The sequence below is a fragment of the Pedobacter heparinus genome (assembly GCF_032678725.1).
Lineage (GTDB): Bacteria > Bacteroidota > Bacteroidia > Sphingobacteriales > Sphingobacteriaceae > Pedobacter > Pedobacter heparinus_A.
The window spans coordinates 288,358-346,028 of sequence record NZ_JAVTSC010000005.1; the positions used below are offsets into that span (position 1 = coordinate 288,358).

Sequence of the window (57,671 nt, forward strand, 5' to 3'; positions counted from 1 at the left end):
CCTTATGGAATAATTTTGCTGCATTAAATGCGATACCACGTGCGTCGAAAAAAGAAGCACAGGTCATCGCATTTATGCTTTCCTTTGGCAAACAACTTGGACTGGAAACCAACAAAGACCATATCGGAAATGTGGTGATCAAAAAGCCTGCAACTGAGGGCATGGAAACCAGACAAACTGTTATCCTGCAAGCTCACCTGGATATGGTTCATCAAAAAAACAGCGATAGCCATTTCAATTTTGATACCGAAGGCATTCAGATGTACATTGAGGGGGATTGGGTAAAGGCCAGGGGCACTACTTTAGGGGCAGATAACGGAATAGGAGTAGCTACCATTATGGCAGTGCTGCAGGCTACAGACTTAGCACATCCGGCAATTGAAGCCTTGTTCACCATAGATGAAGAAACAGGTATGACAGGTGCTAAAGAGCTCGACCCTTCCAATTTATCTGGAAAGATCTTATTAAACCTGGATACCGAAGAGGATACAGAATTAACCATTGGCTGCGCAGGTGGCATAGACAGTACTACAATATACCGCTACCAGCATCGCCCCATTGCTAAAGAAAGCATCGCCTTTCAGGTTTCCATCACGGGGCTGATAGGAGGTCATTCTGGTATGGATATTCATAAAGGCAGGGCTAACGCCAATAAATTAATGAACCGTTTGCTGTACAATGGAAATAAAGTGCTGGACCTGCAGCTCAGCACGCTGGAAGGTGGAAGTTTAAGAAACGCCATTCCACGGGAATCTGTAGCTGTTGTTGCTGTTTCAGCCAATCAGAAAGCAGCTTTCCTGTCCTTTATCGCAGATTTCTCTGCAGTCATCAAAGCCGAGTACGAGTCTATAGAACCTTTGATGAAGATCACAATAGCGGAAACGGCAGTTCCCGCCGAGGTTTTGGACAAAGCAGCCTACCTTAAAATCATCAATGCTTTATATGCCCTGCCAAATGGTGTTTTCAGGATGAGCCCGGAAATTCCGGACCTGGTTGAAGCTTCCTCAAACCTGGCAAGGTTGAGCATTAAAGATGGAGAGTTTATTACCCTTTCTTTGCAACGGAGCAGTGTAGAAAGTACCAAAGAAGATGTTGCCATTGCGGTAGGCGCTGCTTTGCAGAATATGGGCTGTACAGTTACCACAAGCGGAGATTATCCAGGATGGAAACCCAATTCGGATTCAGAAATATTAAATTTAATGCGCAGCTTGTACAAGGTTAGCTTTAATGCTGAGCCAAATGTAAATGCCTGTCATGCCGGTTTGGAATGCGGTATTTTGGGTGCCCATTTATCAGACATGGATATGATTTCATTTGGCCCTAACATTCATGGAGCGCATTCTCCGGATGAACGTGTACAAATTTCTTCTGTAAATAAATTCTGGAATTACCTTTTAAAGGTGCTGGAAGAAATACCTGCCCGTAATAATTATTAATTTCATTTCTTTGTAATATCTAAAGAAGCCAGTAATCACCATTAAAATGAACGAGGACTTTTATCTTCATATTTTTAATAAGCAAAACAGCATTGAGCCCGTGCCTTCAAATCAGGAAATAGCGGAATGGCTCATTAACCTGATGAACTTATTGTATCCTGAACGTTTAACTACACCGGATTATTCTATAAATGAAATAAAACGCATGTTTTTAAAGCAGGAAAAGGAACTGATCATTCTGCTAAATTCGACCAAAGCCTGTGAGCATTGCAACAACGAAGCGATTGTCGCCGGTTTCTTTAATGAACTTCCGGAGCTGTACCGGAAAATGAATACAGATATTACGGCTATTTTAAACGGAGATCCTGCTGCGAGAAGCGAATTTGAAGTGATTAGAAGTTATCCTGGATTTCTGGCCATTGCCCTATACAGGATTGCTCATGCCTTATTAAAAGCAAACGTTCCGCTGATCCCGAGGATTATGACAGAATATGCGCACTCCCTAACCGGTATAGACATTCATCCGGGGGCAACAATTGGTGAATACTTATATATAGATCATGGAACTGGTTTGGTTATTGGCGAAACAACAGTGATTGGAGATTATGTAAAACTATACCAGGGCGTAACTTTGGGTGCCTTAAGTGTAGAAAAATACATGCGGGGTATCAAACGTCATCCAACCATAGCTGATCATGTAATCATTTATTCCGGAGCAACCATATTAGGAGGAGAAACGCATATCGGTGCAAATTCCATCATCGGAGGGAATGTATGGCTCACCAAAAGTGTTCCGCCAGGGTCAACCGTATATCATCAGTCATCTATAAAAGTTATTGAAACAAAAGATCCAAAATAAACATGGGAAATATTGTAGAATTTGTAGGGAATACCCCCCTGGTAGAGATCAGTAAATTAAATCCAAATCCCAATGTGCGGATATTTGCAAAACTGGAAGGGAACAATCCCGGCGGAAGTGTAAAAGACAGGGCTGCCTTAAACATGATCCGCAGTGCGATTGAAAGGGGCGAAATCAAAAAAGGAACCCGCTTAATTGAAGCTACAAGTGGAAATACCGGGATTGCGCTGGCCATGATTGCCAGTATTTACGACCTGGAGATTGAATTGGTCATGCCAGCAAGCTCTACCCGTGAACGTACGCTAACCATGGAAGCCTTTGGCGCCAGAGTAACTTTACTGGAATCCATTGAAATATGCCGCGATTATGCAGAAGAGCAGCGTGACAAAAACGGATATTTTTTACTGGACCAGTTTGCCAATCCTGATAATTACCTGGCCCATTATAAAACTACCGGGCCCGAGATCTGGCGTGATACCAACCAGCAGATCACCCATTTTGTAAGCTCAATGGGTACTACCGGCAGCATTATGGGGAATTCTATGTTTTTAAAAGAACAGAATCCTGCGATACAGATTGTAGGATGCCAGCCTACGGAAGAGTCTTCTATACCTGGCATCAGGCGTTGGCCGGCGGCTTATCTGCCGAAAATATACGATGCCAGCAGGGTAGATCGTGTAATGGATGTATCTCAGGAGGAAGCGACAATAAAAGCACGTGAACTGGCCAGGGTAGAAGGGATCTTTGCGGGAATGAGCAGTGGCGGGGCATTGGCTTGTGCCTTAAAGCTTGCCGCAGAACTGGAATCAGGACTGATTGTATTCATTGCCTGCGACCGGGGCGACAGATATTTGAGCAGCGACTTGTTTGGATAGCCTTAATCTGTTATTTTTGGTTATACGATGAAGCTACTACAGAGATTATTTTTACCCTTCCTTTTCGTTTGCGTTACCGCCACCGCCTTTGCCCAGACCAGTGCAGAGCTGAAAAGAAACAAGGAAGCCATACAACGGGAGATCGATTTGCTGCAAAGGAACCTGAATGCAACATCGAGCAATAAAAAGCTTACCATGGGGCAGATAAGGGCGATAAATACGAAGATCAGGCTCATGCAGAATAAGATCTCGGTGATCAATTCTGAAGTAAAGAACCTGGATAACCAGATCCATGAAAATACCAATGAGGTCCACTCGCTAAAAAGCCAGCTGGGACAATTAAAAAATGAGTATGCAGGAATGGTAAGGTTTGCGCAACGCAACAGAAATGCCTACGACAAGATGATGTTCATCTTTGCTTCAGATAATTTTAACCAGGCCTATAAACGCATCAAATATTTCCAGCAATTTGGGCAATACCGTAAAAAACAAGCCGATTACATACAGGGTACCCAGAAAAAGATAGAGTATAAAATTGTAGTCCTGGACAAGAACCTGAAAGAGAAAAGTAATTTGCTTACAGAACAGCAGCAGGAAAAAGTAAAACTGGGCAGGAATAAAACAGAACAGGCCCAGATGCTGAATCAGATCAGCAGGCAGGAAAAGCAGTTCAGACAAGACATTGCGGCGCGTAAGCGTAAACAAGCTGAAATCGACAGGGCCATCAGATCAGCCATTCAACGCGAAATAGAACTGGCCAGAAAACAAGCGGAAGAAGAAGAGCGCCTTGCTGCTCAAAAAGCCATAGCAGAAGGCCGGCCGGTTCCTGTTGCAAAAGAAAAAACCAGCAGTAATTATCTGACAGCTTCTCCGGCATTGGCTAAATTGTCCGCCGGATTTGAAAATAACCGTGGTCGTTTACCATGGCCTGTTGGACAGTATTCTATTGTAGAAAGATTTGGTAACCATACCGAAGGACAGGCAAACTATACAAATGATGGCATCAACATCTTAACCGAGCAGGGTGCCGCAGTAAAAGCAGTTTTTGAAGGCGAAGTTTTGTTTGTGAGGGAATTGTACGGCACCTACATCGTTGCGCTACGCCATGGAGACTATTTTACCATTTACCAGAATTTAAAAACAGTTAACGTAGCCAAGGGCAATAAAGTAGAAACCAGACAAACTCTGGGGGTGGTTGCGGCTAAAGAAGACGGGCCTATACTACATTTTGAAATCATGAGAGGACAGACCAAATTAAATCCTGAAGCCTGGATTGGCAAGTAATTTTATAAAATAGCAGCCCTTGATCTTCTTTTTAGATGAGTTTGCAGTGCTTCCGCAGTTAATTTACAGTTAACCTAGTGTAAGTCCACCTTTTTTCTGTAAAAACGTGGACTCACTGTGGACTGACTGTGGACTCACTGTGGGCTCAGTACGAACGCATCCGAAGCGATGCTAAAAACATTAACGAAATCAAATGATGTTTCTGTTAACACTATTAACTGTAATATAATGAATTTTGTTTGCATTTCATCGCTTTAGCACCCCTTGCCCTGAACAAAACACTTATCTTTACTGAAAAAAGTAAATGCTTGAAATTGTATACCAGGACGAACATTTAATTGCCATCAATAAACCACACGGATTACTGGTGCACCGGTCATCAATAGCCAGCGATGCGAAGGAGTTTGCATTGCAGTTGCTGAGAGACCAGGTAAACCGTCATGTCAGTCCGGTACACAGACTGGACAGGAAAACCGGCGGGCTGTTGCTGTTCGCTTTTGAAAAGGAGGTAGAGGTGGCCATGCAGCAGCAGTTTATGAATGGCGAAGTGCAAAAAAAGTATCTGGCCATACTCCGTGGCTATACACCCGACCAGCTGGATATCGATTATCCGCTTGCCAAAGAAAATGGAACTGTACAGGAAGCTTTTACTGCTTTTGTTACGTTAAAGCGCGCAGAGCTGGATATTGCTTTTGGAAAGCATCCCACATCGAGATACTCACTTGTAGAAGCCAGCCCTACGACTGGTCGCATGCACCAGTTGCGCAAGCACTTCGCCCATATATTTTATCCGATTATTGGTGATCGGAAACACGGCTGTAATAAGCAGAATAAATTTTTCAAAGAAACCTGGGAGATGACCACTATGTTACTCCATGCGTCAGAATTGAGGTTTACACACCCTGTTAGCGGGAAGCCTTTACACCTCAAGGCATCGGTGCAAGCTGAATTTTTAAGGGTGATGGAACTGATGAAATGGTAAAAGCTTTATCAAAAAATGACTTATCCACAGTAATCTGATAAACAGAAATTCTATTCTTTTGCTGCTGAACGAGTTATAAAAAAGCTTAGATTTTCCCTCCGAATGTTGGTAAATTTTATCATCTTCGCATCCCCAAACAACGGGTCAATCTGTTGTTTTTTATGATTAAGAAACCTTAAATTATTAAAGAAAAATATGCAAGTCACTTGTACACAAGTATGGAATAACTGTCTCCAGATTATAAAGGATAATATCCCGGCCCAGAGCTTCAAAACCTGGTTCGAACCGATATCTGCCCTGAAGCTGGAAGACAAGGTTTTAACTGTGCAGGTACCCAGCTTGTTTTTCTATGAGTGGCTGGAAGAACATTATGTAGGCTTGTTGCGTAAAACGGTAAAACAGCAGTTAGGGGATGAAGGCAGGCTGGAATATAATATTGTAGTTGACAAATCCAGCAATGGCGCTTTGCCATATACTACCAATATGCCCTCTAATGGCAACGGATCTGGTAATAAGAAGCAGTCTATGCCTGTTCCGGTAAACATCAACAGGGATATTAAAAATCCTTTTGTGATTCCGGGTCTGAAGAAAATGAATGTAGACCCGCAGTTGAACCCAGGTTATACCTTTGAGGCTTATGTAGAGGGTGATTGTAATCGCCTGGCACGATCCGCAGGACATGCTGTAGCGGCGAAACCAGGTGCCACTTCATTTAATCCCCTGATGATCTATGGTTCTTCCGGTTTGGGAAAAACCCATCTGGCGCAGGCAATTGGTAATGAGATCAGGAGAAACCTGCCGGATAAACTGGTCATCTACGTGTCCTGCGAGAAATTTTGCCAGCAGTTTGTAGAGTCGTTAAAGAACAATACCATTAACGATTTCGTAAACTTTTACCAGGCTATGGACGTGATCATTATGGATGATGTACACAACTTTGCAGGCAAGGAAAAAACACAGGATATCTTTTTCCATATTTTTAACCATTTGCACCAGTCGGGCAAACAGATCATCATTACATCTGATAAAGCACCTAAAGACTTATCTGGGTTGGAAGAGAGGTTGTTAAGCAGGTTCAAATGGGGGCTTTCTGCAGATTTGCAGGTGCCTGAACTGGAAACCAGAATTGCCATCCTGAGAAAGAAAATGTATGCTGATGGTATCGATTTACCGGATGAGGTTGTAGAGTATGTAGCGCACAATATTGATAACAACGTTAGGGAACTGGAAGGCGCGATGGTTTCTTTGCTGGCCCAGTCTACGATGAACAAGAAGGAAATAGATTTGCAACTGGCTAAATCTATGCTGAAGAACTTCATTAAAAACACAACCAAGGAGGTTTCTATCGATTATATACAGAAGCTGGTTTGCGATTATTTTGAGGTTCCTGTTCATTTGCTTAAGGCGCCAACACGGAAACGTGAGGTGGTACAGGCCCGTCAGATTTCGATGTACCTGGCCAAGGGCATGACCAAAAGCTCGTTAAAAACCATTGGTGCTTTTTTCGGGGGGCGGGACCATTCTACTGTGATTTATGCTTGCCAAACTGTTGAGGATCTCATCCAGACGGACAAGAAATTCAGGGCCTATGTGAATGACATCGAGAAAAAATTAAAGATGAGCTAAGGCGCCTTGCAAACGTAAATATCAGCATTTCAAGGTGATTCAAACATTTTGATTTGCTTTGCTAAATTTCTTTTAAAAAATTTTTGGACGATTAAAAGAGAATATTACCTTTGCAGCGCAAAAAGAGCAATAATGGCCCGCTCGTCTACCGGTTAGGACGCCAGATTTTCATTCTGGAAATAGGGGTTCGATTCCCCTGCGGGCTACAGAAAAACACACGAAATGCTGCAAGTTTAATATTTGCAGCATTTCGTTTTTAGGGCATTAATTTTTTAACAAAGAAATTGGCAACTGCCTGATTAACCTTCATTACGTTTTCGTATTTCATCCAGTGGTGGGTATCATCAACTATTACCAGTGATGTTACATCGACACCCTTTTCAATTAATCTTTTATTGAGGTCGGTACTCTGACTGAACTGCACGTTACGGTCATCATCACCATGGATCAGCATCACCGGGGATGTCCAGGTGTTTAGATAAGCGACTGGGGAGGATTGCCAGGCTATTTTTGCGGCCTTTTCGGCATCCGGTGCTTTTTCATACCGGTCTGGCAGGAGGATGTTGTTTACACGCCCGACTGTTCTGTCACCTATTCCATGTATGCTAACGCCTGCGGCGAAAAGCTTCGAATCGCGGGCCAGGGCCATATTGGTAAGGTAGCCACCATATGATCCCCCATATACCCCGATCCTTTCCGGGTCAATGTCTTTTTGACCGGAGAGCCAGATGGCTGCACTTTTGATGTCCTGATATTCTGAAGCGCCTTTTGTTCCACAATCTTTGGCATGCTGAAAGTCGTAGCCATATCCAATGCCCATCCGGTAGTTAACAGATAAGACGGTAAAGCCCAAACTGGCTAAATATTGGTTCAAGGCATAGGCATTTGTATAATAATCAGAATAGTTCCATCCCAATAGCATTTGTCGTGATGGCCCGCCATGTATATAGATAATTGCCGGCTTTTTAGGCGTATTGCCATAAGCTTTAAACAGCTGCGCATGAATTGCCAAACCATCGGCTGCTTTAAAAACCACTTGCTCCGGTGCCTTAAGTTTATCAACAGGAAACTGTCCAGGCAGATTTTCCCGGCCAAGTATCTTTAATTCTTTAGCAAAGTTGGATATTTTCTTATTTTCAATAAATGCCGGAAGGGGAGGTTGTTGCCCAATGGCTGTGATAAAGGCAATATATTTAGCATCGGCAGTTAATATGGGGGTCCACTCCATATTTGTACCCTCACTGAGTACTTCCATTGCAGCTTTATCCACCGGTACACGCGCAAGATGTCTGCGGTCTATATCTTTGAAATCCTTTCCTGTATTTGCACTGAAATACAGCCACTTTTTGTCCGGGCTCAAAATGATATGCTCGACCATGAATTTTCCTGGAGTAAGTAACAGCGCTGGGCCGCCTGCAGCTGGTATGCTGTACAGATGAGGCCAGCCATCCTGTTCAGATAAAAATACAATGCGGTTAGCCACCCAATGTAAATTGGTGCCGCCATGTGTATTTGGAGGAGAGCCGGAAAGGGTTTTGGGGGCCTCCCATATGGGAAAGGCTTTTCCGTTTTTAGGATCAGCATTCCAGATTGACCATTGCTGATGTTGGTCAGATAAAATAGCATCTGGAGCTCCACCTGCACCTGGAGTACGGATAAATGCCAGGCCTGAACCGTCCGGAGACCAGCGGGGTGATCTGTCGCGATAAAAAGATGGTGATATCCATTTTACAGGGCTTTTTCCATTGGTATACACACCTATAAAAGAATGGTCTTGCCGGGCAGATACAAAGGCAATCGACGTCGCATCAGGAGACCATTTTAGTTCTGTCGTTGTTCCGTTTGCGGTAAAGAGCTGCCGTGCCGGTGAGGTACCATCGATAGCGGCTATCCAGGCCTGTCCTTTTTTTACAAACAGCACAAGGTCACTTTTAGGGGAAATAGAAGGGCTTTCGCCTTCGGCTATTTGAATGTGTTTTTTGCCATCAAAAGAGATGGCGTGAATCTGTACTTTCGGCGGTATAGGGTCAGAATTTACATTTACCGGATTTTCTTCGTTCCAGTTGGCGCCATGGTCGCCCCCTCTTACAAATACCAGCCAGTTTCCGTCGGCCGAAATGGACAGACTGCTGATCTCCTGGCCATCGTCTTCGAGGTAAGCTGTAAGTTTTCTTGGTTTAAAATCGGGCGCTTCGGCTACGTAAACGTTTCGTTTGCCCTGCTCGTCAAATATCCATGCAATTTTATTGCTGTTTGCAGAGCTGGTAAGGCTATTGGGGAACGGGTAACACTTTACATCGTCCAATTTGAACGTTTGTGCAGTGGCAATGGTCATATTATAAAACCAAAGCGTTAAAAACAAGGCTAAAAAATGAGGTTTTGTCATGGTTTAGGTTTAACGGGTTAAAATGCTTCAAATTCCCGCATTTTTAAATGGTAAATTGAATTAACGCATTAAAATTAACGTTATTAATAAATAAAATGCTTTTTTTAAATTAATTATAGCTTTTTTCTCAATAAAATATTATCTTGTATTATATTACAAAACGCTATTTACCGGCATAAACCGGCATAAACCGGCAAGTTAGGTGAATGAATTAACGCATGTTTAACTTAAATCTATAGTTAAGAAACAGAAATCAAAACCAGCCTACCCCAAAAAGAAGTCCGGCCTAACCGGCAAACCAACTAACTAAACTAATCAACTTAACCAAACAAAAAATGATTACGAAGAACAGATTGGAAACCGTGTATACACTAATCTAAAGGGTATACCCAATTATGCCTGCTTTGCAGGTACGTTGCAGATTGCAATAAAATAATTCTTTAATCATTACAAACGTATTCTATGTCATTATGAGAAAATCTTTACTAATGCTGTGCAGTGTTTTGATCAGCTTATCAATGTATGCACAGGCACAAACCAGGGTAACCGGTGTGGTTACCGCTGCCAAGGACGGGATGCCTCTTCCCGGTATTAATGTGCTCATTAAGGGAACAGCCAGGGGCGCATCTACGACAGCTACAGGAGCTTATGCGCTGGACGATGTACCGACAGGAGCCACTCTTATTTTTTCTTCTATTGGTTTCCAGAAAACCGAGATTCCTGTCAATGGGCGTTCGGTGATTAACATCGCGCTTCAATCGACAGATGAATCGCTGGATGAGGTAATGGTCGTGGCTTATGGAACTTCTACAAAAGGAACCTATACTGGTGCAGCTTCGGTAGTTGGGGGTGAGAAGATTAAAAATACGCCGGTTACTTCTTTTGAAGGTGCTTTAAATGGCCGGGTTGCAGGTGTGCAGGTTACGGCTTCATCTGGGCAGGCTGGTGCTGTCACGAATATCAGGATCCGTGGTATCGGCTCAATGAATGCCAGTAATGAGCCATTATATGTTATTGATGGAGTACCGGCAATATCGGGAACAAGCGGTCAGCTTGGTGATTATACTTATACCTCCAATAATGTGATGAGTTCACTTAACCCTGCTGATATTGAATCTATAACGATATTGAAGGATGCTGCAGCCTCTTCTTTATATGGTTCCAGGGCGGCAAATGGAGTGATTCTGGTGACTACTAAAAAAGGAAAACTTGGTAAGCCGGTTGTAAATTTGAAGTCTTCTATTGGATTAACTCCGAGTTGGGCAACAGATAACTACGAACCGGCAGGCATTCAGGAACAAACCAACATGTTATACCGCATTTTTCATGATCTGAATACTTCGGCGCTTAAAACTGATGCGGTGGCTAATGCAGATGCCCTCGCGAAGTTAAAGTCGAGGTTTAACCGGCACGGTTACGACTTTTCTACTGTTGGAACAGGACTTAATGAAAATGTAATCATTAAAGGCATGACCGACGGTAATGTAAACAGGGAAGGTAAATATTTTGACTGGGAAGATGCCTTGTTCAGAACAGCTGTTTTTCAGACCAATGATCTTTCTGTAAGCGGGGGGAACGACAATTCAACTTATTATTCTTCACTTTCTTATACGAAAGACCAGAGCAGGGTTAAAATTAATGAGTTTGATCGTATTGCCGGTCGGGTTAACCTGAGCCAGAAAGTAGGTAAATACGTAGAGTTTATTTCCAATGTAAATATAGCAAGAACGGGCCAAGTTGGTTTTAATGATACCAGAAATACCGGATCAAACTATTATTTTCAAACCCGCAACCTACTGTGGCCTTTTTACTGGCCAACGGATTACAAAACCGGTCAACCTTTTACTGCAAGGTTCGGTAGTTTAGCACAGAATGCCATTTACTATGATAATGAGTGGGAAAATAGTTCTATAACCCGACGGATTATTGCCAATGAGACTTTAAATATTAAGTTTTTGCCGGAATTGAACTTAAAATCGATATTCTCTTACGACAATGCCCAGGTAAAAGACCATATTTACTATAGTGCCTTACATTTTAACGGTTCGGCTACAAAAGGCGCTGTAAATGACATGACAACCAATACTAACAAATTAGTCTCCTCTACTACGCTCAACTATGCTAAACAGTTTGGTTTACACAATATAGGTTTGCTTGCTGGTTTCGAGGTGGAAAAAAACGAAACTGATTTTGAGCGCGCGACCGGAACAGATTTACCATCAAGTGCATTGCATACTGTTTCTACAGCTGGGGTGCTGAGTTCAAATGCATATACTTTTGGAAATAATCTGATGTCAGTTTTATCACGTGCTGAGTACAATTACAATCAAAAGTATTATGCATCAGCATCCTATCGTCGTGACGGGTCTTCCAGGCTTGGACCTGATACCCGTTGGGGAAATTTCTGGTCAGTTGCCGGAGCCTGGAGGGTTAGTGAGGAGGAATTTATGAAGGATGCGGATTATATCAGTAATCTGCGTTTGAGAGCATCTTATGGTACAAATGGTACGCTGCCTAATGCTAACTTTGGCTGGAGGGCACTTACTGGCTATACTTTAAAATATATGACACAGGCAGGTGGTGGCATCAGCACCATTGTAGACCCAGCGTTAACTTGGGAAACAAGTTATACTTCAAATATTGCTTTAGAATTTGGATTGTTTAACAATAGAATTACTGGTACTGTGGAGTATTTTAACCGGGATTCCAAAGATCTTTTACAGGATGTAAACATTTCTATGACCACAGGTTTTTTTAGCACCCTTAAAAACATTGGTGAATTTAATAACCGGGGTTTGGAGCTGGAGTTAGGTGGAGACATCATCAGTAAAGATGGATTCAGGTGGAGTGCCAGCGTAAATGCTTCGTTTGTCAAATCGAAAGTTACAAAATTGTATAAAATTGATGGTAAGGCCCAGGATAGGATATGGTTCGACCCGACGGGTGGTGATACCAGATCGCAATTCATATACAGGGAAGGAGAGTCTACTTTAAGTTTCTATGGATATGAATGGGGAGGAGTTGACCCGAAAAACGGTAAGAATGTATGGTATAAGAACGGTGCTGTTGTGGATGCCTTGGATTTTGATTATAACGGGAGAAAAGCAACTTACAGCTACAGCAAGGCAGGTCAGGTTATCCTGGGCGATGCCAATCCTGATGTATATGGAGGTATCAATACTGACCTGGAGTATAAAGGCATTACCCTGGCTTTGAACTTCAACTATAAAATAGGTGGTAAATTATACGATGGTGCTTTTAAGGATGTGGCCGATGATGGTTATTATTGGGAACGGATCAGAGCACAGGAATATTATGAGAATATGTGGACACCAGACAATAAAGAGGGGAACTTGCCAAAACTGGATGGTAATGACCTTACAGACCCGATGCAATACAGTAGCCGTCAAATGCACGATGCCAGTTTTCTGAGGTTAAAAAATGTGACTTTGGGTTATAACCTGCCTAAGCCGCTGCTCAGTAAAATTGGTGTGAGCAATACCAGGGTGTACTTTAATGGCAGCAATTTACTGACCTTCTCTAAATATAAAATTGCAGACCCGGAAGTGAATCAGTATGGTACCAGGGGATGGGAAACCCCATTTGGTAAAACCTATACTTTTGGTATTGAATTTAGTTTCTAATTTTAAAGATTGATAAGATGAAAAAAGTAAATATATTATTAACAGTACTGATCTTGGCAGGTTTGTCTTCCTGTAAAGATTTTCTGGATGTAAAACCTACCAATTCAGGAGATTCCAAGACATCGATTCAAACTCCTGCAGATGCTCAAGTCATGATTAATGGATTAATGCGCAGCATGACCAGCTCTGATTATTATGGAAGAAATTTGTTTTTATATGGCGATGCAAAAGGTGGTGATATGACTATCGCATCAAGGGGAAGAGGTAATGATGGATTGTATGTTTTTGACCACCAGGCCAGTTCGGGTAGTTTTTCTGGGTTTTGGTCCCAAATCTATTACTGCATATTATTAAGTAACAATTTATTAGAGAGTATTGAAAAAATAGTGGTAACGAATCCCTCAACAGACTTCAATACTTATAAAGGACAGGCATTAACCGCCAGGGCATTGATGTATTTCGATTTGGTACGTTTATATGGCAAAAGCTATGATGACGACAAGAGTTCCTATGGTGTGCCAAACATTACAACACCAATTGATGCATCTGCACAACCTTTGCGCGCAAGTGTTGAACAGAATTATATCCAGATTCTGGCCGATTTAAAAGCTGCAGCCACATTGTTGTCTAAAACTAAAGCACCCGGCTATATCAATTATTATGCAAACCAGGCTATACAAGCAAGGGTATACCTGTATATGAAAGATTATCCGAATGCGTTGAAAGCAGCAGAAGAGGTGATGATAGGTTATCCCGCATCTGCATTATACACTAACGCTGCCTGGGTGGATTCCTGGAAAACGCAGTTCGGTTCAGAATCTGTCTTTGAGCTTGGTGTATTTCCGAGTGAAGGTGACCTAACAACTGCTTCATTGGGCTTTTATACCAGGCGTAAAGGGCATACGCAAAGTACAGTTTTGGGATGGTTTATTGCCAGTGATTATTACCTGGCCAGAATGAACCAGGATCCGACTGATGTAAGGTTTGGTATACTGAGCTTTGATGAAATTTCAAATACCCGTTTAGGTGCGTTGTATAAATATAGTGGAAGTACTGCATTAGCAGGGGATGGTAAAGCAACGGCAACAGCCGTGAACATCAAAGTGATCCGGTTGTCGGAAATATACCTGATTGCAGCAGAAGCAGCTTTTCCAACAGATAAGATTAAAGCCGCAGGTTACCTTCAACAGATTCGCAAGCGGTCTCCGGGGCTTCCTCCTGCTACAGCGGTTAATATCACAGTAGATATGATTTTGGACGAAAGGAGCAAGGAATTGTACGGTGAGGGGCATCGATTTTTTGACATGATTCGCTTAAACAAATCCATTACGTTTAATGATGAACTCGGCAATATTTCCGCTCCTTTGCGAACTAAAACAATCGACAGGACTTTTTTCAGGACCAGATTGCCAATATCCCAGACAGAACTAAATGCAAACCCAGGTTTGAAGGCCCAGCAAAACCAGGGCTATTAATTTCTTAATAAATTACTTTTATGCCCAAATGCGATTATCTATATCGCGTTTGGGCATTTTATAGCAGAAACCTTTTTATGATATCAAATAAACTAAGCACTTATTTCTATTCTATTTTTCTATCTTTTTTTATCAGCAACGTCTCTGCCCAGCAACCGGCCTTACCACCAGACCTTGACGATTATGTAGCCGAAGTACTCCAGGCTTTTCAGGTGCCCGGTATAGGATTGGGTATTGTAAAGGATGGAAAAATAGTACTGGCTAAAGGTTATGGTGTCAGAAAACTGGGTGATCCGGCCCCGGTTGATGAAAATACTTTGTTCAGCATCGCTTCAAATAGTAAAGCATTTACTGCAACTGCAATCGCTATGCTGGTTGAGGAAGGCAAACTAAAATGGGAGGATAAGGTGATTGAACATTTGCCCTGGTTTAGAATGGCAGACGATTATGTAACTACACATTTAACTTTACGCGACCTGTTTGTGCACCACAGTGGCCTGAATGCTTATGCAAATGATGTCTTGCTGTTTCCGCCCTCTAAGTTTAGCCGCAGGGAATTGCTGGAAAAGCTTAAGGATGTTAAGCTTAAATATGATTTCCGTACCGTATACGCTTATGACAACATCTTGTATCTTGCTGCCGGAGAGGTGATAGCCGCTAAAACCGGGATGAGCTGGGAGGATTTTGTAAAAACACGGATCTTCAATAAGATTGGGATGAGCAGAAGTATAAGCAAATATTCGGGCCTTAAAGGACAAGCTAATATTGCCTATGCACATGCCATCAGAGATGGCAAACTGCAAATGCTGGATTCTTTTTTTGACATGAACATCGGCGATGCCAGTAATCCTGCCGGTGGGGTGGTATCTACCGCAAAAGACATGTCTAAGTGGCTGATCACCCAGCTTGATTCGGGTCGTATGCCTGATCAGGGTCGTCTTTTTAAACCTGCTGCTACACAGGAACTCTGGAAAATTATCCGGCCGATGCCGGTAGGACAGGAGCCGGAATGGCTGAAACCTGCGCAAAGACATTTTTCTGGTTATGCGCTTGGCTTTCGTACGTATGATTACCGGCAATACCAGGTGATTGGCCATGGCGGCCTGTTAACTGGATTTGTATCTCAGATTGCCATGGTTCCAGACCTGAAACTGGGCGTAGTGGTACTGACCAATCAGCTTTCTACAGGTGCTTATAATGCCATTATTAACCATATTCTGGATTACAACATGAAAGCTGCGCCTTTTGACTGGCTGGCTGGTTTTAAAAAGGATTGGGACAGGTCTCTGGTAAGAAGGGACTCTGTATTGCAAACCAGGAAAAAAATACTACCCGATGCCAGCTTGCAGCTTAGCCTGCCGCTGGAGAAATACTCGGGTGTTTATAAGGATGGTTTAATGGGGAATATTGTAATCTCAAAAGCTGATCAAGGCTTAAGCATGCGATTTGTTAAATCGCCACTTTACGAAGCTGACCTGGTTCATTTTCATGGAGATATGTTTAAAGTGAATTATAAAAACAGCCATATGGGGGAAGGTCCTTTTCTTTCTTTTTCCTTAAACCCGGATCTTAGCATTCGTGAAGGAAGGTTTATCAGTTCTTTTTCTAATGCAGATGCTGAGCTGGAAGACATCATATTAACGCCAGACAAAAAATCAATTATGGACACTGCGGAGCTGGGTAAACGCATCAGATTGGAAACAGGTAAGTATAAAAATGCAGATTTTGCTGTTGCATTTAAGGATATGGGTACAGGAGAAACCTTTCTGGTGAATGCTAAGACCGACTTTCACGCGGCAAGTACGATGAAAACCCCGGTAATGGCTGAGGTATTTAAACAGGCGGCTAAAGGCAAATTTGCCATCAGTGATTCGATAAAAGTTTATAACCGGTTTAAGAGCATTGCAGATGGCAGCTTATACAAGCTAAAGCCAGAAAATGACAGTGAGCAGGAACTTTATGCTATGGTGGGAAAAAAGATCACGATTGAAAACATGCTGCTGCGTATGATCACCAAAAGCAGTAACCTGGCTACTAATATCCTGATCGATAAGGTAGGCGCAAAAAATACCAATAAAACCATGCGCAGCATTGGTGCCAATGACATACAGGTATTAAGGGGTGTGGAGGATGGAAAAGCATTTGAAAAGGGAATGAACAATACCGTAACTGCTTATGACCTGATGTTGTTGTTTGAAAAGATGGCTAAAGGGGAGATGGTAAATAAAAAAGCCAGTGAGGCTATGGTGGGTATACTGATGCAGCAAACCTTTAGGGGTATCATTCCGGCCAGGTTACCGAAAGAGGTAAGCGTAGCCAATAAAACGGGTTCCATTACCAAGGTGCTCAATGATTCGGGCATAGTATATCTCCCGGATGGAAGAAAATATGTATTGGTTTTACTGTCCCGTGGTATGGAAGAGGAAGCAGCGAAAAAGACCTTATCTACGATATCGGAATACATTTATAATTATGAAACCAGTAAATAAGATTAAATAGTTTGTTTTTATTTTCATCGTCTGCGGGTGTAACATTTTCTGCTGATCTGACTCGAAATAACGATATTAACGCTTAAAATTCTAAATTTGGGAATGCCAATCTGAAAACAAGGGATGGAGTATACCATGATACAGCCGCCTGATTACCTCAGAAATTATGTGAGGTATTATTGGGTATTAGAGAGTAATGCTTCAACAACGCTGTTGCCCAAAACCTTTGGAACAATTGCAGATGGAAGTCCTGGTATAATTTTCCAGCAATCAGATCAGGGTAAGTTCTTCCAGGAGCAAAAAGAACTGCCTGCGGTGTTTTTGTATGGACAGACGACAAAATACTCACAAATTGCTGGTCCCGGTAGTTTCAGAACTATTGGTGTTTATTTTCATCCCCATGCCTTAAAGTCTGTATTTGGTTTTAATGCAGTGGAACTGACAGATTCTTGCGTAGATATTGATCTGGTATCAACCAGGAGGTTTTCTCGTTTATCTGAAATGTTGCTGAATGCAGTTGGTCTGGATGCACAGCTGGAAATATTGAACGCTTTTCTATTTGCAAAGGCAAAACAAAATAACCGCCCTGAAGACCGGATAAGTGCTTATGCTGTATCCAGGATAGCAAAGGCAAAAGGAGTTTTTGATTTAAAGTTGTTGCAGAATGATTTACACCTGACAGAGCGGAGTATTGAACGCAGGTTTAAATCGGATGTAGGGATCTCTCCCAAATTATTGTCCAGGATCTTCCAATTCCAGGCGGCAATGAAAGGCTTAAGGGAAAACAACTATCATAAACTCTCTGATATCGCTTATGAAAATACCTATGCTGATCAATCGCATTTTATACGCGCTTTCAAAGAATTTGCAGGATTCACACCCAGCCAATACCTGAAACAGTCTGAAGAACTGGTAGAGAACTTTCCTGAGATGAAAAGATAAATTTGTCGGTTTTGTTCTATTTTGAGCCTGACGATTGACGTAATCTTGCTTAAATAAAAAGATAAGATTATGATTGCAATAACAGGAGCAAGCGGACATTTAGGCAAGGCTACAATCCAATGCCTGCTACAGAAGATGGATGGTGAAAACATCATTGCCATAGTAAGGGACCCATCAAAGCTAAAAGAATTTCTTAAAGATGGAATTGATATCCGGACAGCCGACTACGAGGATCCGGGATCGCTAAATGAGGCTTTGAAAGGGGTAGGTACCTTGCTGCAGATTTCTACAACAAGCATGGGAGAACGTGGAATGCAGCAGGAACTTAACGTAGTGGATGCTGCTAAAAAACAGGGTGTACGGCACCTGATATATACCAGCGGGCTAAAGCCCAGGGAGGAGGCACATTTCTTTGCTGTTCAACAATGTTTAAAAACTGAAAATGCCATTTTAAGTTCCGGAATCAGTTATACTATCTTAAGAAATAGTTTGTACCTGGAAACCATACCGTTGTTTATTGGCAAGGCACTGGAAGATGGAAATATTTATCTTTCTGCCGGACAAGGAAAGGTAAGTTTTGTGGGGCGTAAGGATATTGCGGAAGCCTTGAGTATTGTGCTTACTGAAACAGTGCATAGAAACAAAATTTATGAAATTACGGGAGCTGAGGCTTTTAATTTTGAAGAGCTGGCCAGGCTGCTAAGTGAACAAACAGGTAGGCAGATCGGGTATGTGGATATTCCCGATGAAGCGTTAAAAGATGAACTTTTAAAAATAGGTATGCCTGATGAAGAAACAGAATGGTTTTTAAGTCTGACTCGAAGTATAAGACACCATGAATTTGCAGATATTGAACCTGCACTCGAATCGCTGATCCGGCGTAAACCAGTGTCTGTCGCAGATTATCTGAAAGTCTTTAATGATGCCATTTAAGAGCTATGCAAATAAGGTTGAAAGACATTTCAGCTGCGCAATTTCTCTTTTATAAAAAGAAGCGGATTATAAAATCGAAGATTTAATTGCTGTTTATTCATGGTAAGCCAGCTGGCGCATCCATAATCATCGAAGCTTTTCCTGATTTCCAAATGGAGGTGGTGATAATCGCCACCATATTTTTTTGATTCTGCTGGCGTGAACAAACGGGCTATTTTGGTATGCTGGTCTACCTGCTGTCCATTGCTGACATACACTTCTTTCAGGTGTTTATAGGAAGTAAATATGACATTGCCGTCTTTTAATTTGTGTTTGACAACGACAGTTCTTTGATTTTCGCCCAGGTGTACAGAGCATACAATCCCATTTGCCATAGGATAGACAGGTATTAGTTTAGCTTTGGGCTTTGCGGGATTGATGTCAATTGCGGTATGTATGTGTCCTTTTAAGTAACTGTCGCGATGGTCACCGAAAATGCTGATTATTCTTATTTGCCGGATATCCCGTCGGTTAAGTACGTCGAAAGGCAGCATCCAGCTGTCTGCAATGGAAAACGGCGCTGCATCTGTATAGTAAGGTTTCCACCTTTCTCTGTCCCGTTCAATCGTAATGGGTTCAACCGGCATTAACCATAAAAATAGAAAAGCAAAGAGGATACATTTCATGTGATACTGTACAATGGATAATTTTCACCAATCTAAGCAATTTTTTAAGGATATAAAAAGACAATTGTTTGGTGATGTTGTTGGTTAAGAACAGGTTTTTACTCCGCTGTAAAAATCATATTTATGTAATAAAATTGATTTGGCAGCCGGATATGTTAAAATCAGACAGTAAAAAGCAAGAATTAACAAAAAAGTATGTAATATATTTTAAGATTAGGTGTAAAATTTAATTTTGTGTTGTACTTTTGCGGAAAATTTCAAATAAATGACCCAAAAAAATAGTAATCCGGACAAAAATGTTGACGTTGTGTTAATTGGAGCAGGTATTATGAGCGCTACTTTAGGTATGTTGCTTAAAGAACTCCAGCCGGATATCACTATAGAAATTTTTGAACGCCTTGATGTGGCTGCAGCTGAAAGTTCGGACGCATGGAATAATGCCGGAACCGGACATTCTGCTTTTTGTGAGTTGAATTACACTCCTCAGCAGGGAGATGGATCAGTCGATACCAAAAAAGCCATCGCTATTGCAGAGTCTTTTGAAGTATCTAAACAGTTCTGGTCTTACCTGGTAAAAAGTAAACTGGTAGACGCTCCGGAAACCTTTATCAAAAGTATTCCACATATAAGTTTTGTGTGGGGTACAGAAAATGTAGATTTTCTGAAAAAAAGATATGCTAAATTACAGGAAAGCGATCTCTTTAAAGAAATGGTATATACTGAAGATGCCAGGCAGCTGGCCGGTTGGATGCCATTGGTAATGAAAGACCGCAATCCTGCCGATAGAGTTGCAGCAACCAGGATGGACATGGGCACAGATGTAAATTTTGGTGCATTAACCCGTATGATGTTTAATAATTTACAATCCAGGGACGGTATAAAACTTCATTTTCATCACGATGTGAAAAAGCTTAAACAAAAAAATGGGCTATGGGAGGTAAAGGTTAAAGATGAGAATACAGGACAAAAAAGAGTTGTTAAAGCTAAATTTGTATTTATTGGAGCGGGTGGAGGTTCTTTACCATTGCTGGAAAAAGCAGCCATTCCTGAAGGAAAAGGATTTGGTGGTTTCCCGGTAAGCGGACAATGGCTGAAGTGTGTAAATCCGGAGATTATAGAACAGCATAGTGCTAAGGTTTACGGAAAGGCATCAGTAGGTGCACCTCCAATGTCAGTTCCACATTTAGATACCAGAATGATTGATGGTAAAAAGGCGTTGTTATTTGGTCCCTACGCAGGTTTTTCGACCCGGTTCTTAAAACACGGATCTTTGCTGGATTTACCGATGTCTATTAAAATCAATAACATCCGCCCGATGATCTCTGCCGGTCTGGATAATATACCGTTGACCAGATACCTCATCGACCAGGTTCGCCAGTCGCCGGAAGACAGAATGGCTGCACTCAGGGAGTACCTGCCAACAGCGAAAATGGAAGATTGGGAACTGGAAACTGCCGGACAGCGTGTACAGGTTATTAAAAAGGACGAAGAGCACGGTGGAATTCTGGAATTTGGTACAGAAGTAGTTACTGCTGCTGACGGATCAATTGCAGCACTCTTAGGTGCATCACCTGGTGCATCTACAGCGGTCTCTATCATGATCACCCTGATGGAACGTTGTTTTGCCGATCAGATCAATACACCGGAATGGGCGCAAAAATTAAAACAGATGGTACCTTCTTATGGCGAAGCGCTTAATGGCAATCCGCAATTAACAGATAATATCAGAACACAGACCAGTCATGCCCTCGGTTTATAAATATGAATTTCAACCTGTGAAAAGGCTGTTCCATACCGGAGCGGCCTTTTTCATTTAGCATGCATTTATTTGTATATTTAAGGATACCGCAAAATTTGTATAGATCATTTGGTATAATAATTGAACAAAACGCTAGGAATGATCTGTGGTCAATCAATTTAAACGAACCTTTAATTCAAAGAAAATGTCCCGTTGGTCTAAAATAACACTCATCGTATCTGCTGCAATTGTCGGGTTGGTTTTGCTTGCTTATATTGGATTGGCAATCTATGTAAATGCAAATAAGAAAAGTCTGTTGATTACAGTTACTGAGCAGCTAAACAAAAATCTAAATGGCAAAATGACCATAGAAAGTATGGACCCTACCTTTCTGAAGGGGTTTCCAGGAGTGTCTTTGAGTTTGAACAATGTGATTTTACGTGACAGCCTTTGGGCGAAACACCAGCACAACCTGATTGAGGCTAAAGATTTTGATGTTGCGGTAAATATCATGGGACTTTTAAGGGGGGCAATAGATATTGAGAAGTTAGGGATTAATAATGCTACAATTTACCTTTATACGGACAGTAATGGCTATACCAATACAGCGGTATTCAAAAAGGAAAAGCAACAGGAGAAAACCAAAGAAAGTGGATCGTCCTCGGCAGAAATCAGAAAAATTACTTTAAACAATGTAAATTTTGTAGTTGACAACAAGAAAGGTCACAAACTTTTTCAGTTTGTGGTTGATGAGCTTAAAGCAAAAATTGATTATAAACTTTTAGGTGGCTGGGATGCGGATATTAAACTGAAAACGCTGGCTAAAAGCTTAGCATTTAATACACGTAGAGGTAGTTTTATCAAAGATAAATTGCTGGAAGGACCATTTAGGATCAGTTATAGTGAAGATGGTGGAATGGTAACTGTTGCGCCCAATAAACTGAATATCGGAACTGATCCCTTTATTATAGCCGCAAAATTCGATACCTCAAAGGAAAATACTGAATTTACCATTAACATCGACGCTCCTGACATTTTATGGAAAAATGCATCCGGATTACTGGCACCTAACATCACTTCCAAACTTAATATGTTTAACCTTAATAAACCTATTCATGCCAAATGTACTCTTAAAGGGAATATGGGGCCCGGAGGTGATCCTTTAATCTATGTAGAGGCGATTATTAAAGATAACGTGCTGACTACACCTGGTGGGCTGGTTGATGACTGTAGTTTTATTGGTGTATTTACAAACAACTATGCGAAAGGCAATGATTATTCTGATGCCAATTCGGCCATTAAATTGTATAATTTTAAAGGGAATTATAAAGAGATACCCTTTTCTATAGATACTGCTTTTGTGATCAATCTGGATAAGCCTATTGCCAAAGGAATTTTTAAGTCTCAATTCGACGTTGCAAAGTTAAACAATGTAGTTGGAGAAGAGACTTTAAAGTTTGGCAAAGGGACCGCAAATGTTAACCTGGCTTATTGCGCAGATATTGTAGATTTTAAATTGACTAAACCCTTGGTTTCGGGTTCAATTGACATTAAGAATGCCGATGTAAATTATGTACCAAGGAAACTGAAATTTAACAACACCGCTATTTTACTCAATTTTACCAATAATGATTTGTTTATCCAAAATATCCGTCTGCAAAGTGGCAAGAGTGTTGTTTTTATGGATGGTACCATCCGTAATTTTTTAAATCTTTATTATACCGCACCGGAAAAGATCTTATTGAACTGGAAAGTACGTAGTCCTGAAGTACATTTGGGCGAGTTTATTGGTTTTCTGGGCAGCAGAAAGCCTGCTCCCAGAGTAAAGAAGAAAAATCTTAAGAGAAGTACTTTCTCAGAAGACCTGAACGAAGTTTTTGAAAAAAGTAACGTAAACATGCATTTGAGTGTGGATAAGCTCTATTATAATAAATTTTTAGCTACCCAGGCGAATGCCAATTTGCTGCTTTCTGAACTGGGTATTGTTCTTAAGAATGTAAGTGTAAAACACGCAGGAGGTATACTTAAATTGAATGGAAACATTAACCAAAAGGGATCGCTGAACCGGTTTACAATCAATACCATACTAAGCAATGTAGATATCAAGAACTTTTTCTACTCGTTTGATAACTTTGGATTAAAGAGCCTTACTTCTCAGAACTTAAAGGGATACCTCTATTCAAAAGCTACCCTCTCGGGCGGGATTACCGATCAGGGCAAACTTGTAGCCAACTCCATGAACGGAAATGTTCTTTTCGACTTGAAAAAGGGTGCGCTTGTTAATTTTGACCCGATTATAAGTGTAGGCAAGTTTGCGTTTCCTTTCAGAGATCTCAATAACATTACCTTTACCAATCTGAATGGTAAATTTGACATCCGCGGACAACAGATTACCATCAATCCCATGCAGATCAATTCCAGTTTGTTAAATATGGATGTTGCCGGTATTTATTCTTTGGGTAAAGGAACCAATATTGCAGTTGATGTACCGTTGAGAAATCCTAAAAAAGATGCTGACATTACTGATCGGGAAGAGAAAAAAGCCAGGCGCATGAAGGGTATAGTTTTACACTTGCTTGCAACGGATGGCGAAGACGGGAAAATTAAAATTAAACTGAACAGAAATAGGGAACAAACAAAGTAAAGGGTATATTTGAGTGTATTAAAACCTTAACCTATAACAATAGAACAACATGAAACGTAATGCAACTGCCGTTTGGAATGGCACAATAAAAGAAGGCTCAGGTCACCTTACAACCGGGAGCAAAGTTCTGGATCAAACCCAATATTCTTTCAATAGCAGATTTGCTGATGGCATTGGTACCAATCCTGAAGAACTGATGGCTGCAGCTCATGCCGGATGCTTTACCATGAAATTAAGTCTTGATTTAACGGAGGCTGGTTTTACCCCGGGGAACCTGGAAACAACCGGCACGGTAACCCTGGATAACGGAACTATAACGAGCTCAAACCTGGTACTGAAAGCCAGCATCCCTGGAATCACTGAGGAGCAGTTTCAGGAAATCGCCGCGGGAGCAAAGGCGAACTGTCCGGTAAGCAGAGCCTATAGTGTAGACATTACACTAGATGCAAGCTTAGTTTAGTCATATTTTCTACAGATTCTGTCAATTATCCTCCTATTATTTCATTGATGGGAGGATTTTTGCCTATTTTCGGGTTTTCATAACATCTAATAATCCGAACCACAAATGAACAAGCCCATCCTTGTTTTGAAATTAGGGACTGCCTCCATCACTACTGCAAAAGGTGAGCTTGATGAAGAGGTCGTTGCTGATGTGACCAGACAAGTTGCAGAAATTGCAAAAGATTACCGTATCATACTTGTTTCATCGGGAGCCGTAGCTGCCGGTAAAAAATACATAAAGAATTATAAAGGGAAGATTGCGGAACGTAAAGCTGCAGCTTCTATTGGCAATCCGCTATTGCTAAGTACTTATTCCAAACATTTTTTACCTTATCACATTTCTATTGCCCAAAGCTTATGTGAGCGCCAGCATTTCTCGAATCGCAGGCAATTTTTGCAATTAAAGGAAACCTATGAAGAGTTATGGAAAAACGGAGTGATCCCTATTGCAAATGAAAATGATGTGGTGAGTAGCCTGGAATTGAAATTTTCAGATAATGACGAACTGGCTACTTTGCTTGGTGTGGGATTTGGCGCTGCTGTGATCTTACTGGGAACTTCTGTTCCTGGCGTACTGGACAGGGAAGGTAGTGTAATTCATAAAATTGATAGTATTAATAATGATATATTTTCACTGGCCGATAAGAATAAGTCAGATCTTGGCCTTGGAGGAATGATCTCCAAATTAACCTTTGCTCATCTGGCCACAGTGATGGGCATTAAAGTAGTTATATTTGGCGTACGTACGCCTGATGGGATACTTAATGCTATAGATGGAAAAACGGGTACAGTCTGTACCCCCAAAGAAGGTACCATATCTGCCCGAAATAAATGGCTGGCCAGTGGCAGTCTGGTTACCGGCAGGTTAATGGTTGACGATGGTGCCTGTGAGGCAATAAGAAAGCGCAAGAGCTTGCTGGCTGTTGGTGTGCTGTCGGTTATTGAAAAGTTTAGCGACGGCGAAATCTTCGAAATCACCGATAAGGAGCAGCATATTGTGGCTGTTGCACGCGCTAAAACATCATCTGAAACCATCATAAAAAACTCAAAACAACACAATCTGGAAATTGCGAATGCAAGTGATATTGTAATATTATAAAGAAAAATGGAATCAACTCAACAACAGTTAATCAACGCAAAAAAAGCTCAGGCTGCGATTTCGGCGCTAAGTGATCAAAGGAAACAAGAGCTGATCATCAGCTTTGCAACATCGATTTTAGCACACTCGGCCCAAATTATTGCTGAGAACCTGAAAGATCTGGAAAAGATGTCGTTGTCGGATCCCAAAAGGGACCGTTTGTTGTTGAACGAAGCCAGGATAGCCGACCTTGCCAGCAGTTTAAAAGATGTTGCAGGTCTGGAAGATCCTACTAACAAAATTCTTTCTGAGCGTATACTTGACAACGGCTTGCACGTTCAGAAAAAAACAGTACCGATTGGAGTAGTGGGCGTGATTTATGAATCCAGACCTAATGTAACGGTTGATGTTGCCGCGTTATGTATCAGATCTGGCAATGTTTGTTTGTTACGCGGTGGTCAGGATGCCTATCATACCAATCTGTTTATAGTTTCGCTGATTCAGCAGATTTTAGAGGAATATGGACTTGATAAACATATTGTACAACAATTACCTGCCGATAGGAAGTATATTCTTGACATTCTTCAGGCGGAAAAGTATATTGATGTGATCATTCCCCGCGGATCAAATCAGCTGATTGAATACGTGCGAAAGAATTCCCTTGTACCAGTGATTGAAACCGGTGCAGGTGTTTGCCATACTTATGTAGAACAAACTGCAAAACTTAAAGAGGCAGCAGCCATAGTTGTCAATGCTAAAGTTTCCAGACCTTCGGTATGCAATGCGCTGGATACAGTTGTAATTGATAAATCTATAGCTAAAGATTTCTTAACAATTACGGCGCCTTTGTTATCTGGTTATAACGTGGAGATATTTGCTGATCAGTTTTCGTTTGGCATTTTAAAGGAACTGAATTATCCACAACTGAACCTGGCTACTCCGGAAGATTTTGGCCGGGAATTTTTAGATTTCAAATGTTCCGTAAAGATCGTTGAAAACACGGATGAGGCTTTGCAGCATATCGGGGAGTTTTCTTCCAGACATTCGGAAGCAATTTTGACAGAAGATCAGGCCAAAGCAGAAAGGTTCCTGAATGAAGTTGATGCTGCTGCAGTTTATTTAAATGCTTCTACCAGGTTTACTGACGGACAGGTTTTTGGACTTGGAGCGGAAATTGGAATTTCTACACAAAAACTTCATGCACGTGGTCCATTTGCTCTCGAAAAACTGGTTACAGAGAAATGGCTGGTCAGAGGAGCGGGGCAAATCAGGTAAACTTCTTGTTATCAGTAAGGTATGCCGGGCTTTAATTCCCCTTTTTGGGAAAAAAAGGCGCCGGTAAATTTGATGTTACAACACGAAAACGTGCTGTTGTGGTTGTTTTCAACTTTGGTATAGTGGCCTGAATTTTGAAAATACTTGTATCGGATCCACCATTTATAAATACAAGTACTTGAGATCAGATAGCCTACTTAGAATGCTTGAGGTAATAGATGACTATGCCATCCTGTTTTTGGACAGGTATGGAAATGTAGAAAACTGGAATAAAGAAGCAGAGAAAATAAAAGGATATAAGGCAGATGAAATTATCGGTCATAATTTCAGTGTGTTCTATAGTGAAGAGAGCCGGAGAAACAAAATACCAGAATTACTTATTGAAGAAGCACGGTTAAAAGGCAGGTCACAGCACGAAGGCTGGCGGGTAAGAAAAGGAGGAGAACTGTTCTGGGGATTTGTGACCATTTCTGCAATTTATGACGACAATAATGTAGTTGTTGGCTATTCTAAATTTGTCAGGGATCTGACCGCCAAAAGGCATTTTGAGAAAACCACAGAAGAGTATGCACGGGAACTTGAAATTAAAAATAAGGAGCTTGAACAGTTTGTATATATCGCTTCCCATGATTTGCAGGAACCGCTGTTAACGGTTAAAAATTTTGTAGAACTGTTTAAGGATGAATATAAGGAGGTATTTGATGAAAATGCCAAGCTGTACCTGCAGTTCATAGACCGTTCAACGGAACGGATGCGAAACCTGATTAAAGGATTGCTTGATTATGCAAGATTGGGAGGGCAACAGGCAAAAACATTGGTAGATTGTAATGCATTAATGGATAGCCTCCAGCATGATCTTTTTAGCAGCATATTTGCGTCCGGGGCCAAAATCCACTATCAGGATCTGCCCATTGTTTATGGCTATGAAATGGCATTGAGACAGCTTTTTCAAAACCTGCTGAGTAACGCTTTAAAATTTAAAAAACCAGATGTTGATCCCGAAATCCAGATCTCTGTTGTGGGGCAGGATAAGTTCTGGCATTTTGAATTTAAAGACAATGGAATAGGCATTGAAGAACGATATAATGAAAAGGTATTTATCATGTTCCAACGGCTGCACAATGTAGCAGATTACGAGGGATATGGCATTGGACTTTCACACTGTAAAAAAATTGTGGAATTGCACGGAGGTCAAATTTCTGTTAAGTCTGTTGTAGGAGAGGGAAGTACCTTCTGTTTTTCTTTTAGGATATAAATTGAAAGAAGATATACGAAATGAATTGTTAAATTAATGAAAGCACAACAATATATTGATGAAAAAATATAAAGATCTGGAATGTGTACTACTGATTGATGATGATATATCTACAAATTTCATTCATCGCAGAATTGTAGAAAATGCTAAAATAAATGTAGCTGTCAAAGAAATAACCTCTGCAAAAGAAGCGCTCGACTATTTAACTTACTCTGGTAAATATCAAAACGTTGAAAATGCGCCTAAAGCTGGCATTATTTTTCTGGACATTAACATGCCAGGCATGAACGGCTGGGATTTTATTGCTGAATATAAAAAGCTTGATGAAAAGCATAAGGCAAGGATTGTAGTGGTCATGTTAACCACTTCTCTTAATCCTGATGATGAGCTCCATGCTGCCAGGGTGGAAGAGATAGCGACTTATTTGCATAAGCCGCTTAATCTGGAAACCTTTTCATCCATTACCAACAGATATTTTGAAGAGATTACTGAAAATTGATTTAGAGGTTCATTAGACCTCTAAATCATTCATTACTGCTTTAATTTTATTGCCGAGATGGGTATCAACTGCTTTAAAATCCTCTTTATGAGGTAGTTTTGCATTCACACTGCAGTAAAATTTAATCTTTGGCTCAGTTCCAGATGGTCTCGCAGAAACAATACTGCCATCCTCGGTGATAAACTGGAGCACATCAGACTTAGGTAATTCCAGTTCAGTCTTTATACCTGTTTTCAGGTCTGTCTGTATGCCAAGTTCATAATCTTTTAATGTTTCGATTTTAGAACCACCAAGTGTTGCGGGCGGGTTATTTCTGAATTTCTCCATCATTGCTTTAATATCTTCAGCACCTGTTTTTCCCTTTTTAGTGATAGAAACCAACTCTTCTTTATACAGACCGTATGTTATATACATGTTTAATAAAGCGTCATAAAGACTGCTGCCTTTATCTTTGTAAAAAGCAGTCATTTCGGCTATAAACGCACAGGAAACCACGGCGTCCTTATCCCTTACCAGGTCGCCAATTAAATAACCATAACTTTCTTCACCACCGCCTATAAAGGTTTGTTTTCCCTCCAGGTTGGTCATGATCTGACCGATCCACTTAAAGCCGGTCAGCGTATTATAATAGGTCACATCTTTAGCTTTGGCAATGGCTTCAATCAAATTAGAAGTTACTATAGTTTTAACAATGTATTCATTACCTGTAAGTTTACCTTTCTCCTGCCAGGCTGTTAACAGGTAATTGATCAGTAAACTTCCTGTTTGATTACCGTTTAACAATACAAATTCACCATCATTGTTTTTTACTGCAATTCCAACCCTGTCTGCATCCGGGTCAGTGGCGAGTACAAGATCAGCATCAATTTCTTTGGCTTTTTTTAAGGCAAGGGTCAAGGCTTCCTTTTCCTCGGGATTTGGATACACAACCGTTGGGAAATTGCCATCTGGTTGACTTTGTTCTTCCACAACAGTTAAATTGGTAAAGCCAAATTGTTCCAGCGCCTTAGGAACCAAAGTTATTCCTGTTCCGTGAATTGGTGAATACACTATTTTTAGCGCATGCTGGCGTGCTATTGCCTCTGGAGATACAGATAATGCGGTTATTTTATCGAGGTACAATTGATCCAGGTCTTCGCCTATAAGCTCAACATGCTGTTCAATGCGTTCAAATTTTACAGCATCGATATTTTTAATTTTAGCCACTTCATCCATCACCAGTTGATCATCTGGTGATGTAAACTGTCCGCCATCAGCGCCATAAGCTTTATAACCGTTGTATTCTTTAGGATTATGTGAAGCCGTAAGCATTACTCCACTTTTACAGCCCAGTTGGCGAATTGCGAAAGACAATTCGGGTGTAGGCCGCAAAGCAGCGAAAAAATAAACATGAATTCCATTTGCCGAAAATACATCTGCAGTGATCTTTGCAAAATAATCAGAATTGTTCCTGCTATCGTGCGCGATAGCCACTTTAATCTTTTCTCCCGGATATTTTTGATTCAGGTAATTGGCTAATCCCTGGGTTGCAGTTCCTATGGTATATTTATTGATCCGGTTAGAACCGGCCCCCATAATCCCTCTTAATCCTCCAGTACCAAATTCCAGGTTCCGGTAAAAAGCATCGGTAAGATCGGTATAAGCTTCCTTATTTAAAAGCTCTTGTATTTCATCCTTAGTTTTTTGATCGTAATTGCCATTAAGCCATTCATTTATAGTGGCCAGGGTACCTTGTTCTAATTGCATATTTCAAATTTTATTTCGTCTATTCTGCCGTTATTAAGCACGTTTTATTTAAATTCACGCCCGATTACAAGTATATGACCATTTTGGTTAAGATAAAATACCTGGAGCAAATAAATATAGCTATTTACCTAGCTTTTTTAACCTTTAAAAATTAAAATAAACCATGAAGTTTGTCAGATCAGGCGAACTTCAGCATTAAAAACAATTAAAGAACTATGAAAGTATTAAAGTTTGGAGGCACTTCTGTAGGAAGCCCTGAGCGTATGAAAAAATTGCTGGATATCATTGATCCTGCAGCAGAACAAATTGTAGTGTTATCGGCTGTGTCTGGTACCACCAATAGTTTAGTAGAGATTTCAGCCAAACTTTTAAAGGGAGATAAACAGGAAGCGTTAAGTCTGATTAACGCTTTACATGAGAAATATAACCAGTTTGTGGTTGAACTTTTAACCGCAGGTGAGCATCGTGAACAAGGACAAGAGGTGGTAGATTACCATTTCAATTTTTTAAGTTCATTGGCCAATGATATTTTTACAAGTGCTGAAGAAAAAGTTGTTTTGGCACAGGGTGAATTGTTATCTACCACTTTGTACCATATCTATTTAAAATCAATCGGTGTAGCTTCTGTATTGTTACCTGCATTGGATTTCATGAAAATTGATGAAGACAATGAGCCTGATGTCGCATTTTCTACCACGCATTTACAACCCATGTTAGCGGAGCATAAAGGCAATAAACTTTTTATTACGCAGGGTTTTATCTGCAGAAACAGTTTTGGTGAAGTGGATAACCTGCGTCGGGGCGGCAGTGATTATACAGCTTCGTTAATTGGTGCAGCAATTAAAGCTGAAGAAGTACAGATCTGGACTGATATTGATGGAATGCATAATAACGATCCAAGGATTGTTAAAGGTACAAAACCCATTGCCCAGTTGTCTTTTGATGAAGCAGCTGAACTTGCTTATTTTGGCGCTAAAATTCTGCACCCGCAATCTGTTTTCCCTGCACAGAAATACAAAATCCCTGTTAGGTTATTAAATACCATGGAGCCGAATGCTACAGGAACCCTGATCTCCAGTGAGAGCGAGAAAGGCAGGATCAAATCCATTGCAGCCAAAGATGGAATCACGGCCATTAAAATCCAGTCAAGCCGGATGTTGCTGGCTTACGGATTTTTAAGAAGGGTATTTGAGATTTTTGAAAGGTATAAAACACCAATTGATATGATTACTACTTCTGAGGTAGCTGTCTCTTTAACGATTGATTATACAGATAACCTGGATAAGATCATGGAAGAACTGCATGCTTTTGGTACAGTAGAAATTGACAGTAATCAGTCTATTGTTTGTGTTGTTGGCGATTTTAGTGCAGAAAAACATGGTTATGCTGCAAGGGTACTGGATGCAATTAAACACATTCCGGTAAGAATGATCTCTTATGGAGGAAGTAATTACAATATCTCCATATTGATCAATACGAACGATAAAACTGAAGCATTAAGAAGTTTGCACAACAGAATATTTGAATAAGGAGAAGGCTTTACCTTCTTTTTATCCAGATAAGAATGCCAATAAGAATAAAAACGAGTACAATGAAGAACCGTATTCTTCGGTTGTACTCTTTTTTATTGATTTTATCATTTTTGAGATCAATGTAATTGCCTACATAAATAAAACCCAGTACAACTACAAAAAATATAACAAGAAATTTAAACATTATGTTTTCTAATAAAGATATATCACGCTTCGCAAATTTAGAAACACCTTTCTATTATTACGATCTTAACCTGTTGCAAAACACGTTAAATGCATGCGCAGATGCCGCTAAGTTATACAATTTTCATGTGCACTATGCGATGAAAGCTAATTTCAATACAAGTGTGCTGCAAGAAATAAAGACCATTGGTTTTGGTGCAGATTGCGTAAGCGGCGGAGAAGTGAACAGGGCCATTGAAACGGGATTTAATCATAAACAGGTCGTTTTTGCTGGTGTTGGTAAATCTGATAAGGAAATTAACCTGGCACTGGATCAGGATATATTCTGTTTTAATGTAGAGTCGGTTCAGGAACTGGAGGTTATTAATGAACTGGCTGGCAAAAAAGGAAAAAAGGCAAAAATTGCCATCCGCATCAATCCAAATGTTGATGCCCATACTCACCACAATATTACTACTGGTTTAGATGAGAATAAGTTTGGCGTCAACTCCTGGGATCTTCCAGCATGTGTTGAAGCCTTGAAGATCACTGAACATATTGAGTTTATCGGTATACATTTTCATATTGGTTCGCAGATCACCAATCTGGATGTATATAAGAACTTATGCGTGCGGGTAAATGAATTTGCAATATGGTTTGAAGAACGTGGTTTTAACGTTAAGGTATTAAATGTGGGCGGCGGTTTAGGTATAGATTATCATCACCCCGATCAACAGATTCCTGATTTTGGTACTTATTTTAAGATTTTCGCTGAATTTCTTGAGGTTAAACCTGGTCAGGAAGTGCATTTTGAATTGGGCAGGGCCTTGGTAGGGCAGTGCGCCTCATTGATTAGCCGCGTTCTATATGTGAAGAATGGCAAAAAGAAAAATTTCGTTGTTTTGGATGCTGGTATGACAGAACTGATGCGACCGGCCCTTTATCAGGCTTATCACAAAATTGAAAACCTTACCAGGGGTAATAAAACCACATTAAAATATGATATTGTAGGCCCTATATGTGAAAGCACAGACTGTTTTGGTAAAGAAGTGGAGCAGCCGGAAAGTTTTAGAGGCGACATCTATGCCATTAGAAGCGCAGGTGCTTATGGTGAGGTTATGGCTTCAAAGTATAATCTACGTGATGAAATCAGATCTGTTTACAGTGAAGATTAGGCGTAGTAAAGAGAATAGGCAGGTAATGCACCTGCTTATTCTTCAAAAAAGTCTAATAGACCGCCTAAATAGTATTCGTCTAAGCCTTCTGTAAAATCATTATAATCTTCTTCAGGGATATTGGTTTGTACAAATTCCAGGGAAGTCCCTTTCTTATCTTCATGCAGCTTAATCGTTACTATAGAAGGTTCATTGTTTTCACCAAAATACCATTGCTGTACGATCTTCCTGCCATAATCAAATTCGAGGTTTTTGCCTACAATATCTCCATCCCAAAAAGAAAACTCAGTACCGGCTTCTTCCTTAAATTCAACTTCAGCTCCCGTCCACAGCTGTATACTCTGCGCCTTTGTTAAGGCCAGATAAACTTCTTCAGGAGGAGCAGGAATCTGATAATATTTTTTAAATGTCTTCATAATTTTTAATGCTTACCTGGCTGTTTATCAGTTCTGTCTGCTGAACTGATTCTTTTTGTACAGCCATTTTTTCGTTGTAATGCCCTATCAAAGCGGTCTTCCATTCTACTTCGGGGTAGGTGTAAACAAAGGTCTCTTTTACCCGTTCAGCTTTCGTTACATAAGCTATCCAGGCAAAGCTGTACAGCAAAGATAGCACAGCTGTTGGAATATCTTCCATATTAATTAACGACTGATTGGTTACCGAACGAATATAGATTGCAGCAACATTATCTCCAATAAGAAAAGCGAGGAGGCAAATGGAAAAAATGATAAATAGCCTCGGGAAGCTTTCCCTTTTCTTAAAGAACAGAAATACCAGTAACACTGCATAGCCGATCAGCAGGGCAAAAGCAGTTACTTCTGCAAAATAAAGTAGTTTTATGAGGTATTGTACCGGATATTTCAACGTATCCAGCGAAGTCCATGAACTCATACTAAATAGTCCGGACCGGACTGCATCGCTCAGCAGTACCAGGGGTAATATCACCACTCTTATGCCGAGTAAAACCAGCCAGCCGCCAATTGGTTGGGCATATTTCAAACGCTCCAAATCAAAGGACCCGCTTTTATGATACAGTTTAAAGTAAAAGTAAGCAGAGATCATCATTGCAGCAATAAAAATGCTCAGCATATAAGGATTAATTTCACCTTCAGCAGTAGTTCCACGATTGATATAATAGGTTAGGTGATCTGTTATCTTGCTTTTGTTCTTTACATAATCCTTAACTTTTGAACCTTCAATGAAGGCATTCATGTTGCGGAACGTATAATTAAAGGTTACAGTCTTGCCCCGCTGGAACCTGTAGAGTTCAAAATAATAATCGTCGTTTTCTATTTTAACAGATTCTGTACCAAAGTTAAACAGGTAAGGCATATTTACCGTGATCACCTGCTCTACATTAACCGGGTTTTTAAGGGACATGGGTGCCAGCCTGTTTTTGGCTGTAACGTCTCTCATTTCCGAACTGATCAGATCACCAAAAAACGACAAATACCTTTCCGCAGTTTCTTTATCTTCGGCCCAAATATTATTAATTTCATAAGTTTCTACTATTTCCAGCGTATTGGTTTCTTCGTTGTCACTTACCTTAATCTGCGCTTTTGACTCAATATCAGGATAGTATTTACCATAATACTCCAGGTAAGTTTTTTCCATCCCGTCGGTACCAGATTCCGCAATTTCGCTTCTGATGTTATCTGCATAATTATCCGTATAGGTACTTTTAATGGTCAGTAAAGATTTGCTGTTGGGAACCGTATCTGCTACATCAAACTTTAGCTCCGATACCAGTTTTCCGGTTGGGATACTGATCACAGATTCTAAAGCATTAACTCCTTTTTTCAGGATGAGCGCATCCCCATAATCTGGAAAATAAAGGCTATTAAAGCTCCCTCTCTGATAAGCTATGGTGGGGTCAACCCAGGTTTTATTGTTACGGTATTCAATCAGCACAACAACATGGTTAAATACAAAAGGGCTGGGCAGATAATCTTTTGTTTTGACGGTAGAATAGGTATCTACATACGCCATATAGGCGGGAATATTTTTTGCTTTAAGCAGGTATACCAATAGGAGTGACTTGTCCTTGCAATCTCCATAGCGCTGCTTCAGTACTTTTTCCGGAGCATTTGGACGATGAGAGTATACACCCATTTCAATGCCCATGTACCTGATCTCATCCTGTACAAATCTTATTGCGCATTCTATATATTCTACCTGGTTCCCACCCGCTTTATCCTCCAGCTCTTTAACTTTTTTATCCAGCAAGGGAGTTTCCATGTTGGTATAATCATTAACAGAAAGGCCCCAGTTCACCACATCGTTCCAGCTTTTGTATTCTGTAAGCTGGCTTCTTTTTAAGGGATTATACCAGCTGGGCTCAAAATCTGTAATGCGGTGTGTTTTTGTCAGTTTATGTTCCCATTCATATACTTTTAATCCATTCCGTTCTGTTATCTTAGGCTGGTCGTTAAAATTAAAGTTCTTCAGGTTAAACGAACGGCTCTTGTTAAAGATCACATTGGTGTAAGTATGTCCTATACTGCTCGACCCCTCAAAATAAAACAAGGAAGCAAATTTGTCTCCAAATATGGGGTTAGTTCCTTTAATGGTATAGGAGAATTCAATTCTGTCACCTTTTCTAACATCATCTAATAGCAGAAAGGCGTCATAAGTTCCACTGTAAATAAATTTGGAAAGGTCTTTTTCATTTTGCAATACCTTAAATTTCCCTGCTTGCATCCGGTTTGAGGGTGCGTTGCCGCGCCAAAGTGTGATGTTATGGAAAACCAGCTTTTGGAAACTGGGATCGTAAGTTACAGAAATCTGAGAACCATTCTGAACGCCGGCATCGGATACAATCTCTCTGATCACATGGGTATATTCTTCCTGAAGTTCTACATGGTTCTGGTTTTCATAAACAGCCAGAAAATATCCATCAGAGATGTCCTTAGCAGCAGGTTTTAAACCTTTACTGTTCAACTTAACAATCCATGCGGGATCGCGTTTGTCTATATAGAAGTTTTTAGCCTGTCCGTAGCCATGAATGGTAATAAGGATAAAAAATGCCAGGAAAAGCATTTTTTTAAACAACACCTGCAAAAGAGTGGAGAAGAACGATGGAGCTTGCATATTTAGATTTTTGAGCGGCAAGAATTTTGCTATTATTTAAATGCGTTGAGGCCAGTTACATCCATACCCGTAATTAACAGATGGATATCGTGTGTGCCTTCATACGTAACTACAGATTCCAGGTTCATCATGTGGCGCATAATTGAATATTCACCGGTAATCCCCATTCCTCCAAGCATTTGCCTTGCATTTCTTGCGATATCCAGCGCAATTTCTACGCTGTTTCTTTTTGCCATGGATATTTGCTCGGGTGTAGCCCTGTTTTCACTTTTAAGTACCCCCAGGCGCCATACCAGCAATTGTCCCTTGGTAATTTCGGTAATCATTTCCGCCAACTTCTTTTGCTGTAACTGAAATCCGCCAATCGGTTTACCAAACTGCACGCGTTCTTTGGCATAGCGTAAAGCAGTATCATAACAATCCATTGCCGCCCCTAAAGCTCCCCATGCAATTCCATAACGTGCTTGGTTTAAGCAACCTAAGGGGCCTTTTAAGCCAGTAATTTCTGGAAAAATATGGTCTTTCGGAACTTTAACATTGTCAAATACAAGTTCACCAGTTGCTGAAGCCCTCAAACTCCATTTGTGATGTGTTTCAGGAGTACTAAATCCTTCCATACCACGTTCTACCACCATTCCTCTTATTTTTCCAGATTCATCTTTGGCCCAAACTACAGCAATGTCTGCAAAAGGTGCATTGGAGATCCACATTTTCGCCCCGTTGAGCAAATAATGATCGCCCTTATCCTTGATGTTGGTTACCATGCCACTTGGGTTTGATCCATGGTCCGGTTCAGTTAATCCAAAACAACCCATCAGTTCACCTGTAGCTAATTTAGGCAGATATTTTTTGCGCTGATCTTCAGTACCATAAGTGTAAATTGGATACATCACCAATGATCCCTGAACAGAAGCAGTGGACCTGATGCCGGAATCACCCCGTTCAATCTCCTGCATTAACAAACCGTAAGCAATATAATCAAGTCCTGCACCACCATATTCAACAGGAATAGTAGGTCCAAAGGCACCTATTTCTCCAAGACCTTTTATGATATGTTTTGGAAACTCTGCTTTTTGTGCATAATCCTCTATAATTGGACTTACCTCTTTCTTAACCCATTCTCTGGCTGTGGAACGGATCAGTCGATGTTCCTCTGATAAAAGTTCGTCTAATAAGTAATAATCTGGCGCTTCGTAAAGGTCTTTTCTGGCTGATTTATTCATTGTTTACACTATATTTGGTTTAGCAATCGGCTGTCCTTACCAAAGGTAATGATTTAAGGGTATGGCTGGTTAAAACCAAAAAAATAATTCTTCTGATGCCTGATCCTTCTAAATTTATCCAGACTGTTGCCTTGAAAGATGTTAAATGTTTTGCTTTTCATGGCTATTATCCCGAAGAACAGCTGACCGGTATCTATTTTCTGGTTGATGTGGTGGTTGAGTTCATCCCTTACGGAGAAACAGAAAATTTACAACATACTGTAAACTACGAAATACTGAACCATATCATATTGGAAGAAATGACACAAACGCAAAAAATGCTGGAAACTGTAATCAGGAACATTATAGACCGAACCATTGTTATTTATCCATTCCTGCTAACAGCAACGGTGGGGATAAAAAAATTAAACCCACCTATGCCTGGGGAAATCGGCCACTCTTTTGTTCAGCTGAAGTACGCAGCTTCCATATAGGCGTTAATCATCGTTCAATTGCTCAAAAGAGATCATCCTGTCTTTTTCATCTTTTGGAATAGGGAAGGAACTTTTAGTAGCATAATCAAACGCTACGCAGGTAGTTTTACCTTTGTTGCAAATCTCCTCTTTTCCATTAACCAGTTTTACTAGTAAATACTCCAGGTCAAAACTGCTTTTTCCAATTCTGGATGTACGCACGTACATACTGATCTTATCTTCTATAAATACAGGTAAAATATAGTCAAGTGAGGCACGCGCAATTACTACACCTGTTTTTTTCCAGTCCCACTGTATGGCGTGGTTCCAGTATTTAGCCCTTGCAATTTCCATATATGTAAAATAGACAGCGTTGTTCACATGACCCATCATATCGAAATCTGCAAAACGGGTTTCAATCATAGTTTTATACTTAAAACTTTCTAAAGTATTGATGATATCTGTCTTTTTGTCTTGCTTATTGGTTTTGTTGCGCCAAAATGTCTTAAAAATCATAAATAATGGAGTTGGTATAAGAGTTGAACAATGGGTTGTATACAATCAATAATTAACAAAAAAATAAAAATAGGAGAAAATAACAATGACACTAGTAAAATTCAACAACAGAACCAGGAACACTGCACCATACTTTAACAATGTTTTCGACTCATTGTTTAGTGAAGCTTTAAATAAAAACTTAACTATTAATAAAGTACCTGGTGTAAATATTCTAGAATCAGAAACCGATTATAAAATTGAATTGGCAGCACCCGGTTTAACAAAAGAAGATTTTCAAATTAACCTGAAAAAAGATACCTTATCAGTTTGGGCTGAGAAAAAAACAACTGAAACTGAAGAGAAAAAAGATTACACCAGAAAAGAATTTGATTACTACTCTTTCGCAAGGTCATTTGTACTTCCTGAAAGTGTAGATGGCGAAAAAATTAGTGCTGAATATGTGAATGGCATTCTAAACATCACTATAGGTAAAAAAGATGAGTCAAAATCAGCAACTAAAGAAATAAAGGTTTCATAATTGGTTTAGTTTGTTTTAAGGTGATAAGGGCATGTCGTTAAGACTGCCCTTATTTTTTATCAAAACTATTCTTTTACTTCTTTCAGGTCATTCTTATTTAACCAGCCTTTGGTAACCTGTCCATCCTTATTGGTATGTGTTACATAAATAAAACCATTCTGTTCATCTATCACATTAAATTTGGCATTATTCCACAAGCCCAGCACCCCGTTTCTGGGCGAGTCACCACTGGCGGCTTCGTAAAAATATACCGTTCCTTTTGGTAACTGGTATTTTTTTCCGCTGCTTACTATTACGGTTTCCTTATTTTCCTTTGCTTGCGCCTCAGTTTGTGCACGTTTAGCCGCTGCAGCCATCTGGGCCTCATATTCCTTTTTCAAACTATCTATTTCGGCTTTCTGGGCAACGGTATCGATTGCCACCGGATGAACCTGAGCCATGGTGTCGGGCTGGATATTTGATTTAACATTACTGGTATCTGCCGGAACATTACTGACCGAATCTACTACCGCCTGTTTAAGGTTATTATGGTCTTTAAGGAATAGACCATAAACTGAAAGCATTGCCAACAGGATAATTGATAAAACCATAATGGCGAATACGGGTCTCGAAAGATTTACCTCGCCAGGCACAGACTCCACAAACGTAACCTCTTTTTTCCGCGCAGGCAGCTGAACTGTTGCAACTTCAACACCTTCGACCAATTCATCTCCCCGATGCATGATCACATCCTGCAACGTCATGCCATTTGCATACCTTTTTTCAGGATTCTTTTCCAGGCACCTTTTAATCACGTCCAACAACCATTGCGGAACATACATTTCTCTTTTTTTCTTCTCCAGGTCCCAGCTTTCAGGCAGATGATTCCTGCGCAGCGAAAGAATATCAGGAACCGGGATTTCCATATGTGCCAGCATCACCTGGTTACGTGAACTTTCATTTTTATTGATCAGTGGGAAGGGTACAGTGCCGGCAAGTAATTCATAAAGTATAATGCCATAGCTGTATACATCCGTTTGAAAAAACACCTCTCCATCGTGCTGTTCTGGTGCCATAAACTCTACAGCCCCAGCATGGCGCAAACTGGTGCGACGCTGTTCGTCAGACATGATGGCCAGGCCGAAATCAAGCAGTACGTAATTTCCTGTATCTGTATTAAATTTGACGTTATTGCTTTTAATATCGCCATGTTTAATACCAACACGGTGACAATGGGCAAGGGCATTGGCCAGTTGTTCGGCAAGTTTAATGACTTCAGCAACCGTAAATATCGGCGCATTTGGGGACATCAAAAGCTTTTCAAGATCGGGTCCCTCAATATATTCCATCTCTATAAAAGGGAAGGAGCCGCTCTCCGTAAGTCCGGAGCCCAATATTTTAACCACATTGGGATTGGGCACTTCATTTACCTTTTTCAGTTTCTCCACTTCATTTTTAAACTTAATGAAGTTCTTGTCGTCCTCACTTTCGGTATGAATGGGGGTAGGCATAATTTTTACCGCCGTGATGATCGTGCCTACTCTTTTGCCCTTATATACAGAACCCTGACCACCTGTACTTAAAGCACCAAGATTTTCTAATCCTTCTGTTATTGTAAAAACTTTACTCATTATGCTATTATTGATTATTATCGACCTCAAGATAACTAAATTCCAGTACTGCAAGCTCACCCAAAATAATCTGATCGCCTTCCTGCAATACATGCCCCAGTTCGGTTACATTTAGTTTTACTGGGTTATGATCGCCTATCGACCTGATCTTTACTTTATTTCTGGGTGGTATCCCGCCTTCATCGGCAAACAGAAGAAAAGCACCTGTATCTCCATCCCATTCAACATGAGCATGCTGCCTGCTGATGAATTTATTTGCTTCATTTTCACTTGCATCTGGAAAAGCGATCTGGTTGATCCTGAAAAAGCCATCGCTTACCTGCACCTTATGTTCCCGTCCAATATTTATTTTACCGCTTTCTGCAGTGATCTTGTATTCCTTTTTTTCTGATTCTCCGTTTAGTGTACGGATATAGGCAGTTTTTGAACGGGTGACAATCACATGTTCAGGTGTTTTAATGTGAAGGGCTGCATTTAAGCTTGCCAGTTTTACGGCATCAGCGGGCAGTTCTTCTATAAAGGTAGTCTGCATCGTCCAGCTATCTGGTAAAGCTATGGCAAAATCATCAGCTATCCGCTGGATCTCATTTTTAAACCTGTCTTCATCTTCTACAAAAACTACCGATTCGTACCTATGCTTCTCTGCTGGCAAGCAGGCAATAAACAGTGTCAGGCCTTTAATATGTTTACCTTCGCCACCTTCTAGTTTTTGAAGTTCCTGTTTTATAGCGGCCAACAGCAATTCTCTGATGGCCTTAACATCCTGTGGTGCTTCCGGATTGCTTTTCTTGAATAGATTAAACATACAATTCTTAATTTTTACTTCCTTTTTCCTTATTCAGGTAACCCAGTTTCAGCAGGACAGGTACTACATGCTGTCCAGCCAGTCTTACAGCTTTACTGGAGCCACGTGTAGATTCTATCCTGATACATACTACAATATTCCCTTTGCCATTTGCTCTGGGGGCATAAAAAGTATACCATCCGTCATTTATCTTCTCGTCCTTCCAGATCCTTTCCGGGGTTCCTGTCTTGCCTGCTACCTTTAAACCCAGTGTATAGGTTTTATTTTCACTTTGTTTAAGCATATAATGCCCAATAGAATCGGCATATTGCGGATCATTGGCAATTTTGATGGCTGGTTTAACCGATGTCGTGGAATCACTGATCTTGAGTACATAACGATTAGCTACCATTTGACCTTTATTTGCTACGCCTGAGACCAATCGCGCAACAGCAGCAGGAGTTGCAATCAACTCTCCCTGTCCCCATGCCATCCCTGATATGCCTTTGGCACGGGTTCGGCGAATACGTGCCGGATCATATTTTGGTTTGGTGTTAAACTCTGTACGTTCCCATAATGCCTTCCATTTATCCTCCTGTTTAAGATTATTGGTGTCCCTGCTATAATAGTACCCGCCAACTCCCCTTAGAAACATCCCTGTCTTTAAATACAGATCAGCCATTTCGTGCTGTAATTGTTCTTCATTGGCCAGCTTGATGAAATACACGTTGTTTGATTTAACCAGCGCCCGTTCCAGGTTAATGCGCCCGGTTTCATCAGGTTCAATGCCTTTCGTGCGGATGCGTTCCGCGGCACTTACCGTAAACACTCTTTTTGCAGCATCTGGTCCTAATTTATTAAAAGCCGCCATAGCGGTAAGTACTTTAGCGGTCGATCCCGGAGGTGTGGCTGTGGTAAAGCCAAGATCGGCGGTGGTGTACCATCCGGCCAGCTTATTTTGTTCTGTGCTGGACATATTCAGCAATTCCCAATTTTTTATAGGTGGCAGCGGATAAACTGCCGATGTCAATACATCACCCGTTATATCTTCCATAATCACTACTGATACCCGGCTGTTATTAACGGCCGTATCCTGAGCTATGGTATGTTGAATAGCAGTCTGCAAGCCCGCATCTATGGTCAACTTCACATTCCGGTTTCTTTTTTTAAATGCTTCAACTTCAGTACCGTTAATGCCGGCCAGTAAAAGTGGGGCTAAAGATGCATAATCTCTTTTGCTTACCGTCATTTCCTTTACACCCCTTGGTAAAAACCTGTTTTCCTGGTATTTGCTGGCATGGGTATTAAATGAAATTACTGGAGTCTGGAAACCCCTTAACTCTGCAGCATGCTCGTATTCTGCAAAGTAGCCATTTGTGCTTCCGTTAAAAATACCCGTATTGTTATCCCCAACCCAGAAAAACAGTTGCTCTTCAAAAGGATAATACCGGTCTACCCGTTTATGTTCTGCAGAATCAAGGTTATAACTAACACCCGCTTCCTTTAATAAATTTTGCTGCTTCCTGATGTTTTCCGGTTTACTGCTCGCCAGGATCCGACCGTTCCTGTCGTATAAATCTCCAGCTGCAAGTTTGTTCATTAAAATGGCAATCCTTGGATTATAACTGAACATGCGCGAACCGCTGCGATCGGCCACCAGCGCAGGTTGTACTACCCATTTTTTGTTGTGTATGATATAGTTAGATACGGTCATCGTGAGTAATAATATAGCTATACTTGCAGCTAATAGTGCGGGTACCAGGTTTTTATCCTGCTGTCTGGTAATATAAGCCATTTGAACGGCTGAACCCTTAACCAGCGAAGCAGAGAGCAGAAAACCAGCAGCCAGCATATTGGCCACGAGCGAAGAGCCACCGTAACTTATAAAAGGTAAGGCAACCCCCGATAGCGGCAGCGCTCCTGTTGATCCACCAGCGATCAGTAAGAACTGTATAAAAAGGCTAATGCCTACTCCGGCGCACATATAGAACAGAAAAGGTGTACCCGTTTGCCGGCCAACAATAATAGAACGATGCAAGAAGATCAGGAACAAAACAAAAATAGCTACAATACCCGCCCAACCAAATTCTTCACCAATGGCAGGTAAAATCATGTCGGTATGCGCCTCTGGAATGGTTTTGGCAAAGCCTTCGCCAACACCCTGGCCGCTGATGCCACCACTGGCCATGGCCCAGATGCCGTTTGCCACCTGGTCGCCACCATATACCTCGTTGTTCCATGGATCTTGCCAGATGGATTTACGTTCGGTGAGCCTATTTACAGGACCCGGAATTAATTTGCCTAGGTAAGGCACCTGATCAATCAATAAAAAAGCGGCCATTACCAAAATAATCATCATGGCCGATTCACTTGTCTTTTTATTGATGATCATGATTACTGCAACAAGAATGGCCGTAACCAGACTGGCGATCCAGATGTTGAGGAACCAGGCGCTAAATACGTAAATGACAACCGCAGTCAGCATCATCATAAAATCACCACGTGAAAAGGAGAAAAGGATGATAAAGGTAAAACACACGACCATCGCCGGACCCAAATCGCCAAGTACCAGGTACATTAATATGGCTACCACCATGGCAATTAGTGCAAAAGAGAAAAAGAACCATCTTTTATGCCAGCTGCTGTACTCTGTAATGAAACGCTCATTTGACGCGAAAAATCCCGCTAAGAATAAAATGATGGTATATTTTACAATCTCACTCGGCTGTACCCCAAACAGGTTTACTTTTACCCCGCTACCTTCTGGTCCGGTACCAAATGCAATGGTCAATCCCAGCAGACAAAGCGCGATAAAAGCCCATTGCCATCCGTTGGCCTTGCTGAATCTGTTGTTAATGATCAACATCCGGTACCAGCGCGAATCTACATTGAATTTGCGCAGTTGTAAGGATAGCATAATGCAGATTCCCAGAATACCGATACCAAAAAAGCCCAGACTATCTTTGGCCAAAAACCTGTCGCGCAGGGGATCCTGTAAACTCAGCAAAGTCAGAAAAGACAGGCCTGTCATCAGCATCACAATAGGCAGTATCAGTTGATCTGCCTGCGGATACTTCAGGCTCAGAAAAAAATGAATAAGGAAGAACCCTGCAAAAAAGCTCACTGCAATGATCCAGTACCATTGGTTATAAACCTCGGGAGTACGTACAATCAATGACTTTTCTTTCTTAAGAATTTTAAAGTCACGCGTAGAAAACAACTTAATGCTATGCGGCGATTGTCTGAAATTAAAACTCAAGTCTTTGTCAAGTTCCTGCAAGCCCTGCGAACGACCAAACTGAAAGCCTGGTTTTAACGGCAGTACCCCATAAGCCTTTCCATCCGGAAGATGAAAGAAATTATAACTTCCAGTGGCATCCGTACGCAGGTAAGCGATAAAATCATTGACTACTTCATCTTCGGTATAAGCGGTATCCTGAGGCAAGATCATCTGCAGTCTTACCAGTACACCCGAAACTGGTTTACCAGCTGTATCTACGATTTTTCCACTGATGGTATAGTTACCTTTGTTGAAATCTTTTTGGGCTGGCAACCGTCTAGGGCGAAGACTTTCCTGCTGATAAGCCAGGGAATCTGTGCCGGTAAAGCCCAGTAATAACCGCGATGCGACAACCCTCTGCTTAAAGTTTTTTCCGCCATTGGTGAAAGCCTCATCGGCGGCAACAAAAAAATTACGTTTATTCAACTCACCGATATTGTCAATTGGCGCTTTATGGAGGAGGAAACTGCCAGTTACAATATCCTCAACGAGCTCCATATCTTTATCATCTTCAAAATAATAGCCTTTGGCTAATAGATTTTTAATTTTTGTACCTGGCGTCTTATCATTCAGATTTACAATTGTTCCGTCATCCAGTCGTTTGTACACTTCGGCAAAGTTTTGCTGCTGAGTATAAAACAAGGTTACAAACAGCGCAGCCAACACCAGTGTACTAAACAGTAAAAAAATACGTTCAGCCTTTCTGCCTGGATTTGTGTTTGTTTGTAACGTCATATTACCGGTTTGGTTGGTTGATTAACGAATCTGTTCTTGTGAATTTTACGTCTTTCAGTAACACACCTTTTTTTTGCAAGGTGCTCACCTCCTTGAAATTTTCAAAAGTGAAATTCTCCAGTAAAGTGCTTTTATTAGCAGGAGCAATAAAAAAAGGCTGCCCACTATACCCAGTATCGCTTTTAATCACGATATGGCCTTCAGCTTTTAAATAAAGACTATCCCTTGTAATAGAAATAGGTTTGGAGATGAGTATGGGCGATTTAAAAACAGAATCGTCCAATATCAAGATATTACCTCTTAATTTATTTAGGGTATCCTGCAATTTAATGGCTTGGCTATCTTCGGCAGCTATCCTGGTTGGTGGAATATCCTTCTCGTCTGCAGGATCGGCAGCATTTTGCCACCACAGGAAATAAATCATGGCCGCGAGTACAATTAAGCCAGCTACAATGAATGCCAGTTTTGTTCCTTTTGCTTTACGCTGCTTTTCAGGTTCTGGATCAAGAGGGAGGCTTTCATGATCGGGCTGAACTGTGCTGGTTGATACGGGTTTTTGTACAATTTTATTTTGTTTAGCCCGCGAAACTGGCTTAGTCACTTCGTGCCTTAAAGATGTTTTGTCATTTTTGACCAGCACCACGGTGATGTTATCCCGTCCGCCATTGCGGTTTGCTGTATCAACTAATGTCATTCCTTTTTGCTCCAGGCTGGTTTGTGCCAGCAGTATAGCAGTGATGTCCTGTTTGTTCACCATATCTGATAAGCCATCACTGCACAACAGGATAAGATCGCCAGGAAGAAAGGGAGAGTTACCTGTTTCAATATAATCTTCCTGTGCGCTGATATTACCGGTAAAACCCAGGGCCTTATTAATCTCATTGCGTTTTGGATGACTCATGGCCTGCTCTTCGGTTAAACGGCCGGAATCTTCCATAAAACCAACAAAGGACTGATCTCTGGAGATCTTGATTAAAGATCCATCTCTCAAAAGATACAGTCTGGTATCACCTACATGGGCATAATAGAACTGATTTTTATTCAAATCCACCAGGCTTAGTGTGAGGACACAGGCCATATCCTCATGTTCCTTCCTCTGGATCTTTGCCGCAATGATCTGATCGTTCGCTTCTGCAATGGTAGCCTGCATTAAAAGAGATAGATCGCCATCGGGATCACTTAGTAAGTTTAATACCGTCTGTCTGGCAATGGCAGCTGCAACCTCTCCACCAGTGTAACCACCAACGCCATCTATCACACAAGCAATTACAAAATCTGTTCCTGCTATTTTCTCTGCAATGAAGGTGTCTTCATTATTGCTGCGTAATTTTCCGGTATCTGTTACTCCAAAATAATTGCTATCCATTGTTACCAGTTGAGTTTTTAATTGATACAAAATGTACGATCAGCAGAACCACACATAATACCAATAATGCTACAGAACAGATTTGTGACATAAATCAGGCTTTAAATATATTAACACCAATAATTCCGTTCAGGATAATCCTGGAATTTACAGGTAGTTCCGTCCAGCGAAGATTATCACTGCTGCTTCTTTCTACCAGGTTTTCATTCAAAATAGTTTTTTCACCAAATGAGGACAGGTAAAACTTATCCTCCGTTTTGCTGAAACGAATCCGCAGATGCGGAGTGTTTACCCATTCAGATGGAATTTTAAAAATATGGGGTTCATCTTTTGTTTCTTCATTCCCCGAAACAATGATTTCATTGAACTTCATCAGGTATTCCAATTTTTGTCCTGAATAGGCTTTATCCGGGAGGGTAGTTTCAAACCTTGCCAGGACAGTACTTTCTTCCGGAACCTCAGTTTTAGATCCATGTTTTAAATTGGTCAGGTAGGGGATTTCATAATAGCCTTCACTGTAAAAAATAAAATCTTTAAGTAGCTCATTACTAATATCGAATGTTTGTGCCAAACCGGTCTGACGGGGAATGAAGGTAACCCGTAAATTTTCCTGTTTCTGACCTCCATCGGGCATTAACTTACCGATAAATCCCTTGTCACCTTGCTTGTAATCGGGATGTGAAACGAATCGGAAAACCCATTTATTGCTCGATGGCTCTACACTTTTACCTACAGCAGCATAGTCGTTTAATATTTCATAAAACATCTTTACAGATTCCTGGGCGATCAGCCCCAGTAGTCCATTTTTATTATCCATAAAGGTTCGGTAATCATCTGTGTTAAGGCAAATGATGTATTCGTGATAAAAAACGATACGTTCTGCAAAGGACAGTTCAGCTATGGATTCTTTGAATTTACCGATGATATACTTATAAACGGTATCCGGGGTAATCGGCTGTGCCTTGACAACCTGGCCGGCATTATTGTTACTCAAAAACCAATCCTGTATGCCTATACGCTGCCAAAAAGAGGGTTTGTCTGTCATCTAAAAACTTTTAATCGTCTTGTACCAAATTCTATAACGGTAAAGCTAGTTAATTCCATATGAACAAAATCAAAAATAACCAATTCGCCAGAAAAAAAATGCCCTGAAAACCGGTTGATCTTCAAGGCAATTATAGCTATAAAACAATAAATGCTAGGTATAACCTAAAATCTTCAATACCTGTTTACTATTCTGCTCTTCTCCAAACACTTCAAAATTGAAAGTTTCGTCACGGTTCCTGCGGATAATCACATGTTTTGGGCTGGGCAGTAAACAATGATGAATACCTCCATAGCCGCTCAGTACTTCCTGGTAAGCACCTGTATTAAAGAAACCCAAATATTGAACTTTACGGGTTTTAGGCATGAACACACTGTTCATGTGTGCCTCCTGATTATAATAATCCTGCCCATCGCAGGTAATACCACCAAGATTTACCCTTTCATATTCTGCATCCCAATTGTTAATGGGTAGCAGGATGTATTTCTGATTTAAAGCCCAAACATCAGGCAGATTGGTAATAAATGAACCGTCGAGCATCAGCCATTTTTCCCTGTCGTTCTGTTGCTTACGGCCAAGAACTTTATATAGAATACCAGATGCTTCGGCAACAGTATATTTTCCAAATTCGGTAATGATATCGGGCTCAACTACATCGTGTTCTGCACAGATTTCTTTGATCCGTTTTACAATCTCATTTACCATATATTCGTAATCAAAATCGAAAACCAATGAATCTTTAAAAGGCATGCCTCCACCAATATCCAGCGTATCCAGTTCAGGATTAATTTTTTTGAACTTACAGTACAGGGTCACATATTTTTCCAGCTCGTTCCAGTAGTACGGAGAATCGGTAATACCAGAGTTGATGAAGAAATGCAATAATTTAACCCTGAAATTAGGATTTGCAGAGATCTTATTGTTATAAAAATCTATCACATCCTCCATGCGCACCCCTAAACGGGAAGTATAGAACTGAGAATCTGGCTGCTCTTCTGCTGCAATACGTATGCCCAGGTTACAAGGGGTATCCATTTCCACCTCATCATCGAACAAATTAAATTCCTCTTTATTGTCTAATACAGGGATGATGTTTTTATATCCGTCATGCAACATATCTATGATGTATTGCTTGTATTGGTAGGTTTTAAAACCATTACAAATTACGGTAATGTCTTTGTTTAGCGCACCTTTTTTTTCCAGGGCCTCTATCATTGGCATATCAAATGCAGAAGAGGTTTCGAGATGGATGCCATTTTTAAGGGCTTCTTCGACGATATGTCTGAAGTGTGAGCTTTTGGTGCAATAGCAGTATTTGTAATCGCCGCGATAGTTGTTTTTAATGATCGCTGTCTGGAACAATAACTTGGCTTGCTGAATTTTCTTACTGATCATAGGAAGGTAAGTGAAACGTAATGGTGTACCATAGGTTTCAATCATCTCCATAAGATTGAGGTCTTGAAAATATAATTCGTCGTCTATAACGCTGTAACCTTCCTGTGGAAAACCAACACTTAGATCAAGAAATTCGGAGTAACTCTGCATTTTTTTATTTTTGAACTATTATTTATAAGGTGTGGCAAATTAAAATAAGTTAATTTTGGGCTCAAAGATAAACACTTTATAAAATACACCCGTATTTTTTTTATGACTAAGACTTTAAAAATTATAGAAGTAAAATCTGAGATCGGCGCAGGCACGCGGGGAGCGAGTTTGGGAGTGGATGCAATTAAGATCGCAGCACTTGATTTCGGTAGTAGATTTTTTAAAAAACATAAGTCTGTAGAGGTACCTAACGAGAACCATTTATTACTGGAAAGCACCGGCAGCCCATTTGCCAAGCGGATATCCGGAATTTTAACCATGGTTGAAAGGGTGAGTGATGAGGTCAGTTCGACCCTAAGCAGAGACGAATTTCCAATTGTTTTAGCGGGAGATCACAGTACCGCAGCGGGAACCATTGCCGGAATTAAAAGGGTATATCCCAAAGCAAAATTAGGTGTGGTGTGGATTGATGCTCATGCGGACTTACATTCCCCTTATACAACGCCGTCTGGAAATATGCATGGAATGCCTTTAGCAATGGCACTTGATGAAGATAATTTAGATGCCAAAGTGAATCAACTTGACCAGGAAACGATCAACTATTGGTACCAGCTTAAAAATGTAGGTAAAATCGCCCCTAAAATCAGTTATCGAGACCTGGTTTTGATCTCGGCAAGAGATATGGAACGACCGGAAGATCAATTGGTTAAAAAAAACAAAGTTAAGATATTCAGTACTGCCGAATTGCGAAAAAGAGGAGTGGAGCGAATAGTGATTGAAACGCTTAAATATTTAGACCACTGTGACCTGATCTACGTTTCCTTTGATGTGGATTCACTGGATCCTACAGCATCAAGGGGTACGGGTACACCAGTAGCGCAGGGATTAACTGAACGGGAAGCGGGCAACTTAATGTCGCGCCTGATTACCAATCAAAAAGTTTGCTGTTTTGAAATTGTAGAGGTAAACCCAACATTAGACAGGGAGAACCAAATGGCAGAACATGCTTTTGAAATTTTAATTAAAGCCACCAATGCTTTCAGAAATGAATAGTAAATTTGGGGATTATTAGCATATGAACATTGAACAACAGATCATTGCTGCAACTGTAGCAGCAGTAAAAGAATTATACAATCAGGATTTACCGGAAAGCCAGCTGAGCTTGCAGGATACGAGACCGGAATTTGAAGGACAGCTTACCATTGTGGTGTTCCCGATAGTGCGCTTTTCAAAGAAATCACCGGAGGCAACAGCCGCCGACGTGGGCGGGTATTTACAGCAGCATCTTCCGGAAGTAACTGGTTTTAATGTGATCAAAGGTTTTTTAAATCTGAGTATTGCCGATAGCTACTGGTTAAATTTGTTTAACAGCACATTACTGGATCCTTCTTTTATGGCGGTTAAACCAAATGGGAAAAAGGTAATGGTAGAATATTCATCACCAAATACCAATAAGCCATTGCACCTGGGCCATGTAAGAAATAATTTATTAGGGTATTCGGTAGCCGAACTGCTTAAAGCAGATGGCTACGAGGTGTTTAAGGTAAACCTGGTGAACGACAGGGGTATTCACATCTGCAAATCTATGCTGGCCTGGCAAAAATGGGGCAATGGCGAAACTCCGGAAAGTGCTTTACTTAAAGGGGATCACCTGGTAGGTAAGTACTATGTGATTTTTGACAAGGAGTACAAAAAGGAAATTGATGCTTTAAAACTAGAGGGACAGACCGAAGAAGAAGCCAAGAAAAATGCGCCTTTGATTAAGGAAGCACAAAAAATGTTACAGGATTGGGAAGCTGGTGTACCTGAAGTAATTGCACTCTGGAAAACAATGAACGGCTGGGTATATGCGGGATTTGAGGTTTCGTATAAAAACCTGGGTGTTGATTTTGATAAATATTATTACGAAAGCAATACCTATTTATTGGGTAAGGATACAGTGGAAGAGGGGCTGGAAAAAGGTGTTTTCTTTAAAAAACCAGATGGTTCTGTATGGATTGACCTTACTCAAGATGGCCTGGACCAGAAGCTGGTATTGCGCGCTGACGGAACTTCGGTGTACATTACCCAGGATCTTGGTACTGCCCAGATGAAATATGATGATTTTAAGATGGATGAATCTATTTATGTGGTGGGTAATGAACAGGATTATCATTTTAAGGTATTGTTTCTGATCCTGGAAAAGCTGGGTAAAAGCTGGGCCAAAGGGCTGCACCATTTGTCTTATGGCATGGTTGATCTACCTAGCGGGAAAATGAAATCCAGGGAAGGTACTGTAGTGGATGCGGATGACCTGGTAGCAGAGATGATAGAGACTGCCAGGGCAAAAACGGAGATACTGGGTAAAGTGAATGACTTTGATGAACAGGAAAAGAAAGAGTTGTTTTATAACATCGGTTTAGGTGCACTGAAATACTTTTTATTAAAAGTGGAGCCGAAGAAGCGCTTGTTATTTGATCCTTCAGAGTCTATCGATTTTCAGGGCAATACCGGTCCGTTTATACAATACACCCATGCCAGGATCAGGTCCTTATTGACTAAAGCAGGTTATGATTTTTCAGCAAAGGGTGTTCCTGAAGCTACAATTACGGCAACTGAGCTGGAAATGATCATGCTGCTTGCAAAATATCCGGCAGAGGTTTCTTCGGCGGCAAAAGCATACAGTCCGGCTACTTTGGCTAATTATTTATATGAAATGGCTAAACTGTTTAACAAGTTTTACCATGAAACACCACCCATCATTAAAGAGGAAAATAAGGCTTTCAGGCTGCATCGTTTAAATTTAACCTTTTTAACTGCTGATGTTTTGAAACGCGGCATGCGTATTTTAGGGATCACGGTTCCGGAACGGATGTAAGGTCTTGATTTTATCTGAAAATAAAAAAACCTCTAAAACCTATTTAAGAAGGCTTTTCTATTCTTTTGTCTTGTGTTGTTACTTGCCGATACAGAATTTGCTGAAGATGTTTTCCAATAGGTCATCTGTAGTAACCTGGCCGGTAATCAGGCCCAGATAATGGAGTGCCTGCTTGATATCCATAGCCAAAAAATCAGATGTCACCGGGTTTTGCAATCCTTCGGCTACGTTATTTAAAGCAGCCCTGGTTTTTTCCAGCGCTTCCACGTGCCTGATATTGGTTACCATCGTATGGTTATCTGAAAGCTGATCTCCTACTGCTGTATCATATAACAGCTGTTTTAACTCTTCGATCTGCTGGTTCTCTTTTGCAGATATCGAAATGAATTGAATTTCAGCAGGCAATTTCAGTTCTTTTAGCCTGTCGCTGTAAGAAAGATCCATTTTGTTGGCCACCGCTAAAAAAGGAATACCAGGTTTGTGTAGTCTTGCAATATCCTCATGGATCTCCGTAGCAGAAAGATTAACTACATCAAACAAATACACGAGTAAAGCTGATTGGTGAATCTTTTGCATGGTCTTTTCTACACCGATCACTTCAATTGTATCAGTAGCCTCACGGATACCGGCAGTATCTATCAGTCTGAAATTGATCCCATTGATGTTCAGTACCTCTTCTATGGTGTCGCGTGTAGTACCTGCAATTTCACTTACAATGGCCCGATCTTCATTTAACAAAGCATTCAACAGTGTCGATTTACCTGCATTCGGTCTGCCGGCAATCACCGTATTGATGCCCATTTTAATCACATTACCCAATTCAAAAGAGCGGATCAGTTTGTTGATTACCAGCGTAATCTTATTGATCAGCTCCTGTAGCTGGTTCCTGTTGGCAAACTCAACATCCTCTTCTGCAAAATCAAGTTCCAGCTCTATCATAGATGCAAAATGGATCAGTTGTTCTCTTAGCACATTTAACTCTGTACTAAAGCCACCCCTCAACTGGTTCATCGCCACATTATGGGCCGCGGCTGAATCAGAGGAGATCAGATCTGCAACTGCTTCTGCCTGAGAAAGATCAAGCCCTCCGTTTAAAAAGGCTCTTAAGGTAAATTCTCCCGGTTTAGCCGCTGAAGCACCTTTTCTGATCAGCAGATTAATGATCTGTTGAATGATATAATTTGAGCCATGACAGGAAATTTCCACTACATGTTCTTTCGTATAAGATTTAGGGGCCACAAATAAACTCACAAGCACCTCATCTATAACCAGATCACCATCCTTAATTAAACCAAAATGTATGGTATGTGAATCCTGGGCAGGCAAATTCTTTCCGCTAAAAACCGAATTGGTGATGGTAATGGCATCTTTTCCTGAAAGACGGATTACTCCTATAGCACCCACTCCGGGCGGGGTAGATAAGGCAACTATAGTATCACTTGTAATCATGGGCAATGTTTGTTAAGTTTGATTTTGGCACAAAATTAGCCAAACATTCGGTACCTTTTACTGTTTACCTCTTTAAAAACAAACAAATTACGAATGAAAGACATGCCGCTGACCGTACGAAGGTCTATTGAACTGCTTGGAATCGCCCTTGTAGGTGCCATCTTTGTGATTGGAAATGACATCATTATGCCTGTAATTATGGCTTTCTTTATCAGCATTGTGTTGCTGCCTGTATTTCGTTTCTTACGAAAATATAAGTTTCCTGAAGTAGCCGCCATCATCCTCCCGATCCTGCTAGTCCTGATTTTTGTGGGAGCTATTGTATGGTTCTTCTCCTCACAGATCGGCATTTTAGTGGCAGATTTCCCCCAGATCAAAAGCAATGTAAACACACATTTAAAATCACTCAGTGAGTGGTTCAGTTCCATTAGTCATGTTTCTACAACCGAACAGATGAAGTTCATTACAGAAAAGAGTGATGATTTGTTGGGAATGGCCGGAAAGGCAGCAAGCGGAGCTGCAGTAACACTGAGTTCCATTTTTGTATTTGTAGGTCTACTTCCCATTTACATCTATCTGATGCTTTTTTATAAGGACATTTTACTTCGCTTTATTTTCATGTGGTTTAAACCTGATCACCATCCAAAAGTGAAAGAAGCCATCTATGAAACTGAGGCCATCATCAAAAACTACCTGATTGGATTGTTAATCCAGGTGACTTACATGACCATACTTTTAGGCGGAATTCTGCTTCTGATAGGAATTAAACATGCCTTGCTGATTGGTGTTATTTTCGCCATTTTAAACCTCATTCCTTATGTAGGGGCGTTAATGGGAAATATCATTGGTGTATTACTCACCCTGACCTCTTCTACGGAGTTGTGGCCAGTAGTTACGGTTTTAGGAGTGATTGCAGTTGTCCAGTTTTTGGATAATAATATTCTAATGCCAAAAATTGTAGGTTCAAAAGTAAAGATCAATGCGCTCTTTGCGATTCTTGGGGTAATTATTGGAGGAAGTATTGCGGGGGTCTCCGGAATGTTCCTCTCCATGCCAATCATTGCAGTATTGAAAGTTATCTTCGATAGAACAGAAACATTTAAACAGTGGGGCGTATTATTTGGTGATGAGCGGCCATCAAAAAGCCCGATGACCTTTGCTTCATTTAGGAAAAAGAAAGCAGTACCAGCTAAACCAGGCGTGGAAAAAACAAAAGAGAAGGACTAATGAACGTTTTTTTGTATCTTTGGCACAGCTTAAATCACATTAAGTTCACTTTTTAATTCTCTGAAACATGACAATATTTCTTTGCGCATGCAAGAAGAAAAAACCTTAACAAAACCCGCTTTCAAGGATGCTTTAAAATTTTGGTTTAAATTGGGTTGGATCAGTTTCGGTGGCACTTTGGGACATATCAATATCATGCATGATTTCTTGGTGGAAAAAAAGAAATGGATCAGCAGCAGCAGGTTTTTTCATGCACTTAGTTTATGTATGCTTTTACCTGGTCCTGAGGCACAACAGCTAGCTATATATATCGGGTGGCAGCTTCATGGTAAACGTGGTGGTTTGCTGGCCGGTCTATTTTTTATTCTTCCCTCCATGTTCATCTTGTTGGGGCTTAGTCTCCTTTATGCAACCTTTGGCAATCAGGCCTGGATGGATGCAATTTTTAGTGGGTTAAAGCCTGCGGTTGTGGCAATTATCTTTCATGCGGTATGGAGTGTAGGTGGTAAAGCGCTCCATGGTATATTATATTATTTGCTGGCCGCCATTGCGTTCGCCTGCGTTTTTTTCTTAAACATTTCTATGCCTTATATCATTATCGGAACCATTGTTTTTGCGCTGTTGTTTAGGTACTTTTGGCCTGGTCTTGTTTATAGAAAACGTACTGGACAGGTTGAAAAGGGGCTAAGCGAAGAGGGATATTACATCAATAAGAATACAGAAGGACTTGGAAAGGATTTCAAGGTGAAGTTGTTGATTAAACAAAGTTTTGTCTTTTTTCTGATATGGGTATTGCCATTTCTATTGTTTTATTTTTTGAGTGGAGATTTTTCCTTCTGGAAAGGTTTAATTTTGTTTTTTACCCAAACGGCCCTTTTTACCATAGGTGGATCTTACACTGTTTTACCCTATGTGGCTCAATTTAGTGTATCGAAGTTTAACTGGTTAAGCAAATCCCAGATGGTTGATGGATTTGCCTTGGCAGAGACCACGCCGGGTCCTTTAATTATTGTGGTTTGTTATGTTGGGTTTATGGCTGGTTATAATCATTTTGAAAACTCTTTATTGATGGGGACGGTTGGGCTTCTTACTACTACCTTTTATACATTTCTACCTTCGTTCCTGTTTATTTTTGTGGGTGGCCCGGTCTTAGAGCATTCAAGAGGCAATCTGGTAATCGGTGATGTGCTAAGTTTTGTGACTGCGGCAGTTGTGGGTGTGATCCTAAATCTTACTCTTTATTTAGGTAAGGATGTGTTGTTTCCACATGGTCTGTTACTGGAAAAAATAGATTTGATGGCGTTGTTATGGATTTCGGCATCGATACTTCTGATCTTTAAATTCCGGTTGAACATCGTTTACCTGATTTTACTGAGTATGGTCTATGGGATAATGCAGTATTAATCCAGGCGGTATAGCATTAGGTTTTACTTTAAAGCCAGGTTAATCAACACGCCAATCATAGCCGATGTGGCAAAGCTGACTAATGTTCCTACCAGTACATATTCCGTTTTTAGCTGGGTATTTGCTTCTTTCTCGCTGAACCTTAGAATAGATTTCGCGGTCATGAGAAACCCAATCGCTGTGTATTGACCCATCAATACAAAAGTTAAGATCAGGATCCGTTCGCAGATGCCTATCCATTTGCCGGCACTGGCCAAACCAAGCTCCTGCTCTTCACTATTTTTAATCACTTCTGCTACCGGCGGTGGGGTGATGTCTGGTGTGGTATTTTCGGAAGGTTCAGAAGTATCTGGTGCTGGCTGATGGCTTTCTGACCTTAAAATGGTTTCCCGGGTAATCTGATCCCGCCATTTTTGTGTTGCTTTTCCAATAATAATCCCCAGTGGCCAACTTACAAACAGGTATCCCGCTGTCAATATCCAGAATTTATGATTTCCAAAAGTGGCATTAGCGTATGTATGGATAGCCATCCAATCCCGGTCAAAAGACATGGAAAGTGAGACAATAACCAATAGGTGAGCGATCTGATCTGCAATAAAATAGTTAAAATTATCTTTGTTTACTTTGGATTTTAGATAGTCTATAGCAAGATGGCTGATAAAAATGACCATTGGAATAACCCAATTATCATACTGACCCGAAAAGGTATAAGCAAATAAGGTAGTAATGGTTACATGAAGGTATAATTTAAAGGATTTCCCTTGTTTTTCTTCACGGTCTTTTACCCAGCTTTTTGGTTGCAACACAAAATCTGTCAGCAAATGTGCTGTAAAGAGTCTCAATAGTAAATTTAATTCCATTATCCTTGTTTTACTAAGTCAGCGATATATTTTATAGTTGGCTCAAATTCTTTCCATCCGGCAGATTTTAACCTGCTGTTTACTGAGGGCTGTGACAAGGAAAGAATTGCAGCTATTTCCTGCTGTGTTTTGCCTTCCAGGAGTAGAAAAATAACTTCGGCCTGGGCTAATGTCCAGTTACCTATATATTTATTTATGAAACTAAGTATGATTTTAATTCCGGCATTCTTCTGCTCTTCGTTGGTGTGAATTGTTAAAAATTCTTCCTCTTTCATGGTATCAAAATTTCTTCCTGATAAATGAAACGCTTCACCATCTGAATTCAGTACATTTTTACCACGATACGATACTGTTCCGATACCTATAGATATCCTTGTACTTAAATACACTTTATTTTTTTCATCTGAATGTTTTTTAAACCAGCAAATTAGTTGTATACTTCTTGTTATGGCCAGAAAGACATCATCAAAAAGAACCTGATAACTGTCACCGCGAAAGATCTCTGCA

Annotated in this window: 42 protein-coding genes and 1 tRNA gene (2 of these 43 only partly in view); 27 read left to right on the forward strand and 16 right to left on the reverse strand. The window is 40.7% G+C overall.

Features of this window, described 5'->3' with window-relative positions:
* From R2Q85_RS10495 to R2Q85_RS10525, 7 genes are all read left to right on the forward strand, one after another.
* Positions 1-1,436: the 3' portion of an aminoacyl-histidine dipeptidase gene (locus tag R2Q85_RS10495; protein WP_316811729.1), read on the forward strand. The gene continues 28 nt to the left of window position 1, outside the view; only the last 1,436 of its 1,464 coding nucleotides appear in the window; the start codon falls outside the window, past its left edge; it ends in the stop codon at positions 1,434-1,436.
* 46 nt (positions 1,437-1,482) lie between these two features.
* On the forward strand, positions 1,483-2,295 hold the full coding sequence (gene epsC, locus R2Q85_RS10500; protein WP_316811730.1) for a serine O-acetyltransferase EpsC: 813 nt from the start codon (positions 1,483-1,485) through the stop codon (positions 2,293-2,295).
* 2 nt (positions 2,296-2,297) lie between these two features.
* Positions 2,298-3,170, forward strand: a complete 873-nt coding sequence (cysM, locus tag R2Q85_RS10505) for a cysteine synthase CysM (protein ID WP_316811731.1) — start codon at positions 2,298-2,300, stop codon at positions 3,168-3,170.
* Between the two features lie 27 nt (positions 3,171-3,197).
* Entirely contained in the window at positions 3,198-4,454 is a 1,257-nt protein-coding gene (locus R2Q85_RS10510; protein ID WP_316811732.1) for a murein hydrolase activator EnvC family protein, read from the forward strand.
* A gap of 304 nt (positions 4,455-4,758) precedes the next feature.
* Entirely contained in the window at positions 4,759-5,436 is a 678-nt protein-coding gene (locus tag R2Q85_RS10515; RefSeq protein WP_316811733.1) for a pseudouridine synthase, read from the forward strand.
* 195 nt (positions 5,437-5,631) lie between these two features.
* Positions 5,632-7,062 (forward strand): chromosomal replication initiator protein DnaA, encoded by a 1,431-nt coding sequence (gene dnaA / locus R2Q85_RS10520; RefSeq protein WP_316811734.1) that lies wholly within the window; start codon positions 5,632-5,634, stop codon positions 7,060-7,062.
* 134 nt (positions 7,063-7,196) lie between these two features.
* Positions 7,197-7,268, forward strand: a tRNA-Glu gene (locus tag R2Q85_RS10525).
* Positions 7,269-7,318: 50 nt separating this feature from the next.
* Here R2Q85_RS10525 and R2Q85_RS10530 read toward each other — a convergent pair.
* Positions 7,319-9,448, reverse strand: coding sequence for a S9 family peptidase (locus R2Q85_RS10530; RefSeq protein ID WP_316811735.1), 2,130 nt, complete (start codon positions 9,446-9,448; stop codon positions 7,319-7,321).
* Positions 9,449-9,918: 470 nt separating this feature from the next.
* Between R2Q85_RS10530 and R2Q85_RS10535 the strand changes: the two genes are divergently transcribed.
* The 5 genes from R2Q85_RS10535 to R2Q85_RS10555 all read left to right on the forward strand — a co-directional run bounded on the left by R2Q85_RS10535 (position 9,919) and on the right by R2Q85_RS10555 (position 18,931).
* Complete coding sequence (locus R2Q85_RS10535; protein ID WP_316811736.1) at positions 9,919-13,092, forward strand: TonB-dependent receptor; 3,174 nt, start codon at positions 9,919-9,921, stop codon at positions 13,090-13,092.
* A gap of 17 nt (positions 13,093-13,109) precedes the next feature.
* The gene (locus R2Q85_RS10540) at positions 13,110-14,567 is read left to right on the forward strand and encodes a RagB/SusD family nutrient uptake outer membrane protein (protein WP_316811737.1); all 1,458 of its coding nucleotides are present in this window, start codon (positions 13,110-13,112) and stop codon (positions 14,565-14,567) included.
* A gap of 77 nt (positions 14,568-14,644) precedes the next feature.
* Positions 14,645-17,056, forward strand: coding sequence for a serine hydrolase (locus R2Q85_RS10545; RefSeq protein WP_316811738.1), 2,412 nt, complete (start codon positions 14,645-14,647; stop codon positions 17,054-17,056).
* Positions 17,057-17,179: 123 nt separating this feature from the next.
* Positions 17,180-17,998: a helix-turn-helix domain-containing protein gene (locus R2Q85_RS10550; RefSeq protein WP_316811739.1), complete on the forward strand. Its 819-nt coding sequence runs from the start codon at positions 17,180-17,182 to the stop codon at positions 17,996-17,998.
* A gap of 69 nt (positions 17,999-18,067) precedes the next feature.
* The gene (locus R2Q85_RS10555) at positions 18,068-18,931 is read left to right on the forward strand and encodes an SDR family oxidoreductase (RefSeq protein WP_316811740.1); all 864 of its coding nucleotides are present in this window, start codon (positions 18,068-18,070) and stop codon (positions 18,929-18,931) included.
* A 29-nt stretch (positions 18,932-18,960) separates the two neighbouring features.
* Here the strand turns inward: R2Q85_RS10555 and R2Q85_RS10560 are convergent, their stop codons facing one another.
* Positions 18,961-19,596 carry a M23 family metallopeptidase gene (locus tag R2Q85_RS10560; RefSeq protein WP_316811741.1) on the reverse strand — a complete coding sequence of 212 codons (636 nt, stop codon included), beginning with the start codon at positions 19,594-19,596 and terminating at the stop codon, positions 18,961-18,963.
* A 265-nt stretch (positions 19,597-19,861) separates the two neighbouring features.
* Between R2Q85_RS10560 and R2Q85_RS10565 the strand changes: the two genes are divergently transcribed.
* The 7 genes from R2Q85_RS10565 (at position 19,862) to R2Q85_RS10595 (ending at position 28,586) form a co-directional block, all read left to right on the forward strand.
* Positions 19,862-21,355 carry a malate:quinone oxidoreductase gene (locus R2Q85_RS10565; RefSeq protein ID WP_316811742.1) on the forward strand — a complete coding sequence of 498 codons (1,494 nt, stop codon included), beginning with the start codon at positions 19,862-19,864 and terminating at the stop codon, positions 21,353-21,355.
* A gap of 184 nt (positions 21,356-21,539) precedes the next feature.
* A complete protein-coding gene (locus R2Q85_RS10570) occupies positions 21,540-23,978 on the forward strand; it encodes an AsmA family protein (RefSeq protein ID WP_316811743.1) in 2,439 nt (812 codons plus the stop codon).
* 49 nt (positions 23,979-24,027) lie between these two features.
* Positions 24,028-24,438 (forward strand): OsmC family protein, encoded by a 411-nt coding sequence (locus R2Q85_RS10575; protein ID WP_316811744.1) that lies wholly within the window; start codon positions 24,028-24,030, stop codon positions 24,436-24,438.
* Between the two features lie 105 nt (positions 24,439-24,543).
* Complete coding sequence (proB, locus tag R2Q85_RS10580) at positions 24,544-25,578, forward strand: glutamate 5-kinase (protein WP_316811745.1); 1,035 nt, start codon at positions 24,544-24,546, stop codon at positions 25,576-25,578.
* Positions 25,579-25,584: 6 nt separating this feature from the next.
* Entirely contained in the window at positions 25,585-26,832 is a 1,248-nt protein-coding gene (locus tag R2Q85_RS10585; RefSeq protein WP_316811746.1) for a glutamate-5-semialdehyde dehydrogenase, read from the forward strand.
* A 202-nt stretch (positions 26,833-27,034) separates the two neighbouring features.
* A complete protein-coding gene (locus R2Q85_RS10590) occupies positions 27,035-28,087 on the forward strand; it encodes a sensor histidine kinase (RefSeq protein ID WP_316811747.1) in 1,053 nt (350 codons plus the stop codon).
* 58 nt (positions 28,088-28,145) lie between these two features.
* Entirely contained in the window at positions 28,146-28,586 is a 441-nt protein-coding gene (locus R2Q85_RS10595) for a response regulator (RefSeq protein ID WP_316811748.1), read from the forward strand.
* A gap of 12 nt (positions 28,587-28,598) precedes the next feature.
* Here the strand turns inward: R2Q85_RS10595 and R2Q85_RS10600 are convergent, their stop codons facing one another.
* On the reverse strand, positions 28,599-30,332 hold the full coding sequence (locus R2Q85_RS10600; protein WP_316811749.1) for a phospho-sugar mutase: 1,734 nt from the start codon (positions 30,330-30,332) through the stop codon (positions 28,599-28,601).
* 215 nt (positions 30,333-30,547) lie between these two features.
* Here R2Q85_RS10600 and R2Q85_RS10605 point away from each other — a divergent pair, with 215 nt between their 5' ends.
* Complete coding sequence (locus tag R2Q85_RS10605; RefSeq protein WP_316811750.1) at positions 30,548-31,861, forward strand: aspartate kinase; 1,314 nt, start codon at positions 30,548-30,550, stop codon at positions 31,859-31,861.
* A 188-nt stretch (positions 31,862-32,049) separates the two neighbouring features.
* Positions 32,050-33,201, forward strand: a complete 1,152-nt coding sequence (lysA, locus tag R2Q85_RS10610; RefSeq protein ID WP_316811751.1) for a diaminopimelate decarboxylase — start codon at positions 32,050-32,052, stop codon at positions 33,199-33,201.
* 35 nt (positions 33,202-33,236) lie between these two features.
* Here lysA and R2Q85_RS10615 read toward each other — a convergent pair whose 3' ends face one another.
* From R2Q85_RS10615 to R2Q85_RS10625, 3 genes are read right to left on the reverse strand one after another with little or no spacing between them, the layout of a single operon-like run.
* Entirely contained in the window at positions 33,237-33,617 is a 381-nt protein-coding gene (locus tag R2Q85_RS10615) for an SRPBCC domain-containing protein (RefSeq protein WP_316811752.1), read from the reverse strand.
* Entirely contained in the window at positions 33,604-36,291 is a 2,688-nt protein-coding gene (locus tag R2Q85_RS10620; protein ID WP_316811753.1) for a DUF3857 domain-containing protein, read from the reverse strand. The genes R2Q85_RS10615 and R2Q85_RS10620 overlap by 14 nt, the downstream gene beginning before the upstream one ends.
* A gap of 32 nt (positions 36,292-36,323) precedes the next feature.
* Entirely contained in the window at positions 36,324-37,514 is a 1,191-nt protein-coding gene (locus R2Q85_RS10625) for an acyl-CoA dehydrogenase family protein (RefSeq protein ID WP_316811754.1), read from the reverse strand.
* Between the two features lie 95 nt (positions 37,515-37,609).
* Between R2Q85_RS10625 and R2Q85_RS10630 the strand changes: the two genes are divergently transcribed.
* Entirely contained in the window at positions 37,610-37,987 is a 378-nt protein-coding gene (locus tag R2Q85_RS10630; protein ID WP_316811755.1) for a dihydroneopterin aldolase, read from the forward strand.
* Positions 37,988-37,990: 3 nt separating this feature from the next.
* Here the strand turns inward: R2Q85_RS10630 and R2Q85_RS10635 are convergent, their stop codons facing one another.
* Positions 37,991-38,482: a thioesterase family protein gene (locus R2Q85_RS10635; protein WP_316811756.1), complete on the reverse strand. Its 492-nt coding sequence runs from the start codon at positions 38,480-38,482 to the stop codon at positions 37,991-37,993.
* An 85-nt stretch (positions 38,483-38,567) separates the two neighbouring features.
* Here R2Q85_RS10635 and R2Q85_RS10640 point away from each other — a divergent pair, with 85 nt between their 5' ends.
* Complete coding sequence (locus R2Q85_RS10640; RefSeq protein ID WP_316811757.1) at positions 38,568-39,002, forward strand: Hsp20/alpha crystallin family protein; 435 nt, start codon at positions 38,568-38,570, stop codon at positions 39,000-39,002.
* A gap of 65 nt (positions 39,003-39,067) precedes the next feature.
* Here R2Q85_RS10640 and R2Q85_RS10645 read toward each other — a convergent pair whose 3' ends face one another.
* From R2Q85_RS10645 to R2Q85_RS10670, 6 genes are all read right to left on the reverse strand, one after another.
* Positions 39,068-40,612, reverse strand: coding sequence for a serine/threonine-protein kinase (locus R2Q85_RS10645; protein WP_316811758.1), 1,545 nt, complete (start codon positions 40,610-40,612; stop codon positions 39,068-39,070).
* 7 nt (positions 40,613-40,619) lie between these two features.
* Positions 40,620-41,417, reverse strand: a complete 798-nt coding sequence (locus R2Q85_RS10650) for an FHA domain-containing protein (protein WP_316811759.1) — start codon at positions 41,415-41,417, stop codon at positions 40,620-40,622.
* Between the two features lie 7 nt (positions 41,418-41,424).
* Positions 41,425-45,411, reverse strand: a complete 3,987-nt coding sequence (locus R2Q85_RS10655) for an FtsW/RodA/SpoVE family cell cycle protein (RefSeq protein WP_316811760.1) — start codon at positions 45,409-45,411, stop codon at positions 41,425-41,427.
* A 1-nt stretch (position 45,412) separates the two neighbouring features.
* Entirely contained in the window at positions 45,413-46,777 is a 1,365-nt protein-coding gene (locus R2Q85_RS10660; protein ID WP_316811761.1) for a PP2C family protein-serine/threonine phosphatase, read from the reverse strand.
* A gap of 94 nt (positions 46,778-46,871) precedes the next feature.
* Entirely contained in the window at positions 46,872-47,822 is a 951-nt protein-coding gene (locus R2Q85_RS10665) for a hypothetical protein (protein WP_316811762.1), read from the reverse strand.
* A gap of 153 nt (positions 47,823-47,975) precedes the next feature.
* On the reverse strand, positions 47,976-49,367 hold the full coding sequence (locus R2Q85_RS10670) for an arginine decarboxylase (protein WP_316811763.1): 1,392 nt from the start codon (positions 49,365-49,367) through the stop codon (positions 47,976-47,978).
* Between the two features lie 102 nt (positions 49,368-49,469).
* On the opposite strand from R2Q85_RS10670, the gene rocF reads away from it, so the two are divergent.
* Both rocF and argS read left to right on the forward strand, forming a co-directional pair.
* A complete protein-coding gene (gene rocF / locus R2Q85_RS10675; protein ID WP_316811764.1) occupies positions 49,470-50,420 on the forward strand; it encodes an arginase in 951 nt (316 codons plus the stop codon).
* A 22-nt stretch (positions 50,421-50,442) separates the two neighbouring features.
* Complete coding sequence (gene argS / locus R2Q85_RS10680; protein WP_316811765.1) at positions 50,443-52,224, forward strand: arginine--tRNA ligase; 1,782 nt, start codon at positions 50,443-50,445, stop codon at positions 52,222-52,224.
* Positions 52,225-52,302: 78 nt separating this feature from the next.
* Here the strand turns inward: argS and mnmE are convergent, their stop codons facing one another.
* Positions 52,303-53,673, reverse strand: a complete 1,371-nt coding sequence (gene mnmE / locus R2Q85_RS10685) for a tRNA uridine-5-carboxymethylaminomethyl(34) synthesis GTPase MnmE (RefSeq protein ID WP_316811766.1) — start codon at positions 53,671-53,673, stop codon at positions 52,303-52,305.
* Positions 53,674-53,766: 93 nt separating this feature from the next.
* Between mnmE and R2Q85_RS10690 the strand changes: the two genes are divergently transcribed.
* Positions 53,767-54,900 (forward strand): AI-2E family transporter, encoded by a 1,134-nt coding sequence (locus tag R2Q85_RS10690; RefSeq protein ID WP_316811767.1) that lies wholly within the window; start codon positions 53,767-53,769, stop codon positions 54,898-54,900.
* Between the two features lie 87 nt (positions 54,901-54,987).
* Positions 54,988-56,304 (forward strand): chromate efflux transporter, encoded by a 1,317-nt coding sequence (gene chrA, locus R2Q85_RS10695; RefSeq protein ID WP_316811768.1) that lies wholly within the window; start codon positions 54,988-54,990, stop codon positions 56,302-56,304.
* Positions 56,305-56,327: 23 nt separating this feature from the next.
* Here chrA and R2Q85_RS10700 read toward each other — a convergent pair whose 3' ends face one another.
* Together R2Q85_RS10700 and R2Q85_RS10705 are read right to left on the reverse strand one after the other, a co-directional pair.
* Positions 56,328-57,164: a DUF3307 domain-containing protein gene (locus tag R2Q85_RS10700; RefSeq protein ID WP_316811769.1), complete on the reverse strand. Its 837-nt coding sequence runs from the start codon at positions 57,162-57,164 to the stop codon at positions 56,328-56,330.
* Positions 57,164-57,671 carry the 3' portion of a hypothetical protein gene (locus tag R2Q85_RS10705; RefSeq protein WP_316811770.1) on the reverse strand. The gene runs 125 nt beyond the window's last position, so 508 of the gene's 633 nt are visible here — the last part of the coding sequence; the start codon falls outside the window, past its right edge; it ends in the stop codon at positions 57,164-57,166. The genes R2Q85_RS10700 and R2Q85_RS10705 overlap by 1 nt, the downstream gene beginning before the upstream one ends.

Excerpts from the sequence above, each read along its gene's own strand:
- epsC (WP_316811730.1), top strand. The coding sequence starts at position 1,483 with ATGAACGAGGACTTTTATCTTCATATTTTTAATAAGCAAAACAGCATT.
- cysM (WP_316811731.1), top strand. The coding sequence starts at position 2,298 with ATGGGAAATATTGTAGAATTTGTAGGGAATACCCCCCTGGTAGAGATC.
- R2Q85_RS10510 (WP_316811732.1), top strand. The coding sequence starts at position 3,198 with ATGAAGCTACTACAGAGATTATTTTTACCCTTCCTTTTCGTTTGCGTT.
- R2Q85_RS10515 (WP_316811733.1), top strand. The coding sequence starts at position 4,759 with ATGCTTGAAATTGTATACCAGGACGAACATTTAATTGCCATCAATAAA.
- dnaA (WP_316811734.1), top strand. The coding sequence starts at position 5,632 with ATGCAAGTCACTTGTACACAAGTATGGAATAACTGTCTCCAGATTATA.
- R2Q85_RS10530 (WP_316811735.1), bottom strand. The coding sequence starts at position 9,448 with ATGACAAAACCTCATTTTTTAGCCTTGTTTTTAACGCTTTGGTTTTAT.
- R2Q85_RS10535 (WP_316811736.1), top strand. The coding sequence starts at position 9,919 with ATGAGAAAATCTTTACTAATGCTGTGCAGTGTTTTGATCAGCTTATCA.
- R2Q85_RS10540 (WP_316811737.1), top strand. The coding sequence starts at position 13,110 with ATGAAAAAAGTAAATATATTATTAACAGTACTGATCTTGGCAGGTTTG.
- R2Q85_RS10545 (WP_316811738.1), top strand. The coding sequence starts at position 14,645 with ATGATATCAAATAAACTAAGCACTTATTTCTATTCTATTTTTCTATCT.
- R2Q85_RS10550 (WP_316811739.1), top strand. The coding sequence starts at position 17,180 with ATGGAGTATACCATGATACAGCCGCCTGATTACCTCAGAAATTATGTG.
- R2Q85_RS10555 (WP_316811740.1), top strand. The coding sequence starts at position 18,068 with ATGATTGCAATAACAGGAGCAAGCGGACATTTAGGCAAGGCTACAATC.
- R2Q85_RS10560 (WP_316811741.1), bottom strand. The coding sequence starts at position 19,596 with ATGAAATGTATCCTCTTTGCTTTTCTATTTTTATGGTTAATGCCGGTT.
- R2Q85_RS10565 (WP_316811742.1), top strand. The coding sequence starts at position 19,862 with ATGACCCAAAAAAATAGTAATCCGGACAAAAATGTTGACGTTGTGTTA.
- R2Q85_RS10570 (WP_316811743.1), top strand. The coding sequence starts at position 21,540 with ATGTCCCGTTGGTCTAAAATAACACTCATCGTATCTGCTGCAATTGTC.
- R2Q85_RS10575 (WP_316811744.1), top strand. The coding sequence starts at position 24,028 with ATGAAACGTAATGCAACTGCCGTTTGGAATGGCACAATAAAAGAAGGC.
- proB (WP_316811745.1), top strand. The coding sequence starts at position 24,544 with ATGAACAAGCCCATCCTTGTTTTGAAATTAGGGACTGCCTCCATCACT.
- R2Q85_RS10585 (WP_316811746.1), top strand. The coding sequence starts at position 25,585 with ATGGAATCAACTCAACAACAGTTAATCAACGCAAAAAAAGCTCAGGCT.
- R2Q85_RS10590 (WP_316811747.1), top strand. The coding sequence starts at position 27,035 with ATGCTTGAGGTAATAGATGACTATGCCATCCTGTTTTTGGACAGGTAT.
- R2Q85_RS10595 (WP_316811748.1), top strand. The coding sequence starts at position 28,146 with ATGAAAAAATATAAAGATCTGGAATGTGTACTACTGATTGATGATGAT.
- R2Q85_RS10600 (WP_316811749.1), bottom strand. The coding sequence starts at position 30,332 with ATGCAATTAGAACAAGGTACCCTGGCCACTATAAATGAATGGCTTAAT.
- R2Q85_RS10605 (WP_316811750.1), top strand. The coding sequence starts at position 30,548 with ATGAAAGTATTAAAGTTTGGAGGCACTTCTGTAGGAAGCCCTGAGCGT.
- lysA (WP_316811751.1), top strand. The coding sequence starts at position 32,050 with ATGTTTTCTAATAAAGATATATCACGCTTCGCAAATTTAGAAACACCT.
- R2Q85_RS10615 (WP_316811752.1), bottom strand. The coding sequence starts at position 33,617 with ATGAAGACATTTAAAAAATATTATCAGATTCCTGCTCCTCCTGAAGAA.
- R2Q85_RS10620 (WP_316811753.1), bottom strand. The coding sequence starts at position 36,291 with ATGCAAGCTCCATCGTTCTTCTCCACTCTTTTGCAGGTGTTGTTTAAA.
- R2Q85_RS10625 (WP_316811754.1), bottom strand. The coding sequence starts at position 37,514 with ATGAATAAATCAGCCAGAAAAGACCTTTACGAAGCGCCAGATTATTAC.
- R2Q85_RS10630 (WP_316811755.1), top strand. The coding sequence starts at position 37,610 with ATGCCTGATCCTTCTAAATTTATCCAGACTGTTGCCTTGAAAGATGTT.
- R2Q85_RS10635 (WP_316811756.1), bottom strand. The coding sequence starts at position 38,482 with ATGATTTTTAAGACATTTTGGCGCAACAAAACCAATAAGCAAGACAAA.
- R2Q85_RS10640 (WP_316811757.1), top strand. The coding sequence starts at position 38,568 with ATGACACTAGTAAAATTCAACAACAGAACCAGGAACACTGCACCATAC.
- R2Q85_RS10645 (WP_316811758.1), bottom strand. The coding sequence starts at position 40,612 with ATGAGTAAAGTTTTTACAATAACAGAAGGATTAGAAAATCTTGGTGCT.
- R2Q85_RS10650 (WP_316811759.1), bottom strand. The coding sequence starts at position 41,417 with ATGTTTAATCTATTCAAGAAAAGCAATCCGGAAGCACCACAGGATGTT.
- R2Q85_RS10655 (WP_316811760.1), bottom strand. The coding sequence starts at position 45,411 with ATGACGTTACAAACAAACACAAATCCAGGCAGAAAGGCTGAACGTATT.
- R2Q85_RS10660 (WP_316811761.1), bottom strand. The coding sequence starts at position 46,777 with ATGGATAGCAATTATTTTGGAGTAACAGATACCGGAAAATTACGCAGC.
- R2Q85_RS10665 (WP_316811762.1), bottom strand. The coding sequence starts at position 47,822 with ATGACAGACAAACCCTCTTTTTGGCAGCGTATAGGCATACAGGATTGG.
- R2Q85_RS10670 (WP_316811763.1), bottom strand. The coding sequence starts at position 49,367 with ATGCAGAGTTACTCCGAATTTCTTGATCTAAGTGTTGGTTTTCCACAG.
- rocF (WP_316811764.1), top strand. The coding sequence starts at position 49,470 with ATGACTAAGACTTTAAAAATTATAGAAGTAAAATCTGAGATCGGCGCA.
- argS (WP_316811765.1), top strand. The coding sequence starts at position 50,443 with ATGAACATTGAACAACAGATCATTGCTGCAACTGTAGCAGCAGTAAAA.
- mnmE (WP_316811766.1), bottom strand. The coding sequence starts at position 53,673 with ATGATTACAAGTGATACTATAGTTGCCTTATCTACCCCGCCCGGAGTG.
- R2Q85_RS10690 (WP_316811767.1), top strand. The coding sequence starts at position 53,767 with ATGAAAGACATGCCGCTGACCGTACGAAGGTCTATTGAACTGCTTGGA.
- chrA (WP_316811768.1), top strand. The coding sequence starts at position 54,988 with ATGCAAGAAGAAAAAACCTTAACAAAACCCGCTTTCAAGGATGCTTTA.
- R2Q85_RS10700 (WP_316811769.1), bottom strand. The coding sequence starts at position 57,164 with ATGGAATTAAATTTACTATTGAGACTCTTTACAGCACATTTGCTGACA.